The sequence below is a fragment of the Paenibacillus sp. FW126-R14 genome (assembly GCF_058789495.1).
The window spans coordinates 1-57,256 of sequence record NZ_JBYTBS010000012.1; the positions used below are offsets into that span (position 1 = coordinate 1).

Below are 57,256 nucleotides of genomic sequence, written 5' to 3' on the forward strand. Positions count from 1 at the left end.
TCTCTCTTGCTCCCGCACTCTCTGCTGCTCTTGCGTTCTCTCTTGCCCCTGCACTCCCTGCTGCTCTTGCGTTCTCTCTTGCTCCTGCACTCTCTGCTGCTCTTGCGTTCTCTCTTGCTGCTGCACGCTAGCTTGCTCGCGATCACTCGCTGTTTCTTGCCTCTGTTTGTCCGCTTGATCCTGCAATTGGACGTGAATCTGAGCATTCGCTTGATCTTGCCCTTGTGGCTTCCGCCAAATGCGAGACGCATTCGAGTTGGGATTGCCTCCCCATGCTTCATTGCGTGCATTCGCACTAGTCGCAGCATGCATAGCAAAAGGCAATGTTGACGTTATGCGAGATGCATTGATGGCTAATGGGAGCTGACTGGCTGCTAAAAACCCTTTGGATGTAGAAGTCTTAGGCTGCCGGTCTACTTCCACATCGTTATCGTGATGTGACGACATCGGATCCATGGAAGCTCCTGCTTCCTGGGATGCATTCCTTACTAAAAGACTTTTGATAAACTGCACCGAAGCCGGCATAGCTCCCGTTGTAAAGGGGCCTTCGCCAAGTTTTGGCAGCGATTTGAGCGATGACGCCTGCGTCTTCATGATCGTAGGATCGCCCTCAAACACATGTGAATGCTGCGCCTGGCTAACCAAATGCGGTTGAACCACGTCATTCAAATAAAGCTTGGCTACTTGCATGACAGAAGGTTGTGCCGAAGTTGAAACGGTGCCACTTTCTTGTACATCTGCAGCAGGCTTGCCCTCTTGGAACTGTTCAAGCAGCTGTGTTGTTCTTTGAACAGCCTCTACATGGTCGGCTACATTCGCATGGCTGATCTTGGATCTTCTCTCCAAGCCTGTTTGGGCTGCGGACAGATTGCCTTCACGGATAACGTTTTTATGAAAAAGTTGAATGTTTTTAAGCTGAATATTGACATTTTGAGTTGTATGTTGATGTCTGCTTACTGCTTGCGGCTGCTGTTCCGGCCTGCTTCGCCGGCTGCTGCCAACCATCCCGATCGATGCCGCAATCTGCCCGATGGAGCGGTTAATTAACGGTAAGCTTCCTTTATTAACGTGATTAACTAATACTGGTTTGACTCTTCTCTCGACTGGCGGTTGAGGGGTCGTGTCCGGTTGATTCGTATGGTTAACAGATGCCTCAGCTTCAAGGAGCTCCTTGCTTTTGCGCCCTTTTTTCTTAACCGGCTTCTCAGCAGGTTCTTGGGCTTGCAGAGGACTTGGAGCGGCATCCGATGGTATTGAAGATGTGTAAGTTGATGGTTGGATTGCCGGTACTTTGTACCCGGCGTTCGCCATTAGCTGCTCAATCTGACGAATGGTTTGTTTCTTCGTAATCAGTGGCGCCGATTCGGGATGCTGCAAGCTTTGCAAAAGCAGCTCCAGTTGAATCACCCATGCCCGATCGTTCGTATCTGTTAATGCCGCTAATTGTTTGCGGCTGCGCATACCGTTTTGCTTAAAAATGAGCGCTAGCAACCCTAAATAGTTGTTTCGCCAAAAACCATATTTGCCCGCAATGCCTGTCGCAAACAGGTTCGCTTCCCTTGCTGCACGTCCTGCCGAACCAGCAGCCGTCGCAGAAGTCTGCCATGCAGCCTTCTTCACGTTTTTCTTTTTCATCCGGGGGTTATGCGATTGTCGGGATTTCATAAACAACCCATCTCCCTAAGTGTTTTCGTCTACTTCTTGAAAATGGTCTTCAAGCCTTCATGCACCAGCTCGATTGACTCGATCGCCACATTTCCGCTGGTTGCGTTCAAATCCGGTCCGTTCCATTTCACCGGAAACGCACTGAAAAAGTTCCAACGGCACATCTCCGTACCCGCTTGGTTGTGGAGGATGATGGAGCCGTTTTTCCGTTTGATTTTACCTTGGGTGACACTATCGTACCATTCCCACAGCTCACTGGAAGTGGTAATCCCTCTTTTGAGCACAATGTTCGGAGTTTTCGTACGTTCGATCATGTAGTGGGGGTGCGTATTCACGCCGCCTTCCCATAACGGCTTCACTTCGGTTTCCGACTTCATGCCGGTAACCTCGGAAAAACCGCCGACGATGAGTCCGTCAAGCTCTACCACGAATCGAAATGCGCCGCCAACATTATGCGGTTTGGTTGTTTTCACTTGTTACTCACCTCTTACCGAACACATCAAACGGATTGTCTGGCTGCTTTTTACCGTCGTCGTTCAAATTGCGGTTGATGCGGGATATTTCCTCACACCACGTTCGGCGTTCCTTATGTTCCATTGACATGATTTCATCATGCGTCCAATGAAAGTAGTAAGCAATAAAGCCCGCTTCCTCATAGATCTTGTCAATGGGATACCCGGTTATGCCCCCGCCATCTCGTCCAAAAAAGACACGTCCACATCGAACTCATGCTCACATTTCGGGCAGCTTGTGTGTACTCTCGGCACTTCCATTTCATTAATTTGGCGATAAAAGTTTTGCAAGAACGCGAGGTCTGCGGTAAAAAACTTCTCAACCACTCTTGTGTCAATGGCACGCAAATCGCCAAGGTTCGTGATGACGCGCGTTAATAAAATAATGGTCAGGTAACCCGGGTTTTGCTGAACGCGCTGATCGCGCATCGGCAGGATTTCATCCGCAGCCGTTGCTAACCGCATTACGCCTCTTTTGTGCAGGTTACCATTCTCATCGACATATCCTCTAGGCAGCTCGAATTCGTATTCTGTTTTGAAAGCCATGATGGTTTCCTCCTTAAGCTTTAAGCTGAAAAAAAGAAGAGATAGGAACCGGAGACTGCTGCTCCGGCGCCTACTCTAACGATCGTTACTTCGTGCGTGTCATGCCTTCATGAGCAAGCTCTAAGCTCTCGATGGCAACTTCATTGCCTGTCCCCTTAAAGCTTGGGGCCGAGTACTTAGACGGCCATGCTTCAATAACTTGCCAAGTCGCTACGTCCGCGCCTTCTTCGTTGATTGCGATGATCGTAACGGTTTTGCGGGAGATTTTCCCTTGAATGGACTCGGACATCCAGTTGTACATATCCATGGAGTCCGTAACTCCCCACTTCAGTGAGATGTTGCCGTATTTGGCAAGCCCCGGAAGCTTCCGGGGAGTGATGGTTTCGTTTCCTTCACGGTATTCAATTACCGAAAGGGAAGCGTCAAATCCGGAGATTTCGCTGAATCCAGCTTGTTGAATACCTTCTACTTCAATTCTAAATCTAAAATTGCGGTATGGATCCCTACGTTCGCCAGCCATGTTATACCCCTTTCCTAAACTAAGAAATATCTAACGGATCAGTTCAATTATTCTTCTCTTGTTTTCTGCGTAATGCGGAAGATCACAAACTCGGCAGGTTTCACCGGCGCTACCCCGATCACACAAATGAGTCGGCCATTGTCAATATCATCCTGCGTCATGGTGCTGCGGCCAATGTTAATATAGAACGCTTCCGACGGACTTCCGCCCATTAAAGCGCCGTCTCTCCAAACGCGTGTTAAGAACGCATCAATGGTCCGTTGTACACGAGCCCAGAGCTGTTCGTCATTCGGTTCGAAAACGACCCAGTTCGTGCCGTTCTTGATGGACTCTTCAATGAAGATGAATAGACGTCTTACGTTTACATATTTCCATAAACCGTTAGAGGACGTTGTGCGAGCGCCCCATACACGAATCCCTTGTCCGGCAAAAGCACGAATCAAGTTTACGCCTTGCGGATTCAAAATATCTTGCTCGCCTTTGTTGTATTGGCAATCGAGCCCAACGGCACCGCGAACGACTTCGTTAGCAGGCGCTTTTTGGACGCCGCGCGTTTGGTCGGAACGGGAGTAAATACCGATAACAGAGCCTGATGGCGGTATGTAAATGTTTCTTTTGTCCAGCGGATCGAACACTTGAAGCCATGGATTGTACATAGCTGCGTAGGAGCTGTCGAAAATGTTGCGGTGCGTCATCACGTCAGCGACTTTTGTTTTCTCACGCGGAATATCGAGAACAGCAAAACGGCTGCCTAAATTTTCACAGTGAGCAACCAGAGACAGTTGAACGGTAGGCTCCGTTACGCCTGGAATGGCCATGATGCTGACAACGTCGTTGTCGATGAAGGACTGAATTCCTGTACGTTTGCCAGGACCACGGTCTACGCCCATGAAGATATCCGGCGTTACTTGCGAGATGGAACCGTTGCTTCCGCCTGACAGCGCGATTTGGAATTTGCCAGCTGTCTCGTCCTCGCCGGAAAGCACCTCGAAAGGAGCTACGGGGCCGAGGTCTTTGCCTCCTGTCAAATCCTTCACCGTAATAATGTTGGAACGGGAGACGATTTTCTCGATATGGTTGGCTGCCGAAATGTTCAAAGATACTTTTTCATAAGTTTCAGCTTCGTCGCCATAGAAAACATGCAGCGTGAATTCGCAAGTCGTCAGCACTTTCGAAGGAAGCAAGCCGGCATCAACGACATCGCCATCGAGCTCTGCAGAAAGTTCAATAATATTGTCTTGAGAAGCTACGACTTTGCTGTATTGCTTTGCGCCTGCCGCTTCGAAAGCAACGACGTCGCCTACGTTAAAGCCCGCGTTATTTTTCACACGGTATTGCGTTTCGCTGAGCACTTCGTAAATTTGTGTTTTGGCTTTGCTGGATGGAACAACTACGATGCGGACTTGGTTGCCCCATGTCCCAGGGTTCTTGGAAGTAATTTGGAGAATGGAGGATTCTTTGTTGCTCTCCGCTTTGTTCGTTGCTACCTTCGCATCGGTCGGCGCTACACGCATAACGTAACAGCGGGAACCTCCGTTTAAGTAGAAATGCTCAACAGCATAGGATAGGAAACGGTATTCGCCGAATTCATTCTCGGACAAGTAGCTGCCGAACAAACGATGAAAATCAGCTACGCTCGTAACCAATTGAGGGACACCTTCAATTTCCCCTCTTTGCGCAAGCCCTATAAACCCGGCCGTACTTGTGCTCGCACCTTCAAGCGGTTGTGCCCCGCTGTCAAACTCTTCCACATAGACTCCAGGTGATAAATAGTCAGCCATTGTTCCCCAGTTCCGTCAAATGGCATTTATTGCACGGCCACAGACGTGAAACCAGTTCTCTCCTTTCTGCTTGTCATTTTTGTATAGAAGATGGACTTGTCCATTCTACTAATTAGGGTCAGGTCAGACGAATCATGCCAAGATTGGCGGTCGTTCCTTCCGATACGAAAACTTCCTGCGTCACATAGGGCTTGTTCGAGCCGTACGCAATAGCCAGTTCCGTCTGAAAAGCGGAAATCCGGCCGCCTCGAAAAGCGACGACAGCCTCTCCGCGTTCCGTCGAACGCGTCTCTTGAACAGGCAGCAAAAGCGAGCCTCTTGTAAATGCTTTCGTCAATTTCTTAGCCAAACGAAAGCGTTTCTGGTGTTCGACAACTTCCGCAATCCGGATAAGCTCCTCTGCGGCTTTGGCGCCTCGTCCCCGAAGCATGTAGGCATCACCTGCTGTCACAACACCTGTAAATGCCCCCAGTGCGATCTCTTCCGCTCCCTTGTCCAGTTGATCCGTCATAACGCGGGCCCGGGCGCACTCTTCTGTTAGAATCGTGGCCTTTAACTCGGCATTCTGCACTGGAACTCCAGCCGCATCCTGCAGCATGAGACGTATAAGTCCGACTCCTTGAGAAAACGGATAGGACGGCAGCGGTTTTAACTGAACAACCTCTATAAAATTGTCGTTTCCTACGGTGATAAGAGTTTGTTCTTGGAAGTAGTACTCGCTCTTTACTGTAAGGCGGTACTCACCGGGAGGTAAATCGTTGAATATATAGGAACCGTTCGATTTACTGATTGCTTTCGAGCGGGTGCCTTCTAAATAAACGGCGGTCGTGTTGCCAAGGGGAGCTTGTGAGGTTATTGCGTCAATTACGTACACAACTAGGGATACGCGGGTTTTCAATTGTGCTACTCGTAAATGTTCCACAACCCAGCCTCCTACCCTTGTATGCGAAAATCGGTTTCCGAAACTCTTTTGGTGGTCTTGATGCGGGTTGAATCGATATTGACAGGCCCCACCGTGTAGCTGACTGAAAGTCTGTACGGGGTATCTGCGAAGTTCCACATATTCAGGATGCTTTCGCCTTTGAGGGGTTCCATCACGATGCGGACCTCTTCCTCTTTCTCAGCAAGCGTTCCTACTGTCATGGAGCCTCGAAGTATCGAATGATCATAGAGCACTTGCATGGCTCGTCCGAGGATCCGGTGCTCATCCAGCGCTCTGGACTGGAGCTCTGCCGGTGAATGTACCGTCAGCAAGTAGCTGAGGTCTACCACCATGGGGGGAAATTGAATCTGAGTGGTCCCCCGGGCAATCATGTGGGTCTGGCGGTTATTGCCGCTCTCGCGAACGTTGTACAAATAAAGAGATAGGTAGAAATCCCCTTTATCGACAGGCGAAGCAAGCCCAATCATTTCCGGCTGCGGAATGGGATCGGGCGTCATATTTTCTCTAAGAAGTTTCACTAAAGATGCGCTTACATCAGCAATTACGGAATAATCACCGATAGGAATCACTTCCTGCCTCAAAATACCTATGTAGTGTGTAGAAATGGTAGGGAATATGTCACATCATGTACCTTTTTCTATTATAATTGCAAATCACTAGGCTGACTACAGAAAGTTATTATGATTTTCTAATAATCTTCCCACTCCTGCCGGGCCAATATTTTTCCGGACTTTTGCAGCTCATGTCGAATGGATTTGATAATATGCGGCATGCGGATCGGCTCACCCGCTTCCGCCGCCAGAAAGGCCGATGAGAGCACCACATTTTTAATATTTCCTCCGGCAATTTCATAGTGCTGCGCCAAATATTTAAAATCGACGTCATCGCTGAGCGGGGCTGCCGGGGGAAACATGGACTGCCAGATTTTCTCCCGGTATTCGCTATCGGGAAAAGGGAATTTAATGACATAATTGATCCGTCTCAGGAATGCTTCATCAATATTATTTAACAGATTCGTAGCCAGCACCGTGATGCCTTGATACTCTTCCATTTTCTGCAGAAGATACGCGGTTTCAATATTCGCATACTTGTCATGCGAATCTTTGACTTCCGACCGTTTGCCGAAGAGGGCGTCCGTTTCATCGAAAAACAGCACGGCATTGCTGAGCTGCGCTTCTTCGAAAATCTCGTGGAGGTTTTTCTCCGTTTCCCCAATATATTTGGAGATGACCTGCGAGAGGTCAACCTTGTACAGCTCAAGCTGCAGGTCGCCGGCCACCACCTGCGCAGACATCGTCTTCCCTGTGCCCGGCGGGCCGGCGAACAGCATGCTGAGCCCCTTGCCATAGGCCAGCTTCTTCTCGAACCCCCAGTCGCTGTATACGACGCCACGGTATTTCACTTGATTGCACGCATTGCGGAGCTGATCCTTCTGCTCAGGGGGGAGGATGATATCTCCCCACTGATAGCGGGGCTCAATGCGTGTCGCCTTGCGCTCCAGCTTGTGCTGCACCTGCTGGTAGCACGCTTTGTAGAGCGCAGCGGCATCTAGGCCTTCAGGCGCATCCGCCTGCGGCTCCCGCTGCCAGGCGGAATACCCGCGCGCAAGCGTCAGCGCGCGGTAAATTTGCCCCGGGGTGAAGCGGAATTTCCCGCTCATCACCCGGAAATCGATGCCCGCGCTCACACCGAGCTCGCGCGCGAATGCCGTCCAAAGGCGCTCGCGCCCGCCTTCGTCCGGCACTTGCAGTTCATACTCAAGGAGCAGCCGCTCCTTGGGCTTCCAATTCAGCCGGTTATATTTCCCGGCTAACAAAAACACCATGCCGCCATAGCCGCCCAGCATGTCGTGGAACTTCCCGAGCCGCTGCTGCGCCGCAAGGTCCGGCTCTTCGGGATAGAGCGCCTCCAGCCGTGTGAAGCACAGCACGGCTTGGTGCAAAATCGCCTCGCGCACGATCGCGCTCACCGTCTCCTCGAAGCTTGCGGCGTGCAGCAGCACATCCGCAAGATCGGCTATCAGCAGCGGCTTGTTGAAATGGCTGCTGAAATGCTTCACCTGCAGCTTCTTGCCTGCGCCCGCATTCCCCCATAGGTGGAAAGCGAGCCGCTTGCGCTCCGCTGCCGGCGCCTGCAGCGCCTCGCGGACGAAGCCCCGCAGCCGCTGCTGAAAGTCCTCCTGCACGAGCAAAGGGGCGAGCTCGCCGTCCGGGTACACCATCTCGACCGCCGGCTTCAGCTTCGGGTCCAATTCTCCGGAATCGAGCAGGAAGGCAACGATTCGTTTATCCAGCACCAGCGGCTTGGACAGCAGCGATTGGCCCCTGATTTCCTGCTCCTCGCGCTGCAGCATAAACTTCGCCAGCCGGCCATCGGGCGCCATAAAGGTGGTTCGCGCAGTCCGCATCTCCTCCGGATTGCTGCAAGCGACCTGCAGCGCCAAGCTGACTACAGGCGTCTTGTTGGTCAGATCGTCCTGCAAGAAGCCGAAGATCCGTTCATATTTGCGGTCCAATTCAACCGCAAGAGCCAGCATGACGAAGCGCTCCTCGATCGCGGAAAGCCCAAATACGGAGGCTGCATAAGACAAAGGCAGGAATACGCCTTTATTGCGGCTTTCCTCCAGCCTCCGGGCGATAGCAATTTCCGTCTCTTGAATGCCCGCCAAAAGATCCGCTTCCTCCTCTTGGAGCCCTGCCTCCCTCTCCTGCTCGCCGATAAGACGAATGAATTCGTCTTCGGAGACGAACATCCCGCGAAACGAATCCGTTTGCGGATCGGGAGTAAGCTTCTGCCGGCGCCTGTAGAGAAGCTCCAGCTTTTTATCCAACAGGATGAGTTCGTCTTTGTAGTGCTCCCATGCATGTACATAACTTTGAGCTGCCATAGCCCTCCCGGTTAATCTATCCAAAATTTTCATTGCTTGCCTAAACAGGTGGTTATTATTTACAATGATCTCACAAGACACAAATCGTTTTTTCCATTAATTGCTAGCATGAAAGGAAAGTGGCCTCTCTCTAATGGAACAACTTCCGGCGAACGATCATAACTGGAACCGAAAACTCATCCATCTTTTGTGGTGGATCCTGCTTGTCTATGAAATAGCAGCTATGATCGGTTTTCTCTTCGATATCTATGACCAGCCTTCGCAGTGGTTTCATAGTTTCCTGCAATACCAAGTTATCCCGACTTGCTTGCTGCTTGCCCTTATGGGCGCCGGTTATTTGGCTATTCACTTCCTCAAAAGATACAGTGATTTTATCATGATTATATGGGCCATGACCATGGTTTGTGTCTACATCATGTGTATTCCTGAGCTGATGAGCTCCTATGAATTAATGAGCATTCCGATTATTTTATCCTCTATTTATTTTCAAAAGAAATATATTATTTTTGCTTATAGTTTAGGCATCGTAAGTTTTACAGCCTTAATAGTTAGTCAGGCTTACAACGGCTATCCCATCACGCCATCGGAAGTTATCGTTTCGCTCACCGTCTTAACCGCGACGGCCCTTGTCTGCTTCGCCGTTATGACCAAAGGCATCTCGCTGGTAACGGAGCTTCGTGCTTCTGTCGTGCGCGAACAGGATCTTCTCATCCGCAATGTCATGATTGACCGGCTATCCAAAGTGGATGCGCTCACGGAGCTGTTTAACCATCGTTCCTTTCAAGAGCATACGGACCATCTTATTTCACATATGCCCTACGATACGCCGCTCGAGCTTGCGCTGATGGATATCGATAATTTCAAAAAGATCAATGACACCTACGGGCATTGGGTCGGAGACGTCGTGCTCAAAACGATCGGCGGCCTGCTCAAAGATATGCTGGGGCCTGACGATATGTCCTTCCGCTATGGCGGCGAGGAATTTGCCGTACTGTTTGTTGGCAAATCCCATGACGAAGTGCATGCCGTGTGCGAATCCTTCATGCAGCTCGTCCGTGACACCGAAATTCCGGAGATGCCCGGACAGGCGTTAACGATGAGCATCGGGCTCGCGCCTTATAACCGCAACACGATGAAAAAAGCATGGTTTCAGCAAGTGGACGAGTGCTTGTATATCGCCAAAAGAAACGGAAAAAATTGCATTCATTCATATTTATCGGGACAATACACATAATTGCCGGGGCGTAAAGCTCCCGGTTTTTTTTAGTTTGGCGGGGCATACATGATTTTGGCGAAACAGGCAAATAATAACCAAAATCAAACGAGGTGAATAATGATGTGTCATTCCATATCTATTCTTGCTAACGTAGACGACGTGATGAAGCAATTTCGCATCGACCGTCTGCTCTCTTATACCGCCAACCGGTATGAAGTCGTGCCGACGGAGTCGGTTTCCGCGATTATGATGAACAGGAAAGGAGAGCGGCTCCTGGATGAATTCCGTTGGGGGCTCATGCCGTTCTGGGCCAAAGATGCCGTATGCGGGGAACGCGATTCCATCTTCACCAACACAGCCTTCGAGCGCATTATCCAAAAACAACGCTGTGTCCTTCCCTGCAGCGGATTCTACGTGCGGGTGACGGAGGGCAAAGAAACCCAGTGGGTGAGGTTTAAAATGCGCAGCGGCACCTTCGGCATTGCGGGCTTATACGATATTTGGCGGGCGCCCAGCGGCGAGGAGGAACTGCGCACCTGCATGATGCTGATGACCGAAGCCAACTCCCTGGTCTCCCCTTATCACGGCAAAATGCCGGCCATTCTCGATGAAGAGCACGCTGAAATGTGGCTGCGCTCAGACATGAAGGACAGCCGGCTGCTCCGCTCCCTGCTTCGTCCTGTCGACGACCTGCTGATGGTGGCGAACGTCTTGTCATCTCCCGCAGAAAAGATGGAGACAGGCTCGGACGTCCGTGTACTTGTCTAGCCTATGCAAAAAAGCGATACAAGGGTTTTCTCTTGTATCGCTTTTTCTATATTACTTACGAGGCACAGGCGGCAGCTCGCTGCCCTCTCCGATCAAACGCACCCCTTCGGCGCATACGCCGTAAGGCTCCCAGCGGCATGTGGCACATAGATGTCCGATATCTCCCGGAGTCACATGTCCGGCAACTTTTTCGCATATTTCCGCCCAGCTTAACTCCATCCCAACATGCAAACCGAGCTTGGCTACGATTTCCGCGTCGCGCTCATAGACGGTTCTGTTCTCGCAATGAGCCTCTTCGTCTGCCGGGAAGGCGGCGCACAAATCATCGGGCCCAAGGACGACTTGAACCATCGTGGCCGGCTGCTCCCGCAGCGTCTCGTAAACCGTCGTCATATTTTGGCAAAACTCTTTGGAGTATCCCATTCCTCGATATCCTAACAAACAAAGCAAATGATGTCCCCGCAGGCCGATAGGTTTCGTCATACTTGGACCTTAGGCGTACGGTACAACCCATACCCGTCCATTTTGACGACAGGCTCTTTATCTTCTACGAGACCGGCTTTGGTTGAATGCAAAGAAACGTCGATCAGCCACCGCGTGAAATCCGCGACCGGCATCGCCTCCATCTCCTGCAGGCTGAAAAAGCCCGCCGCATCCACCTCTACCCCATCAGGCACAGGCTCGCCGCTCACGTAATCCAATTCAAAAGCAATGTACACATTATGAATGCTTCTTGGCAAATCGCGCACGGCGACCAATCGTGTCACTTTGGCTTTGACGCCGCACTCCTCCAGCACCTCGCGCTCAATGGTCTCCTGGATCAGCTCATGCTGCTCGATATAGCCGCCGGGATTCGTCCATCTGCCTTTGCCGGGCTCTTGCGCTCTGCGGACAAGCAATATTTTCTCATCTTTGGTTACCAGCGCGCCTACGCCGATACTGTAGTTGCCCCAGTACACAAAGCTGCACGCCGTACAAGCTCTTCTCATCGTTCCATCCACATCGCGCGTCTCCATAGGGGCTCCGCATGTCATGCAAAACTTAACTTCCATCTGTCCCATCTCCAACTTCCTGTAGTCATCTATATGTAAGCTTACTGCTTGAGACGGACGATAGGCAACTCCGATCCCGCTCCTTCTGAGTTCATTGCAACGGCTTTAGAAGATGCTATCTGCGCTAGTCTTGCGATTTCGCCCGATTGAGCTGATTCGGCCGGTGCTCCGGATCATCCGGGTCACGCATCTGCCCGGCGGTAAGCAGGTGCTCGTGCATACCGGGAGATTGCCGGCGCCTTGTGATACAATAGAAGAACTATTTTACACATGCGAGGAGAATGCTTAAGATGTCCAGGAACCAACGTTTAGTGACGGATGCTGATTTTCAGGAGGCAGTGGAAAGAGGAGCCGTTGTCCGCGTTTTCAAAGACGATCACATCGTCGACTCGAATGCCGTCATCCTCCGCTTCAGCGACAAGACCGTTGTTTTGCAGTCGCGTGTCGCTGATTTAGCTTATTATGACCGGGATGAGTGCGAGTTTTTTGAGATGAAAAAAAGGTGAGCCTCTCTATCGAGCCGGTCACCCAAACAAATTTACGGGAGAAATTCCATCTATTTTACTCCACGGGATATGCCGAAAGCTGAACGAAACGAAAGCCCGCCTTTTGCATAACAGGAATCGCCTTAATCACGCCTTCGGCCGTGTCCTTCTCGGGATGATTCATATGCGCCAAAACGATGGAGCCGCTTCGGGCCTTTGTCAATGCGTTGTATACTTGCTCCGTGTTAAAAGTAGCTCCGGCGTCGCCAAGCACGTTATAACCCGCCAACTGGAAGCCCAAGTCATGGGCGATGTTCGCTGCGACATCATCATAATAGGCCGTGCCTGAGCGAAAAAACAAAGGCCTTCTTCCGGTCAGCTTCTCGATCTCGTCGGCGTTCTCCGTCACTTCGCGAATAACGTCGCTCACATTCTTGGTGCCGGCGATGCCATACGCGGCTCTGCCGTTCACGGACAGCGGACGGTGCTCGGTCCCGTGGTTCTCGATCTCGAACAGCGGGTTCGCCGCCAGCTTCGCAAAAATATCCGGATTCGCAGCCAGCCATCGCGCATTGACGAATAAGGTCGCGGGTATGTGCTCCTTGATCAAATAATCGACCAGCTTCTCGTCATAGCCGCTGCCCTCTTTGCCGCCGCAAGCGTCAAAGGTCAGGGCGATGACCTTCTCCTTCGTCACGAGGTGCGTTCGCACGCCGGGGATGTTCTCGCCCCACTTTGTCGGCACTGCCTTTTGGTACCGCTCCACCAAGGACTGGGCTAGCGAGGCCGGTTTTGCAGGCAGGGGCGATGCGAGTGGTGCGTCTGCTCGCGATACTGGGGATACGTCTGATGTCAGTTCTGATTTGTCTGTCGGTTTTACTGTTGTTGATGTCACAGCTGATACGTCTGCCGGTGTCACCTTCGAAGAGGGCATCGGAGTGACGGTGACTTGCGCAACCGGCGTTGCAGATACAACAGAATTCTGCCTTTCCGACACAGCTGCTCCGTCCGCCAGCTTCACCCTACCCTTCGTCCCCTCACAACCTGAAAGCGTTATCACCACGCATAAAAGAAAGAGGAAGCTTAGCTTGCGCTCCCTCATTTGTGTTTTCTCCAATCGAGCTTGCTCTTCTCGAGCAAATGGCCAAAATCATTTTCCAGCCGTTTCTCCTCCGCCTTGCGCGCAGCCTCTGCTTCCGCTCTGGCCGCTTCCTTGCGGGCCTGTTCCTCTGCTTTCATCGCATCGGCTTGTGCCTTCAGCCCCGCTACGATATCAGGACGCAGCAAATCTTTGAGTGTCGCAGGTTTATCTTGCACGCTAGGTTCAGCGGTAGCGGACGACCATTTCTTTTTTGCCATACAGGGTTCACCTCTGTTCTATTTCTACATCAGCTTTACCCCTATATTGTACACCTCTACTCATTCAAATGATAGGGCACCGTCGCGACGACGATATCTTTATCGGCTTGCAGCTTCGAGCGAATACGTGCGGCAGACTGGTTGTGGAGCAGGCGGTGCCACCATTTTTTGGGCATGAATTGAGGCAGGATGACCATAATCGATTGCTTTTCCGAAACATGCGTATCGATTCTTTCAATAAACTCCGCCAGCGGTTTCAAAATGGTACGGTAACGGGATTTAAACACGACGAGACGAACGCCGGGATCCCATTTCTCCCATTTCTCCTGCATCGCCTCTTCATCCTCATCCGAAAAGGACACATAGAACGCAATGACGTTGGGCGATAAGGATTTGGCATAGTTCAAAGACTGCGCCACCACGCGGTGAATGCCCGCTACAGGCACTATGATCACAGGCTCCTTCGTGCATAAACGTTCTTGCGTGATATCAATCCGCAGCTGTTTCGCTACGTCATCGTAGTGATTGCTGATTTTGGTAATTCCCCAAAGCGCAAGCGGCGTCACGATAATAACAATCCAAGCGCCCTCGCTAAATTTCGTTATACAGAAAATAACCAAAACGGCGAAGGAAACGATCCCGCCTAAGCCATTGATAAGCAGCTTGCCGATCCAGCCGGCCGGGCGCTCCCGGAACCATTTGCGAACCAAACCGCTTTGGGCAAGCGTAAAAGATAAAAAGACGCCAATCGCATAAAGAGGAATGAGTGCATCGGTTTTTCCTTTAAAAATAATGAGCAGAAGACTTGCCAAAACGCCTAACGTTACAATCCCGTAATAGAACGAGAGCCGGTCCCCCCGGTACGAGAACATGCGCGGGAAATTTTTATCCTGTGCCATGATGGAGGATAGGATCGGAAAACCGTTAAAGCTCGTATTCGCAGCCAATACCAGAATCAGCATCGTGCCGATCTGTGTCGCATAATACATCACTCCACGCCCGAACGCCTGCTCCGTAACCATCGACAAGACCGAGGTATGGCCATGCGGGTCAGGTGCGATCCCATAGCCTAAGCTCAGCAGGGTGACGCCGCCGAAGACGATGGCCAGCAGCGTGCCGAGGGATGCCAGCGTTTTTTTGGCATTTTTGACGGAAGGAGAGCGGAAGTGAGGCACCGCATCCGAAATGGCCTCAATCCCTGTCACGGCCGAGCAGCCGGATGAGAAGGCTTTTAGAATGACGAATAACGTCAGTGAGCCCGTCATCGAGCCCGGAACAAACTCGGCGGCATGCAGGTTCATCGAACCTGTCAGCATATCGAAAATCCCTTTGCCGATCAGCAGTAGAATACATAGGATAAAAAAGTACGTTGGAATCGCGAACACGGTCCCCGACTCGGACGTGCCCCGCAAATTCAGCCAAACCATCACCCAGACAAGGACTAAAGCAATAGGAACAATATATGGCACGGTAGCAGGGAAAGCCGACGTTATCGCCTGCACGCCTGCCGAAATCGAAACCGCAACGGTTAACGTATAATCTATAAGCAGTGAAACCCCTGTGAGTCTTCCCCACATCATACCCAAATTTTCCTTCGCCACCATGTAGGCTCCGCCACCCATCGGGTAGGCTTCAATCACTTGGCGATAGCTCAAAACAAGAAGCATGATTAAAGCAATAATCGAGATTGCAATCGGCAGTGAGAAAGCAAAAGCGGCGACTCCAACAGTCGCAAGCTCCAGCAAAATCTGCTCCGTGCCATAGGCCACCGAAGACAGGGCATCCGAAGATAGGATGGGCAGAGCCTTCCATACCTGCATTTTCTCAGATTCCAGCTCCGCCGATTTCAGCGGTTTGCCGAATACAATCTTTTTCAATGAGTCACTTGTCATGCTGTGAAATTCCCCCAAATAACCTAGTTTTCAGCTTGATTTCCCCTTTTTGGGCGCAAAAAAACACAAGGATAGACCTTGTGCTTAGCCACATGTTCTCCTTTCTCACGATCGCTTACGAGGTTAGCTGACGGGTTCGGGCTGCGAGAAATCTGCCCTAAAGATCATGGCCGCGTGCGACGCGACGGATCTTACTCACCCCGTTGAAACCTGTGGTTCCCCCGCTTTTCCGTTAAGAAAATTAAGCGAAATATTCAACTGTTAACGTACGAGTTGATACTACTCTCTTATTCGCACATAGTAAAGGAGAGAAAAATCTTAAAAAAGATTATTCCCTCCCCGCATTCATTTAATAATTCGCTTACAATGGCCTAATCCTTTCAGAATCTCTGATTATCTAGCCTTTTGTCTGATTCCTTGGGTTTTGGGGTATTTTGGCAAAATTAATTTCTTACATGACGATTCCTTGTGGCTTGTTTTTGCTTAAAAATCATCTTTTTCCATACCAGCGGAATGCCGCCGATCAGAAATAGATAGCGGGCATCGATTATTTTTTTGAGAAAAGCGGCCCATTTGCCTTTCACTTTCTTGACCTTCAGGATACCGATCGCTTCTCCGCGCCCCAGCGAGGCGACCGTCCCTTTGTAATCATAGGCAAAAGGTCTTAGCGGGTTCCCCCTCAGGCTATGGATCACGTTTCTCGCCGTATTATAGCCCTGTTGAACGGCAATTTGGGCATTCGCCGGGTATGGGGTGCCTTCCGGGCTCATGACAATGGAGCAATCCCCCGTTATAAACACATCAGGGAACTGCAAGGAACGCAAGTAGTCATCCACTTTGACCCTGCCGCGCTGAACGTGGAAGCCCGCTTCCTGCAGCAAGGAATTCCCGCGAACGCCCCCCGACCAAATAACGGTGCCCGCACGAATGAATTGACCGTCCCCCAACAGGACGCCGTCAGGGTCGCAAGCCTTAATTGCCGTAGATAATTTATACTGAACCCCTTTGCGGCGCATTACTTCCATGCCGTATTCCACGAGGTCGTTAGGCAGACCGGGCGGCAGAGCGGTGGACGACGCTTCGATATTAATGATCTGCACAAGCGACGGATCGACATCAAACGTTCGGCAAAGATCAGGCACCCGGTCGGCCAATTCGCCGACAAACTCCGTTCCGGTGAACCCCGCGCCCCCGACGACGAAGGTCAAATATTCCTTATGTTTGGAATCCAATTTATATTTAGCGAACATATATTGGGTATGCTGGCGGATGAACCGGACGCTGTTAATGCTGTTGATCGACATGGCATGCTCCCGCAGTCCCGGAATGCCGAAGGTTTCCGTCTCACTTCCAAGCCCCACAACGAGGTAATCGTAAGTGAGAACTTCATCGGTGAGAATCACCTTCTTCTCTTCAGGCAAAATCTGCCGAACCGTCGCCTTAATAAAATGAATTTTCCGCTCGTCAATCAGCTCACTGATCGCTACACGCGCATTTTCATGATGATCGGTGCCGGCTGCCGGCATATGCAGATGCGTCGTCATGTAATGATAATCGTGTTTGTTCACCAGCGTAACAGCCGCTTCGCCTGATTTGATCAGCTTCTGCAGCCTTATTGCCGTTACAATCCCTCCGTAGCCTGCACCCAGAATAACCACCTTCGGTTTACTCATCCGAACCCTCTCCTCCGATTAATCATCTACCAAACCACACAAGGTTGTCATGTGAAAAAAATCACATAGTTAATCAGGATGCACTGCATGGTTTGCTCTTGTATTAGTATATGAGCGCCCTCGCAAAAAATCACCGAAATATGCCCTGGCAAGGCCAAAAAGGGCAGAGGGGTGGTGGGCTGTGGAGGCGGGGTACAGGTGTGGATACGGGAATGGCTGCACTGCGGCTATGGACGTGGGATTCGGATGGGATTCGGACGGGATACAGACGGGATACAGACGGGATACAGGCGGGATACGGACGGGATACGGACATGAGCTGCGGCGCGGGCAGGCGGGGGGTTCGGCCGGTGGCCTCCTAAGCCCCTGACCTCGCTTTATCGTGCAAGCGGCGCAGTCGAAAGCTGTTCATGCCCGCCACGCCAAGCTCCTCCAGCAGACCGTAATTGGCCCAAGCCCCAACGACGGCGCCAATGCCGGGCAGCAGCTGAAGCATTTTACGGAAATCGATCGTATCGCGGTATTCCTGCTGCAGCTGCAGCCAATCGACTTGGTCCATATAAGCTTCAGCAGGCGGAAAGCTGCTTGCGATCGCGTGCCAATTTTTGATCGTACGCAGCAGATCCGGCTTTTTCGCAGGGCTGGAGAAGGCCAGCTGAAACACATACAGAATAAACAGTCGCTCTCTGTAATCCTTCGTTGAGTAGCCGTAAGCATGCGCAAGCTCGAACAGAAATTTCAATTTGATGCCGATCAAAATCGGGAAATCCGCCAATCCCAGCAAAATCCCGCCCGCTCCTGTACCTGCTCCCTCGGCGGCGGCAATCTTTTTGTAGAGCGATAGCAATTCTTCCGCCTTGGCGTCGCTTTCGGCTAGAGAAGCGCCTGCAAGCGGTTCATTCTGAGGCATATAATTCATTCCGAACAACGTCGTCTGGAACATCCCTTTGACGGTTGCCGTTATCGTTTTGTGTACTTTTTCGGGAATCAGCTTATTGATGTTCGTCGAGACGGATTTCGAAGCTTTTTCGAGCAAATTTGGCATCTTCTCCTGACGAATTTCCCAGCGTTTCACCTGCCGCAGCATCTGCTGCTCATAGATGGTATAATCCGAAAACTCCATGTTTGTCACCGCCGTCCGCGTTTCTTAGTCAAAGTATAGTATACGGGACTCCCCGGCTCAAGATGCTCCCTCTGTTCCCTTCTGCCAGACATCAAAACAAAGAAGCAGCCCATCCATAATGAGCTGCCCCTCCCATATTAGTTACGCATATACACCAGCAGGCCAAAAGCCGCCACGCTCACAATCACGAGCAGCGTATCCTTGGCTTGCCAGCTTAACGTGCTTTTCTTCAGCAGTTGGTGCTTGCCGTCGATTTTTTTCATTTCCATCGCTACGGTCATTTGCTCCGCTTTGTGAAACATGGCGAGCAGCAGAGGCACCACAAGCGCCGGAATATCCTTCATCCGCACCAATCCGGGCCGGATCGCCGCTTTGCCTCTGGCCCTTACAATCGCTGAGAAGCGCTGCCACTCCCGCAAAATCAGCGGAATGAAGCGAAACAGCAGCGAGACGGCCAAAGCGAATGACTCCACCGGCAGCTTCATTTTGCGAAAAAAGGCTAAAGCCCAGTTTAGCCCCTGCACAAGCTGGCCATAAGACGTAGACACGGCTAGCCAGTAGCCGGCCATCAGGATCAGAAACAGACGCGTGAGCGTGAAAGCCGCGCTCCAGCCTCTCTCCGGCGAGAAGCCCAACGGGAGTCCGCCTTCTCCCGCCTTCCACTCCAAGCCGGTCAGCACGATCGACATGAACATGAAGATCAGAAATGGCACGGCGATCTTCCAGCTGCCGCGAACCGCGGAGCGCGGAAGGCCGAGGAACGACAGGCCCAGAAGCAGCGCCGAGGCCGCGAGGCCGCTCCACCCCTGCTGCTGCATCGTTCCGATGACTAGCAGCAGGTAGAGCAGCCACTTCGCTCGCGGATCGAGCGCCAGCCACGCGGCCTGCGGCGGCGCGGAGGCGGTGGCGCGAGCCTCGCGAGCGGGCTCCGGCGCTGCCGCTTGCGGCGCCGGCTCGGGGCTGGCGCTGCCGCGCTCGCGCAGCGCCTCGCATATCGCCGGCACAGCCAGCGCCGGCGTAAGCAAATCCGGCGCGATGGCGATGCCATAGCGCGCCAGCACCAGAGCGGCCTCCACGCAGCTCGGGAGGCCGACCCCCGCGCGCGTGAGCAGCTCCGGCGCGCGGCACAGCGCTTCCGGCGAGCCGTCGAAGACGAGCTCGCCGCGGTCTAGCACAAGGACACGGTCTGCCAGCGGCAGAAACGTGTCCAGGTCATGCGTGGCGATGACGAAGCCGCCACGCTCTCTCCCTCGAATCATGCGCAGCAATTCGCGGACGGCCGCCGCCTCGAGGCCGGCGGTTGGCTCATCCATGAGGAGCCAATCCGGCGCCGTGGCGAAGGTTGTGGCCAGCGCGAGCCGGCGCTGCTCGCCGCCGCTAAGCGCAAAAGGCGACCGCTCCAAGGCGAAGGCGCCATGGGGGTCGAGATCGGCGCAAGCGGCGCGGATGCGGTGCTCGCGTTCGTCCGCTGCGAGCCGGTAAGGGCGCAGCGAGTAGGCGAATTCCCCGCGGATGCTGCCGGCGAACAGCTGCTGCTCCGGGAATTGGAAGATCAAGCCCAGACGCAGGAGACTGGCTTGGTCCACCTTCCTTTTATGCCACAATGGTTGTCCGTCGAGTGCTATTGCTCCTGCGGCTGGTTCCATAATGCCTGCCATCACCTGGAGAAGCGTAGATTTTCCCGAACCCGTATGCCCGATTAATACCGTAACAGAACCATCCGGAAGCTCGAGACTAATATCTTTCAGCAGATGATGGTTGGCGTCATCCGGAGCATTTACTTGAATATTTTGCAGGGTTATCGGCATGACGATGCCACCGCCTCGCCCAGTTCATCCATATCCAAAGGGAGCAGACGAAGCTTGACACCTTGCTGAAGCAAGCCGAACGCTGTTTTGACCACATAGGGGGAATCCAGCCCTAACTCGGAACAAGGTGTTTTCTCAAGCATTTTCTCTTCGGTCTCCCCATAAAAGAACCCCCTCGGCTCTCCGTCAAACGTAATCCGTCCGTCGCCAAATCCAATGACGCGCGTCGCATCCGCCACTTCTTCCAGCCGGTGAGTGATCCACACGATGGTCGTTCCGCGCTGATGGGCTTGGCGCACCGCTTGACGAACTTCTTGTCTTGCTGCGGGGTCCAGCATGGCCGTCGGTTCGTCCAGCACTAAAAGTTCAGGCTCCGCCGCGAGGGCTGCCGCCAGATTGACCAGCTGCTTCTGCCCCCCAGATAGAGTAGAGAGCGTCCGTTCGAGCGGGAGCGACAAGCCCACCGCCGAAAGAATTTGACGATACCAAGCCTGACGCTCTTCCTGTGTTAACTCCTGCGAACCCGGCAGGTAATCAAGCTCCTCCTGAATTGTTTCACCCACGAACTGGGCATCCGGCAGCTGCAGCACGCCTCTGAATTGCTCCTGCTCATTGCGCACCATTTCCCCGCTTGAGAGCGGACTTAAGCCCAGCAAGGTGCTGGCTAAGGTGCTTTTGCCGCTGCCGTTCGGGCCGATGACGACCAGCCATTCGCCTTTATAAATATCTAAAGAAACGTCCGACCATACCTGCCGGCCTTCTTCCGATTGTGTTCGATAGACAACGGAGGCTTTCTGCAAAGAAGCCACAATTTCTCGATTTCCCATATCTAAAATGTCCTTCCACTTTCACAAAAGATGTGCTATGATCTGATTGGTCAATTGTTAACCTTCTATTTTTGATGAAGTTGACAATACATAAACAATAACAGAAACAGGAGCGATCAACAATATGAAACTCACTCTGCGCGGCGTTGTTTTCAGTGCCCTTTTTGCAGCTATTCTTGTGTTATTCAGCTTTGCTCAGATTTCACTGCCTTTTACACCTGTGCCTATTACCTTGCAAACGTTAGCGGTTATGCTCGCCGGCGGCTTGCTTGGCGCACGTTATGGCTTCTTAAGTATGGCCCTGGTTGTCATCCTGACGGCTATCGGCTTTCCGCTGCTTCACGGGAATGGCGGTTTAGGCGTCGTGCTGGGACCTACAGGCGGCTTTATTATGATCTGGCCGTTCTGTGCTATGCTGATCGGTCTAATTTTACCGCGTATTCGCGTGAATGGCATCATGGGCTATATTGCAGCTTTTCTCGTTATTGAGATTTTCGGTTCCCTGATCCAATATCTTGCCGGGGTTCCGTGGTTGATGTACAAAGTGCCAGCTTACACGTTTGCAAAAGCGATGACTGCCGCTTGTTACCCGTTCCTCTTGGGCGATGCGCTCAAAGCTGTGGTTGCCGTACTGATCATTGTGCCGGTTCGCCAAGTATTTTCTCCTGCGCGGCTTACAGGTTCGTCTTCGCACAGCGTTGTGCAGCGTACGGATGCCCATATGTAATGTAATGTAATGTAGTATAGTATAGCGTGAATTATTTAGCCTTATTGCTCATTACTTGAGCGGTAAGGCTTTTTTTGCTTGTAAGGCCGTTTGTCCATTCACTCACTCTCGCTTCCAAGGCGATTTTTACGTTTTTGTAATGCCCAGGTCTGTTTTTTTATTCGATTGTAATGCTCTGGCGTGTAAGCTTGTTCTTGTAACCGACAGTACGAAGCAAGCTGCAGGATGAAATGCTTTTATCCCATGCAGCCCCATTATATCGAATAGGAGTGTTATCCATGAAAAACAACAAAAAAGCACTAGCCGCTTTGACTATTACAGCAACCGTAGGCATGTCCGCGATTCTGCCTTTCAATGCCTTCGCCGCGAATCCTTTCGCCGATGCCGCAAGCTCCTCTCAAGTGCAAACGGCTATTGAACAATTAGCCCAGCAGCAGGTACTTTCCGGCTATGGGGATCATAGCTTCCTTCCCAATCAGGCTGCAACACGCGCAGAAATCTCCAAAATGGCCGCACTCGCTCTGCACGTCAATGTGGATACAGCGGCAACAACTTCTTTTGTCGATGTAACCAAAGCGGATTGGTTCTACTCGTATGCCGCAGCCCTTGAGTCTGTGGGAGCTATGTCTGGTACGGACGGGCAATTCCAAGGCAGCCGTACGATCTCATCCGAGCAGTTGGCAGACGTTATTGCAAAGGCACTGCAAGTGGAGGCAGCCGCTGTAAAACAATTGCCAAGTTACGCATCGTTAACTAACTCCCCGGTGACGCGCGGTCAGGCCGCTCTTCTCATTTTCGAAGCGCAGCAGTTAGCTCCTATTCACGTGACGAAGCTGGAGGCTTTGAACGCCATCACGCTGCAAGTCACCTTCTCGGCACCGATACCGGCTGCAGATTTAGAGCTTGAACCCGCGTCCAAAAACTTTGTTTTTGACAATGGCTTGGCGATCAGCAACGTTCCACGGTTAAAAACAGGCGCCGCTTCGACCTACATTATTCCAGTGCCAACACAAAAACCTGGGACAACTTACACCTTAACTTACAAAGGCAAACCAGCCGGTACGTTCACAGCGGGCACAGAGAAAATTGCTTTGGCATCCACGCACCAAATTTCTAACGATTCTTTTGAGGTCGAATCCCACTTGGCTGACGGCGTTGCGGATTACGGTTATGTCATTGCAGCATACGCCAAAAGCCGCCCAGGCTCCTTTATCGTAGATGAGAACAATAACTACAACGGTACTGCATATCAAATCCTTTCTTCTATGCGCAACCGTGAGGTGCAAATTACCCCTGAAGGCGGTACATCGATGACCGCAAAATATTTACTGTTCACCCAAGCTACCGACGGTCGCCAAGCGCCTAAATTCCTTTTGCCTAACGGTGAAACGTTCAAGCCGGGTGTGACTTACACGGTTTCTGCGGACTGGGCTACTTTGAAAAATGCTACATTTACAGCCAAAGATATCGCACCGCTAACGATTCAATCCGCTTCTGCTGTAGATGCAAAGACTATTAACGTGACCCTTTCCCAAGATCCTAAGGATGAAATTTTCGTTTCACGCCGTGTTACATTGACAGGAACTGACGGCACTGTTCTGACAGCTGAATACACGCTGAGTTCGCGTAAAGGCGCAGCAGGTACTTTCGGCTTGCTGAATAACGGTCAGCTTGTGCCGGGTATGACTTACTCGGTCGCTCCGGTGGGCGGCTGGGCTACGGCTTCAGGCGTTAGCTTGACTGCCGCAAAATAATAAGCTTGCTTATGTAAGAAAAGGAGTGCCTTGAATGGATGAGGTGCTCCTTTTCATCCTTTGGTGACGAGGTGATTTTTTATGTTGTTCAAAAATAGAGCGCTATTCGCTATGTTGACTCTGCTCATTGTGCTGGTCGGCTGCAGCTCGCAGCCTGTGGTGCCAGCTAGCTCTGCCCCTTCGGCTGCTCCGTCGACAGCTCCGTCGGCTGCACCTATTGCCAGCGCAGCCCCAACACCGGATGCTGCAGTGCCTTCGCCTTCTCCTGCACCTGCACCTGTATCGGGAGAGGCAACGACTCTGCTTGTTACTCATTCCAAAAGTGATTATATGTCTTTCCTGGATCCAGTTACGGGACGATTCAGCAAACTGACAGTTGGCAAAGCGCCTTTTGCCATTGCCGTAGGGCCTAACCATCGCGCTTATGTATCCACCGCTGAGGGTGTTGCTGTTGTGGATACGCAGCAGCGTAAACGGCTAGCTCTTGTGCCATATAGAGCCGCCGACGTTATCGGCAAGCCCCAGTTTGGCGAATACCGCCCCGGCGGAATGGGGATTGCCGTCGCTCCTGACGGCAAATCCGTCTATGTCGGCGTTTATTTGACTGGCCGTGGCGGAAGCGGTACGAAGAGCCAGCTGGAGATCCTCGATGCGGAGAAGCTGGCCATGACAGGAAGCGTCGCCGTAGGCGTCCGGCCGTTCGATGTCGTGACCAGCCTCGACGGCCGCGAGGTTTACAGCATCGATCACGACTCCTACTCCGTGACGGCTGTCGATCCTGTGCAGCTCAAGGCACGCACATTTGAGGCTGCTCCCTTCGGCAAAGGCGGCTTCGAGAAGCCGCACTATGCCGCGGTTCGCGCTGACGGCCGCCTGCTCTTGCCCTATCAGGGACGCGGTCTGGTCGTGCTCGACCCTGTCAGCGGCAAGTACGAGACGAAACCGTTGACGGGCAATACGCATCAGGAGGGCGTGACACTTACGCCTGACGGCAAGCAGCTGCTCGTCATCGGCAACGGTGCCGCAGGAAGCGCTAGCGGCAAGCCAAATTTAACCGTGCTTGACGTCAACACGTATGCCGAGCAGATCATCCCGCTTGAGCGTATGCACCAAATGGTCGCCACCAGCGCTGACGGACGCTACGCATACCTCACTGGCGGAGTCACTTACGCTGATACAGGCTGGAACGGGATGAGCGTCGTCGACCTGGCTTCCGGAGCCGTCCGCGACTTCGAGGTACCGGATTATGCGCTGGATGTGCAGCTACTTTTGGAATGATTGACTTTGGGAGGCTGACTGAGCTTGAAGCATCTCTTTACCACTTTGGCAAGGAAATGCTTAAAAGGACCGACAGCAATGAATTGCTTCAAAATCTCACTGGAGCGGTACAAGATAATAAAAACACGGGTGGTGCCACAGGCGCAGATCCCGTGTTTTTCATTGAACTATAGCCTAGTGGAACCAAAGCTGTTGGGCTTCCGTTGCGTGGTCGGTCCGAAGGATCAACGAAACGAAACAATAAAAAAAGCCCGCCGCATGGACGAGCTACTTAAGGATATTCTATAACAATCTCACCAGATTCAATCCTACGCTTATACTCAGAGAATGCAACTTGCTCCTCAGCATTAAGACCAAACTCTCTAGGATGGCGCAATGCAGTCAATATACCAGTAGGATCTATAATGCGCTCTGTGGCCCCATGCAAAGGCTTGGCCCCAATCGAAACACGGAGGTTTTGTCCTATAGGATTAGTAACAACAAACATTTTAAGATTATTCCTCATATACATCACTGATCCTCCCAGTTTAGGCGTTTTTTTCATTACTAACGGATTTACTGTTTCTTGGGGATGCCATACTTTTCCGGATGATTTATATAGTCAGCATAATTAAATGTATTAACATATTTAAAAGTTTTGGTGGTATTTTCATATTCGAACAAGAGCAATTGCTCGGAATTTCCAGTCGCACTTCCTGAATCTTTTATACCAATCGTATTGGGAGCAATTTGAATGAATGTAGGGGCATTCATTCTTATTTCTGCAGGGGGATTCGTTGAAGGAGTTTGTAATTTAAACACAGGTTGCGGTTTAATAGCAATTGCAATAAGACAACAGAGTATTCCTGCTAACATTACTTTCGTATATTTATCTATCATCGCCCATCTCCTTTCTTGACTTTAAATAGATTATATATCAATGTTGCAGGAGTCGAAAACAAAATTTACAAAAATAATGGTTAAATTGGAAATTACAGATACTTCTCACTTTCTGTGATTTCAAAGACTACACCCATTTTCTCTCCCGAGACGGCTTTTTCGGCGCTCTCGGCCGACTTTTGTGCTATGCACACCAGTTTTCCACCCCCGAGACGGCCTTTTCGGCTCTCTCGACTGCATTTAGCTACTTTTCACACCCTGAGACGGCTTTTTCGGCGCTCTCGTCCAACTTTTGTGCTATGCACACTAGTTTTTCACCCCCGAGACGGCCCTTTCGGCTCTCTCAACTGCATTTAGCTACTTTCCACACGCTGAGACGGCTTTTTCGGCGCTCTCGGCTGGACTTTTGTGCGAAACACACCAGTTTTCTCTCCTGAGACGGCCTTTTCGGCTCTCTCAGCTGCATTTAGCTACTTTTCACACCCTGAAACGGCTTTTTCGGCGCTCTCGGCGGACTTTTGTGCGAAACACACCCATTTTCTCTCCTGAGACGGCCTTTTCGGCTCTCTCGGCGGCATTTAGCTACTTTTCACACCCTGAGGCGGCTTTTTAGGCCCTCTCGGCCGACTTCTGTGCTATACACACCCATTTTCTCTCCCGAGACGGCCCTTTCAGCGCTCCCAAACCAAAATCCCCCTCATCTGAAATCAGACAAGGGGGATTTTTGCGCTCACTCATGCTTCGCCATATAACCTACCCCTGGGTAGGTGACAATGAGCTCGATGCCCTCGGCAGCGCTTTTGATCTTCTGCCGGATGCGGGCGATGGTAACGCGCAGGTACTCGACTTCATCGCGGTACTCGCTTCCCCAAACCTCGCTGAGCAGCTGCTCGTGGGTCATGACTTTCCCTGCATGCTGCACAAGCAGCGCAAACAAATTATACTCGGTCTCCGTGAACTTGACCTCGGTGTCGCCCAGCCAGATGCGGCGCTGGGCGAGGTTCGCCGTCACCGGGCCGAGCGTAATCTCGCTCGTAGTGACGGAGGGCGCCATGCGGCCATCCATGCGGCGCAGCACGGCGTTCACCCGGGCAAAAAGCTCGTCCAATGAGAACGGCTTCGTCAAATAGTCGTCAGCTCCAAGGTTGAGCCCCTGCACTTTATCGGCTCCGTTGCTCCTCGCGGTCAGCATAATGACCGGCACGCTGGAGTAGGAGCGCAGCCTTTTTAGCACATCGAATCCGTCCATGCCCGGCATCATCAGATCAAGGAGAATCAAGTCCGGATCGAACTCCTCCGCCTTCTGGAGCGCCTCCGCCCCGCTCTGGCAGGTCAAGGTTTCAAAATCCAAGGATTTGAGATTCGCGGCGACGAAACGCACGATTTTCGGCTCGTCATCGACGATCATGATTTTTTTCTTGTTCATTTCCGTTTTCCTCCCCTAAGTACCTCGGTATGAAGAGGGTAAACGTGCTTCCCTCGCCGAGCCTGCTTTCCACGTGAATCTCTCCCCCGTGCGCCTGCATAATTCCTTTGCATATCGCCAGGCCCAGCCCTGTGCCTCCGGTTTGACGGCTTGATGAGACATCCACCCGGTAGAACCGGTCAAATAATTTGTCCACATGCTCCGCGGCGATGCCGATGCCATTATCCTGCACGTCCAGTTTCACGTAACGCTCGTTGGCATAAGCTGCAATCCGAATAATGGGATGCCGCGTATTATAGCGGACAGCATTCGTGAACAAGTTCACGAGCACCTGCTCCATCCGCAGTTTATCGGCATAAATCAGCGGCGTATCCTCCGCCACTAGCACCTCGAATTGGGTATGCCCATCATTTGCTTGCTGCGGAAGTCTTCGCATGGCGCTCTGGACGACGGCTTCCACACGCAGCGGCTGCGGGTTGATCCGCATCGCGCCGGAATCGATTTTGGAAATATCGAGCCAGTCGTCAATCAGATCCTGAATGCGGCCGATATCCTCGTGAATCCCCTCCAGCAGCTCCCGCTTAAAGCTTTCTTCCCACTGCGCATCGACGCGCAGGAGCGTTTCGACGCTGCCGCGAATGCCGGTGATGGGCGTTTTGAACTCATGGGAGGCCAGTGAGATCAGATCATTTTTTAAAGCGTCGATTTCATGCTCCTTCGTCATATCGCGCCAGACGTAGCCGCGGCCAAAAACCCGCCCTTCTCTGGCCACCTGGAAAGCCGATACCATCATAAAGCGCTCTTTGCCTTGGCCGGTTTTCACGGTAAATGCGCCTTGCACTCTCGGCTCCGCTGTCAGCTTCTCCAGCTTTTCCAGTTCATCCTGACGTTCAGGAAGCAGCAGCGCAATGCGGTCAAACAAGGCAGCTTCCTGCATAATAGCCAGTTCAGACATCGGAATAGCGAAAATCTCCGCCATCCGGTGATTGGCATACACAACATGATGCTCCATATCGATCAAAACGACGGCGTCGGACATGCTCTCCAGCACCGCGTTCAAAGTCGCATGCTCGTCCTGCAGCCGCTGGGTTCTCTCCTCGACGCGATCCTCCAGCTCGCTGTTCAACTGCAGCAGGGCGTCTTGATTCTCTTTGATCTGCTCCGCCATCTTGAAAAAATGGTCCGCCAGCAATTGCAGCTCCAGCGGCGCCCCTTTTGGAACGACCCCGCTGTCCGGCTCTACGAAAGTGCCTCCAGCCAGCCGCTGCGTGTATCCGACTAGGGCGTGAATGGTTCCGTTCAATCTTTTGGCCAAAAAACTGCCGAGCAGTACCGTCAAAAAGAGCGTCACTACTAATAGCAAAATGGTAATGCTCAGCGATTCGGTGAAAGCGGCATTGACTGCTGCTTTGGACTTGCTCACCCATACAATCCAATCGATTTCGGGAATGACCTTGTAGGTGATGAGCTCTTTTTGAGCAGAGTTGCTTAGCACATAGGTCCCTTCGCCCTGACGCTGAGCCCGTGCATCTGCAACGACAGGCTCCTTCGATAAATCCGCCAACGATTCGGTCAACGTCCCGTTCGGATGATAAACAGGCTTGCCCGCATGATCCAGCACCACAGGATACGCTTCTTTCCCGTAGTCGTATTTCGTTACGAGCTCCTTGATCGGCGCAAGCTCCAGAACGGCCAGTACGAAGCCATCCCACTGCTTATTCCCTTTATAGATCGGCACAGCAATAGCGACAGAAGGCAGATTCTGCCCCTCCGGTCCGCGAAAGAGCGAGGAAATGATGGTGTTTTGCGCGGCTTGCACCCGCTTGGTGTAATCCCGGTCCTTCACGTCGGCGCCTATCAGCGAATCATTCGCTGTGGTATGCGCGGCTTTGATGAAGCCATTGGGGTCGACAACATAAATACCTGTGAAGCCCGCCAAATTTTGCTGCAAGGATTGCAGCTTCAACTTCAAGCTCTCTGGCGTCCGAAAGGCCGCATCCGAGGCGGTAATCGTGGCTGCCAGCGTTTCGACGGCATTGCGGTGGTAGTACATATAATCCTGCACGGCATCGCCAAGCCGGTAAGTCGTCATCTGCTGATTCCGATTGGACTCCTGGGTAATATGCGTAATTTGGGAAACCTGAAAGGTGCCGAGAATCAGGATCGGAATCATCGCCATAATCGCGAAAGTGACCGTCAAATGCGATCGCATCGAATATTGCTTCAAAAGCGTTCCTCCGCTCTGCGTTGATGCTTTTATTTTATCACTAGCAAAAATGTAATGAAAATGAAATATGATTTTCATCTGCTTTTAATGAACTAGGCCTATAATAAGTCTCAACCCCCCTTTAAAATATATAGACTTAAGACTCACAGCCCGTTGCTGTGGGTCTCTTTTTTTGCCTCGGAAAGACTTGGATCCCTGATCTACCCTTGCTATAATGTATAGAAACTAAACAAAAAGGGCGGCTATCCTATGGACAACGATCTCATCATCACATATAAATTTCGCGAAATTAAGAATGCCCTCTCTTCTTATTTGACGCAGGTGCTTCCCCCTTTTCACATTTCTCCGGTCATGATGTATGCCTTGGAATTTCTTCGCAAGCATCCGGACTGCATCGCCGTGGATATTGCGAACGAATTCGGTCTGACCCGCGGAGCGATTACCCAGCTGCTGGATAAGCTCGAAGAGCAGGAGCTTGTTATTCGCAAGCCTCATCCGACCAGCCGCAGAAGCCTTCTGATTCAATTAACGGACAAAGGAAATACGCTCATAAACGACATCCTGCAGGCGTATAATAACAAAATCGAACAGCTCTTCACGCCCTATAACGAAGAGGAGCTTGCGCAGCTTAAGCAGCTTCTGGAGAAACTGCCGCTATAATTCAAAGATCCCGACCGGTTTGCGTTGGGATTTTTTTAATGACTTGACTATTTGGTTAATTCCTTATACTGTATAGATATTAAACAGTTTATAACATTAACATTTGGAGTGGTGAAAGATGAGTAAAATTATCGCAATTACTGGCGCTTCCTCCGGCATCGGCTTGGCTACCGCCCTGAAATTTGCCGAGTCAGGATGGACGGTTTACGCCGGAACACGCAATGTGGAGCGTGACCGGGAGCTGCATGCGCACCATGCAAATCTTCATTTTATGGAAATGGAAGTAACAAGCCCTGAGTCGCTGGAAAAGGCTTTTGCCGCAATCGACAGCAGCCACGGCCGCCTCGATGTTCTGTTCTGCAATGCCGGCTTTGGCTTCCTAAGAGCTTTAGGCCAAGCAACGATGGATGAGATTCATAACGTTTTCGATACGAATGTGTATGGGGTTATGCATACGATCCGGGCGGGACTGCCGCTTTTACGCAAGTCGGATGCCGGGCATTTGGTTGCGACAACCAGTGTCGGAGGCTTGGTCGGGCAGCCCTTCAATGAAATCTACTGTGCGGCAAAATTCGCCGTGGAAGGCTTGTTGGAAAGCCTGGCCACCTACTACAAGCCAACGTTCAATATCGATGTCACGCTGCTTGAGCCCGGAGCGATCGCAACTAATTTTAACCAAACCGTCCTATCACATGTACAAAAAACCGGAGGCATCCTGGAGGATGAATATAAACCGATCATCACCCAGTATTTAGACGCCTTCTCCAAGCGAAATTCCGTGCCCCAAACGTCGGAGTCAGTCGCTGAAGTCATGATGAAGCTCATGGATATGGACCCCAAACCGCTCCGTATCCGTACGTCGGAATCCGCGGAAGCGTTTGTGCAATACAAAGTAAGTCAGGACCCTACCGGTCTGGAAGGTATGCTGAACACACGTAAGCTTCACTTGAATTTATAAGTAGGACCGGCCCCGAATCCAGCGTTGGATTGACGGGCAGGTCTTTTTTTGTGCTGTGTAAAATCTTTCTTGCATAAACTAATGTTATTAGTTATTATACTATTATAGTTAGCTTACGAAAACGGAGGATGTTATCTTATGATGAATGTACTGCAAGCTGCCAACCTGGGCATACGGTTTCTGTTGGAGCTCTGCCTCCTTGCTTCCCTGGGCTACTGGGGTTTTCACGGTGATAAAAGCATGCTGCTCAAAATTGTTCTGGGCATTGGCACACCGCTTGCTGCCGCGGTCATTTGGGGCCTGTTTCTGTCTCCCAAAGCTTCCATTCCCATGGCTCAGCCCTTGCCCTTTATCCTTGAGCTCGCCGTCTTCGCCATCGCCATCATCGCCCTTTACTCAGCCGGCAAGACTTCTCTTGCTGTTGCATTTGCGTTGATTTATATCGTTAATCGCACGCTTCTCTACCTCTGGCATCAATAGATGCGCCCTGGCCTTATTGAAAAAAGGACCCTCTTCATCCGTTCCCCGGATAAAGGCAGGTCCTTTTCTTTTTTACAAGTGAGCAAAAAGCTGGCCGTCTTTGACCACAACGTCATAGCCGATTAGGCTTTTTGTCGGCACGTTGAGGCAAGCTCCCGAGTGCAAATCAAAGGTCCAGCCGTGCATCGGGCACACGAACTCCCCTTTTTCAGCCTCCACAATCGCGCCGGCATGCGGGCATCTGCTTGAAACGAGCCGGTACGCAGCCCCGTCCTCCGCTTGAATTAGCCAATACAAATTCTTCTCGAATACGATTTCTGCGGGCAGCTTAGTGAAGCTTTCCTCCAGCCCTAACAGAACTTCTTTCATGTTGACACCCCCTGTTCCCTTATGTTCCAGCATACAGTGTACTACATTTTCGCCATTTCATTTAGGTGCCCCGGTTTTCATTGGACGAATTCCAATCGGATTCTTTTACACATAATTTCCCACAATGTTGCGATAAGATGTCCATATTCTTGGGGTAAAGTTAAGTTGTAAGGGAGAGACACTCACCTACATAACCTAAATTGAGAGGAGTTTTCTAAAATGAAAACACAATGGAAACGTCGCGCAAGTCAAGCTAGTCTGCTAGCTTTCATGGTTACAATGGCATTCGGAGCTGTCGGAGGCGCTTCTGCGGCTGACGCTACGTCATCAGAGGCCAAACCAACAATCGCGGTAACATCAGCCGCGCCGGTGACGGCAGTCAGTGCGGTTCAACTGCGCACAAGCTCAGGTCTCCTGCTGCAGCCTGCTCATGAGCGGAACTACTTGAAACTGCTGGTCAGCACCTATGCTCCTGAGAGCTTGAACGAATGGAAGCAAGCCTTAGAGGATCGCAAGCAAGCCGAGAACGAGATGCCGAAGCCTGCTTTTACCACGAGAACGTTGATTAAAGGCACAGTTGCTGTTCCGCCAGTCTCACCAAGCGGTTCCGAAACAAAATCGTTCAATCTTGAGTCTGCTCCCGCTCTACCTGCTGGAGAAGGAACTCAAGGGGTCCCAGGCAAAGAACTACGGACAATGACCATTATCAAAGATGATGCGACGGCTACAGCCACCATCCAAGCACTTCCACTTGAGGCAGCTATCTCTGGTGATATAATGAAAGCGGAGCCGTCCGAAGCATCCAAACGCCAGCAAAAGCTTGCGGAAGCCGTTGAAGCCGACGATGCATCCGCAATTCAAAGCTTGCTGCCTGAGCTGCTTGCCGACTACAAAAAGGAAACAGAATCGCTGCGCACTATCGCGAAAACAATGAAAGAACACGCGGCCAAAGCCGACGATCAAAAAGCAATGGAAAAAGTAGAAGAAGCCAAATAGTTCATATAGATAAAAGAAATCTGCACTTTCCGGTGGACCGAACGCATATTCTGCGAACGGGTCCGCCTTTTCCCTATCGCCATGCAGAAAGAAGGAGAAGCATTCATGTATCGCATCTATTTAGTGGAAGACGAAGAGCATCTTAGGGGCGTGCTTGCCGCCTATTTGGAGAAAGAGGGGTGGCAAGTGCGTTCGTTCGCTGACGGGACCTCGGCAAGATCCGCCATATCCGAGCGGCCGGACTTGTGGGTCCTCGATATTATGCTGCCGGGTGTTGACGGCTATCAATTAATGCGCGAAATTAAGGCGGATCAGCCGGCCCAGCCCGTGATTTTCATATCGGCGCGGGACGCGGATATCGACCGGATCATTGGCCTTGAGCTGGGCAGCGACGACTACTTGGCCAAGCCGTTTCTGCCTCGCGAGCTCGTCATTCGTACGCGCAAGCTGCTGGAACGGGTCTACGCCGTACATGCCTCCGGCATGGCGTCCGCACTGCTTGAGCGCCGTACGAAGCTGAATATAGCTCCGTATTTGATCGATGAACAGGCTCGTACGGTGACGACAGAGGATGGAAGCAAAGTGGAGCTTACCTCCAAGGAGTTTGAGCTGCTGCTTTACCTGGTGAGCCATCACGGACAAGTGTTGGAGCGTGAACAAGTGCTCCGGGCTGTCTGGGGGATCGACTATTTCGGGACAGATCGGGTTGTTGATGATTTGGTACGAAGACTTCGCCGCAAGCTGCCGGAGCTGCGTTTAGAAACCGTATATGGATACGGATATAGGATGGTGAAATCATGAGTCTGCGATTAGGACAATGGCCGCTCGCCGTGAAGCTTTGGGGAGCATTCGCAGCGTTAACGCTGCTCATTTTTACACTGCTTGCCGTTCTGCTGCCTTGGACACTGAAGGGATTTTTTACGGAGCAGCTGTACGATATTTTGCTTGATACACAGAGCGGACTTCATATGGAAGCAACTACAATGGCAGCACCGACCATCTCCCTGACGACAAAAGCGGGAACAGCGATACAAACGGCTCCAACCACAGATATCAGGACGGATGTAAAGCCGTTAGTTCCTGCCGCTTCGTCAACGCTTTATGTTTCCAAAGTGGAAGCATTATCAGATGTCGAGAGAACCGAGACCAGCAGCGCAATGCCCGTTATTCCCTTGGAAGCCTCCATCGCAACCCGGGTGATGGCTCCCTTCACAGCAACTCTGAGCGCTCCGGCCATCCGGCATTTTACGATTAGCGGAACCCAAGAGGCTCAGACGCTTAGTCAAGCTGTTACAAGCGGCGAGCCCTTCATGCAAGCCATGGAGCAGGATGCATTCGCCCAAAAGCTGCCCGTTGCCAAGTACACAACCAGCATTGATAACAAAAGTATTTTCTATGTAATTCGCAAAGAAACCGTTCAAGGTCAGCCCAGTTTCATCGTCTCCTACGCTTGGGGAAATTACCGCAACGACCTGGTTATGACCATGTTCGGAAGACTCATGCTGATGATGGTCGGACTCATTGTGATTTCCTGGCTGCCTTGCCTGATCATCGCCCGTTACTTCACGCGTCCTCTTGTTCAGATGGAGCGCCACGTCGGGCGCATGGCTGAACGCGATTGGCATGAACCGATCGAAACAAAACGCAAGGATGAGGTCGGGCGTCTGGCCAAAGCGATTGAAGCGATGCGGGAGCGTCTTGTGCGCCAGGATCGGGCGCAGCAATTTTTCCTGCAGCACACTTCTCACGAGCTGAAAACTCCGGTTATGGTCATCCGCAGCTATGCGCAGTCCATTCTTGACGGTGTTTTCCCGAAAGGAACGTTGAGCGAGAGTTTAGGTGTAATTTTGAAGGAAGGCGAGCGCCTCGAAAAGCGGATTCGCGATCTGCTGCTGCTCAATAAGCTGAATTATGTCACGGCGAGAGAGAAGCCTTTCCGTTCTTTTGAGATGACTGCGGTCATCGAAGATGTCGTTGAGCGGCTGCGCTATCGCCGGCCTGACATCAAATGGGACATGGAGCTCTCCCCTGCCACCTTGCATGGCGATCCTGATCAATGGAAAATTGCCTTGGAAAATATGCTCGACAACCAGCTGCGCTATGCCCAAAGCGGCATTCGCATTATCGCCACGGCGGTATCCGGCAGCGGGGACAAGGATGCTGCGGCCGGCTTCTCGCAGCTTCAGATTAGCAACGATGGGCCGCCCTTGGATCAGGCCATCGCGGACAGCCTCTTCGAGCCCTTCCGCTCGGGCGGCGACGGCCAGTTCGGGCTCGGTCTTGCCATCGTGAAGCAGATCATGGATCATCACGGGATGAACGTGCGTGCCGCGAACGAGCCGGGCGGGGTTTCGTTCTATATTGAGCGCGGAGAGGCGCACACGGACGGTAAACTTAAGACGCCGAAGGTTTCTTGAGGGGGATTGTAGGGTTCTTATGCTTCTGTGAGTAAAATAAAGGGAGAAACTAAACTCCCTCTAAATGGAGAGCAGAAGCTTGTCAGCTCCAATAAGCAGGAAAAACTCCCACTATTTGCACCGATTTCATGAGAATTCACGAAATCCGGTCAAATTAACGGGAGTTTTTCCATATATTTCCTCTTAAGGATCATCATCCGAGCCATTTAGAGGGAGATTTTCCATCTATTTATGGGACAGTCCTTGACCGTACAGCTCTCTCCGTTTCACCTACATTAAGCCGCTACCCTTCTCTGGCTGCGACCCATCGCCCACAGGGTGAGCCAAATCAGGATGAAGCCGGCAAGCTGGCCTAAGGTCAGCTTTTGCCCGAAGACAAGCCAGTTCATGAAGACGCCAACCGCCGGGAAAGCGAGTTCCGCGAGCGTTGCGAAGAACGCCTTGGTCGAGGACAACCCCTTATAATACAAGAGCATAGAGAGCAGGCCCGGGAAAAACGCCTGGAACAGCAAGTTCACCGCGATAAGCGTCAGTCCGCCTCCCGTTCCGGTCACGTGCCAGACATCGCCGCTCGCCAGAAGCACCACGGTCAGCAAGGGAATGGCCAGCAGGAAGCGCAGCGATGTTACGACGGGGAAATCCAACTTTTTCTGCAGCAGGAACTTGCCCATGACCGTCGAGCCGCCCCATAGGACCGCAGCCAATATGGAGAACAGGCAGCTGACGGTGCCTAAATCCTTGAGGCCCATTTCCGGCGATGAGAAGCCGAAGGTCAGCAGGTACGTGCCAAGAAGCGCCACGACAATGTACGCGAAAAATTTGGATGGCAGCGTCTCTTTGAGCATCAGCCGGGCCAAAATGATCGCAAATAAAGGCTGCAATTTCTGCAGCAGCAGGATCGCGTTTGCATTGCCGTGCGCGAACGCGGCCGTGAACAAAATGGTGGCGATCGCCGATCCACCCCATGAGATGAACAGCAACGCGCCAATGACCGCAAGCGTCAGCTTGCCGGCTAAGGTCTTGCGGTACTTCACCAGCACCGGCAGCGCATAACAAGCGAGAAGCAAATGCTCGATAAACACGATTTGCGCCGAGGTAAAGCTTTTCAACAACAAGATCCGAAAGAGCGGATCGAGCCCCCAGAGCGTAGCTCCAAGCGCCACATACCAAACCCCGCTGATCCCGCTCCAGCGCGTCGAAGTTACACTCGCACGCTTGGCTCCAAACTTAAATGCATTTTCCAATTCAAAAACCTCCTAAGGAATTTTGAATTGAACCCTCTGAAAAGAGACAATGCCCCCGCTAGTCGATCAGCAGGGGCATTGACAAACAGACCTGCCAAAAACATAAGTTTTTGACAAGCTGTCATTCACCTTCTCCCATCCGGACTTTAACCGTCGGCCTTGGAATTCCACCAAGTCAGTCCCGGCCTGACAGGCCGGGAGTCGCGGGCTTGAGATACATACGCACGTATCCTCACCGCCGGTAGGGGATTTCACCCTGCCCCGAAGGTTCAATTTCTATTGAAGTGTATCTTATCATGTTACAGTTTGACTGGCAATACCTTTTTCCGCCTGAAACCGATAGCAATTTGAAAAATGTACTGCCGCCTACTGCCGTCTACACCGTTTTCCGTCGCTGCATCAACTGTTTCAAACTGACCAAATTCGCGCAAACCGTTCCTGTAATAACGATAACCACACCCGCAGCCGTTACCCAAGTGATAGTCTCTCCATAAAAGACAACCCCGACGGCCAAGGCAATCAGCGGAGATATATACAGCCAAGTTGCCGGGAAGACCGGATTTGTTTTAGCTACCAACCAATAGAACAGACTGTGTCCCACCATCGAGCCGATCACGATTAAATACAGCAAGGAGCCGGCCGCTTTTGGAGAGAATAGGCTTTGGACGTTCACCTGTTCTGTGAAAAATGACAGAATCAACAGCAGCAAGCCGCCGCAAATCATCTGGGCTGCATTCAGCGCGATTGGCGATGCCTCAGAGAATTGCTGAATGACGCGTTTGGAGTACAGGGCGCCGCAGCAATAGCACAGCTCACCGATCAAAATCGCCGCGCAGCCGATCACCCAAACGATATTCCCGGATACAGCAAGCTGCGGAAGCAGCAGAACAACGATGCCTGCGAAGCCGAGGATGCAGCCGAATACGGAGAGCGCCGTCGTTTTCAGCCGCAGCACGAAGGTTTGCAGCATGAGGATCATAATCGGCCCTGTAGCCGATAGAACGGCGGCTATCCCGGATGATACATATTGCTCGGCCCAGTACAAGGTGGAGAACGTTCCGAACGTCAAGCCGATCCCTGTAAGCAGCATTTCTTTGCGGAATAGCAAGGATAACGAAGCTTTTTTCTTCCACATCAACCAACCGAACAAAAGCAGGCCCGCTATGAAAAATCTCAAACCCGCCGAGAAGAAAGGCGGCGCAGAAGCGTCTACCCCTACCTTAATCGCCAAAAACGTCGTGCCAAAAATAAGACATACAAGCAAATAATTAAAAATAATCATGACTGTTCCCCCTCTTGGTATGTATCATACAAGGTAAAGGACAGAACAGATGCATTATGGCAGAACAGATTTCCATTGATTGCTTTATAATAGCGTAAGAAAGGAGCGAATATGATGAAGCCTACAAGGTCATCCGGCGGAACACAAGCTAACCTGCTATTCAGACAGGCTTATGAGTATATCGTTACCCGCATGGATCGCGGCGAGTGGCAAGCACATGACAAGCTCCCCTCCATCCGGCTTCTCGCCCAAGAGCTTCAGGTACACAGGCTGACTGTTTTTCGGGCTTACCAACTGCTGAAACAAAATGAGAGAGCCTACGTGAAGGAGAAATCCGGCTACTACGTAAGTCCCTGCAAATCGGAGGAACAAGCTCTTCATGAGCATGGGGAAAGCCCTCGTTCGCTCCCTGCGTCCGGCACTTTACGAAACGCGTTGTCAGAAATTCAACAGATCCCTGTCGAATATCAATTTTCGCAAGCTTTGATCGATCCTAACTTGCTGCCGAACCTTTTTCTGTCCGAACATGTGAAGAAGGTTTTCGACATCTATCCGAAGCTCATGGGCACTTACTCCAGCGCCCAAGGGGATGAAGAACTTCGGGAATACTTGTGCCGTTACATGGTCCGGCATCATCATCTCCGGCTGACGATCAGCGATATTCTGATTACGACGGGCGGCCAGCAGGCGATTGACCTGCTGGCAAGAATCTATATCCGGCCGATGGATCCGGTCTTGGTTGAGCGGCCGACGTATAGTGCTGCGCTCGATATTTTCCGCCAGCACGGGGCGCGGCTTATTCCTGTCGAGATCACCCCGGAAGGCTATGACTTGGCGGTTGTCGAGAAGCTTATGCAGAAGCACAAGCCGCGAATATTTTATATGAATCCTACGTTTCATAACCCGACAGGGTTTACCGTCCCCGCGGCGCAGCGCAAGCTGCTGGTTGAACTGGCGGAACGGTACCGCTGCTTGCTGATTGAAGATGATGCGATCCACGAGATGTACTTGAATCAACCGCCACCTCAGCCGATGTTGACTTACGATACCGAAGGCTGGGTCGTCTATCTCCGCAGCTTCAGTAAATACATCGCGCCCGGACTGCGCATTTGCGCCGTCATGGGGGGACCGTCCGTCATCAAGCCGCTCATTACGGCCAAATCCTTGGCAGACAACGGCACACCGCTGGTTAACCAAAAAATGTTCCTGCATTACTTTGAATCCGCCCGGATGCAGCAGCATTTGGAGAAGCTGCGCATCGCCCTGCAAATCAGAAAAGAAATCGTCGAAGAGGAATTAGCCTCCACCGGATGGCATTGGATCAGCCCCCAAGGCGGCTTCAATCTATGGCTCCGGCTCCCAGACTATATTCCGGTCGACCGGCTTTTGGAGGAATGCCTCCGGCACTCCGTCTCCTTCGTTCCGGGCGTGATATGCGACCCGCTCAAGGAAATGCAGTCATGGATCCGTTTGAGCTATTCCTTCGTGAATGAGGAGCATTTGCGGGATGGCGTTAGGCGGCTTGTGGAGATAGCCAGGCGTTACGGACCGCAGCCCCAATAAAAAAACCGCCAGGACATACATCCTGAAGCGGTTTTTCATTTATTTATTGAGCTGTATAGCCGCCGTCGACGAGAAGGCTCGTCCCTGTAATAAAGGAAGCCTCATCGCTGGCAAGAAAGAGAACGGCTTTCGCTACTTCCTCCGGCTTGCCAAGCCGGCCCATCGGATGCAAGCTGACCAGATGCTCCGTGATCGCTTCATCTCTCCCCTTAATCAGCGGGGTGTCGATATATCCGGGACATATGGCATTGACGCGGATGCCTTCTTTGGCATACGTGATCCCGAGGCTTTGCGTTAGCAGCTTAACGCCCCCTTTGGCGGAAGCATAGGCGGTTACGCCGCTTTTGCCAACGTGGCTGTGAATCGATCCGCAGTTCACAATCGCCCCGCCGGTGCCCTGCGCCAGCATTTGTTCGATGGCATATTTGTCACAGAGAAAGACGCCGTTTAAATTGATGTCGATCGTCTTTTGCCACTGTTCGAGGGAAAGCTTATGAGCCGGCGCATCGTTAGCAATTCCGGCATTCGCGAATAAAATGTCCAGCTTGCCATACGTTTGAACCGTCGACGCGATCATAGCTTGTACGTCCGCTTCTTTGGTAACGTCTGTTTTTACAAACAAAGTATCCTTCCCTTGCCCGTTCAACTCCTGGGAAACAGCCGCGCCGCGGTCAGAGAAATCGGCAATAACAACCTTCGCGCCTTCCTCCGCAAATAAGCGCACGGACTCTTCTCCAATCCCGCTTGCACCGCCGGTTACGACAACGACTTTATTTTGAAATCGCATATAAGCACCTTCCTTATCTCATAATAAATAGCAGGCGTGTCCCCTTAACGTGCGATATTTCATTTCTTTTTAAACTGACCTGCCATACACGCTTATCGATTGTCTTGGTGACAATATAAGTATAACGCCGCTTTGTATAACATTAAATTAAGGGTTTATTAGGGCTTGTTAAAAATAAATGAAGGAATATGCCCGGATGAATGTCGATCAATTGCGTTATATCATCGAGGTAGCCAAGGTGCATTCCATATCGGCCGCCTCCCAGAATATGCATGTCACCCTCCCCACCATCAGCCAGTCCATCTCTCATCTGGAAGCGGAGCTTGGCGTCAAGCTTTTCACTCGTTCCAGAAACGGCACGGTGCCTACGCCCGAAGGCCTGCATCTAATCCGAATCGCCTCCGAGATTATGGATAAAATCAACGAGCTGAAAGAAGAAGCACAAAGCTATACCCATTCGCTTAGCGGCGAATTACGGCTGGCAACCATTCCAGGGCCAATGTCCTTGCTAGTCAAAACAATCGCTGCCTTCAAAAAAGATTATCCAAACATCCAAGTCGAGATTTCCGAACAAAGCTCGCAAGACATCCTGAACGATATTCATCATTATAAAATCGATCTGGGCCTCATCATTCTGTACGAGGACCTGCAGCCTAGTATAGGCGAACTACACTTCGCTAAAGTGATCGAAGCAAAACTGCAATGCTGCGTCAGCCAGAATAGCGCGTTAGCCTTGCGCGATTCCATCACCCCCGAAGACCTCCGGCGTTACCCGCTCGTCCTTTATAAAGAAGACTATATTCAATGGTTCGTAGATCACCTGGCATCACGATACGGTCCTTTTAATGTCATGTTTACATCCAATAATCAAGAAGCGATCAAAGGCGCACTACGCGAGGAGCTCGCCCTTACACTCGGACTGGACTATACCTTTAACCATGCCGACAGCCTTTTGTACAAAGAATTCAAACTGCTCGCCATCGATACTCCCAGCAATTCATTCGTTGGGCTGGGCTGGGTGCAGCACCCCAACAAGAGCGGTTCCAAGATCGTGAAACATTTTATCCGTCGATTAAGAATGCAGTTTGAAAGCTGAAAAAAAGAGGCCGTTCCAGTCGGGTCAGGAAAGACCTTCCGGGACAGCCTCTTCGTATTAAGCTTTAACCTTCGCTTTAATTTCTTCAAGCGGTTTATGATTGCCGTATTTCGGATACTCACGGGTAGATGGAGCAGCCCACTGAACCGCATTGGAAATCACGCGGCGGATTTGCTCGTTGTAGTACGTACGGTATGTCTCATGACCTGGGCGGAAGTAGAAAATCTTTCCGTTGCCGCGATTGAACGTACAACCGCTGCGGAATACTTCGCCGCCTTCGAACCAGGAAACCATGATCAGCTCATCCGGCTGCGGGATATCGAAGTGCTCGCCGTACATTTCCTCAGCTTCAAGGTCGATGTACTCCCCAATGCCTTCCACGATCGGATGGCCGGGCGCAACAACCCAGAGGCGTTCTTTTTCGTCGGCTTCACGCCATTTGAGGTCACAGGATGTGCCCATCAGCTTCTTGAACACTTTGGAGAAGTGGCCGGAATGCAGCACGATCAGCCCCATGCCCTGCCATACGCGCTTTTGAACGCGATCGACGATTTCGTCCTGTACTTCGTCGTGCGCTTTATGTCCCCACCAAATCAGAACATCGGTGTTATTCAAAACTTCTTCCGTCAAACCGTGCTCAGCATCATCGAGCGTCGCATACGTGACTTCAACATTGCCGGTAATGCCCTCACCTATGGCTGTGTGAATCCCGTCCGGATAGGCGGCGCGCACGATTTCACTTTCTTTTTCATGACGATACTCGTTCCAAACTGTAACTCTTAGCTTCTGACTCATCTTCTTATTCCCTCCAAGATAGCGTATTCATTCATACTGTTGAGTATAGTCCGTCCCTGCCCGGAAGGAAAGACAAGATTGTGCCTATTTATTATTCAATAGTGTCATTTGTTTGTAAACAATGCTATACTTTTCTTGATAAACCTTGCCTTCTAACGATGATTTACATATTCAAAAATGTCCTTCCCCATAGAGAGGTAGACGAATCCATGGAACCTTTACACAGCTCTTTCACTGACATTGTGAATGAAGAAGTCATTTATCAGAATCCGCTTCTCTTTCTAAAAATATGGGAGTTAAGCTCCGATTCTGCCCTATTCGGTCCTCCTGTCCCCTGGCGCTGGCATTCGCACCGGCAGGTTGAATTCCTTGTCGTCACAGAAGGCTTGCTCGCCATTCAAACCAAGCACGAACATACGGTGTTATCCGCTGGAGATGTAATGGTTTTAGGTTCTTCTCAGCCCCACCGGACATATAAATACTCCGCAGATTCCTTGCGTCAAATCGTTTTCCAAATCGATCTCAAGCAGCATTTTGACCTGAGTACGATGCCTTACCTGCACACCTTCTCGGAGCTGACTTACCCGCTCGATCAATTTAATGAGCTGTTTCGGAGCAATCCGGCTGTGCAGCAGACCGCCTATAATCTTATTCTCCAGATTTACGAGGAGTCGCTCTCCCGTCAGATTGGCTATGAACTGGCGATTAGCGCGGCGATCAAAAACCTTCTGCTCCTGCTGCTGCGCAATGACAACCGCGATCTGTCTGCGCATGCCGAGGATTCAGGCATAGCCCGCTTGCGCCCGGCGCTCGATTATATCGACGAGCATCTCAGCGAACGGATAACGGTGGAGGACGTCTGCTCTCTGCTTAATTTGAGCTATCATTACTTTATTAAGTATTTCAAAAAAGCGATGGGGATATCCTTCGTGGATTACGTGAATTACAAGCGGATCAAAAAAGCCGAGCGGCTTCTGCTCACCGGCGACCTCAGCATGATGGAGGTGAGCTTTGAGGTCGGCATCCTTAATATGGCTCAGTTCTACAAGCTGTTTAAGCGGCATAATCAATGCTCGCCCAAAGAGTTCAAACAACGCATGCGCAGTCAAGCGGGGGGCGCCCCCCTGCTGGCGCAAGCGGATTAACCGTCAGCCCGGCAAGAACCCCTGCTGGCTGACAAACACACGCTCCTGCGGGAAATGCCGCAGGAGCTGTTCGTGTACGCGCTTGTACGCATCCGGACTGTACCAGTCCGAAAGCTCCAGCGCGTCATAGATTGCGCGCACGCCGATGCGGGCCGTGCGCCTGCCTCCACTGCCATCGCCCATGAAGTAATCGTCGATGCACACCCGCTCCACGATGCCCGCCAGCTCCTCGGCGAATTGCTCCGAGCTCGGCAGCGCCGGCGCTATCGTGGCCTGCACGGGAATGCCGCGGGCGGCCAGCTCGCGGAGCGCTTGCAGCCGCGCCGGTATCGGCGGCGCGGACGGGGTGAAAGCCCGGCGGACCTCCTCGCGGTCCGTCTCCACGGTCATGCTGACTCGCACGCGGTCGCCGAGCAGCTGAAGCAGATCCGCGTCCCGCTTCACCAGCGGGCTGCGGGTCTGCACAAACAAGAAGTCCGGCGGCTGCACGGACATCACCTCCAGGAGCGAGCGGGTGATCCGCTCCTTATACTCGCTCGGCTGGTACGGGTCCGTCGCCGAGGACATGAAGATCGTGACCGGGCCTTGGCGCTTCGCCTTGGCCAGTTCTTTCTCCAGAAGGGCGGCGGCATTCTCCTTCACGTCGACCCAAGAGCCCCAAGCCTCGCTGCGGAACAGCGCCACCGGCATCTGTCTCACGTAACAGTACGAGCACGCAAAAGCGCAGCCGGTGTAAGGATTCAGCGTATGCGAATACCCCTCCAGGAAGCCGCTGGCTTTGGTGAGCAGCTGCTTCGCTGATTTATGATTCACCTCAATCTGCATGCGTGTCCCCTCCGTTCCGTTTCCCGCGCTCTCACAGGCCCGCTTTCTCCAAACCGAGCAGCTTCTCCTTATTCGGCAATCCACCGCGATAGCCGGTCAAAGCACCATTCTTCCCAACGACGCGATGGCAGGGCACCACGATGAGGACCGGATTAGCGCCAATTGCTGTGCCGACAGCTCGAACGGCGCTTGTTTTATCCAGCTTCCGGGCGATCTGTGAATAGCTCACTGTTTCGCCATGCGGAATTTCGTGCAGCGCATGCCATACGTTTTGTTGAAACGCTGTGCCGCGCAAATCCAAAGGCAGCGTAAAGGTCTTGCGCAAGCCGCGAAGATACTCTTCGAGCTGCTGCACATAAGGCGCTAACATCGCCTTATCCTCTGTCCACCTGTAATCGGGGAAATACTTTTGCGCCCAATTGGTCAGTTCGGACCACGCTTCTTCGCGGGCCTCCCCCTGCCCGGCATCCCCTTTCAAATATTGCAGATAGATAAGGCCTTGGTCCGTTGCCGCGATCAAAAAGTCGCTATCCAACAAACGGGCAACTCCCCAATAAATGGGTTTGACAGCTAGCGTTGCTCCTTGTGTTTGCATCATGGAACCCTCCTCGGTTATGGTTAGATGGTGGAACTTTGACGGTACTCCGATGGAGTGAAACCCGTCTTTTTCTGAAACAACGTGGCAAAATGAGCGGCATTCGCAATGCCCACCTGCGCACCTACGGCATGGACAGGCATATCCGTTTCTATTAACAGCCGCTTCGCGGCTTCGATGCGTACCTGTTGAAGGTACGTGAGCGGCGTCACGCCCTTGATCCGTTTGAAAGTTCTTTGCAAATGATATACGCTGGCATAAAACTGCTCAGCCAGAACCGAGAGCGTCAGCGGCTCGGCATAACATTCATCGATATGTTTGGCTATGAGCTCGATCCACTCTTCATCCGGGAGCCGGATGCCGTCCGGCCTGCATCTTTTGCAGGGACGGAAATTCTCCGCAGCCGCTTCCTGCCGCTCTCTAAAGATCCGCACATGTTCCCGCTTCGGCAGCCTCGATTTGCAGGAAGGTCTGCAGAAGATGCCGGTTGTCGTGACCGCATAATAAAACGTCCCATCATAAGCGGCATCATTCGCCACAATGGCTTGCCAATATCTGTCCTGCATGACGATTGCTCCTCTCAGCTCAGCGCCGTTTCTCTACTAGCTCAGTATACCCAAACGGGCCTCCTCTTGTAAGGGAGGCGGGATGAGAAAGCAAGATTACGAAAGCCGCTTTCCGCGATAATAGAAGAAATTCCGAAATTCCATCAACCGATTACAGGAGAACCGACTATGCCCTCTTTTGACCCTTCGCTTCTAAAATGGCACGAGGAGACAAGCTCTCTTACGCTGCCACTGCCCGAACCTTTTCGTTATGAGCAAAATCTTGGCTATCTGACGCGTTCCACCAACGAGTGTCTATTCCATGTGGATAACTCCGATATTTATAAGCTGCTTCTCATTGGGGATAACCGCGTGCTCATCGCTGTCAACAGTGAGGATAACTTGGATCTGCGCATTCGCATCCTGTCCGCGGAGGCCGCGATCTCTCCGGCCCTTTTTGAAAATATCGCCCATTATGTGTGGGAATGGTTTGATCTCGGTACGGACCTTGCGCCGTTCTACGAGCTTGCCGGGCACGATCCTTTGCTGCGCCAAGTCACTCAAGACTTTAACGGACTGCGCTTGCTGGGCATTCCCGATCTTTTCGAGGCGATGAGCTGGGGCATTATCGGACAGCAGATCAATCTGACTTTTGCCTATACGCTCAAAAGACGTCTTGTCGAAGCCTTCGGCACGCGGTTGGACCTGCACGGACGAACATATTGGGCGTTCCCGTCGCCTGAGCGGATTGCCGGACTTTCAACGGAGGCTTTGACTGCCTTGCAATTCACGGGTAAAAAGGCCGAGTACTTGATCGGCGTTGCCCGGATGATGGCGGAGGGGCGGCTCGTCAAGGAAGAGCTGCTGCTGGGCAGCGATTTTGCTGCAATTGAAAAAGAACTGCTGAGTATCCGCGGCATCGGTCCCTGGACAGCCAATTATGTGCTCATGCGCTGCTTGCGCAACGCTGCCGCTTTCCCGATCGCGGACGTTGGCTTGCACAACGCGCTGAAGCATGTGCTTGGCTTGGAAGAGAAGCCGTCTCTTCCCCACATTCGCCAGCTTGCCGAGGGCTGGAAAGGCTGGGAAGCCTATGCTACTTTTTATTTATGGCGTGTCCTCTACTAGCGCATATGAAGGAGCGAATTCACCATGAAGTTTCTAGGGTTAATCGAACATTTATTTGCTCAATACGGGTACTTGGTCCTGCTGCTCGGCCTGCCTTTGGACGTTATCGCGCTGCCGATCCCTCCCGGTAATACGACCATGACCTATACGGGATATTTATCGTATAAAGGCGTGCTGAAGTGGCTGCCGGCGATGGCTGCGGCCTGGGTAGGGTCGACGATCGGCATGACGATCACGTATTGGATCGGATATAAGCTGGGGACGCCGATTATCGAGCGTTTTGGGAAGTATCTGTTTCTGAAGCCCGGCCATTTGGAGAAGACACGGAACTATTACGAAAAGTATGGCAATAAATTGCTGCTTTTCAGCTTTTTCTTGCCCGGCATCCGGCAGTTTATTTTCTACTTTGTTGGGATCATTCGCATTCCATACCGCATTTTTGCGGTTTATGCTTTCACGGGCTCAGCCTTATGGGTCGTCGTCTTTTTTGGAATCGGCTACTTATTCGGCGATCAGTGGCATGCGATGTTCATGTGGGTGGAGCAGTTTTTGATTTATGTCATGGTCGGCTTATGCGCTCTGCTGGCGGGGGTCCTTTTGTTTAAGTGGCGGAACCGCTGGAAAACGGGGATTTGATGACGCGAAAATGGCATGACCAAGTCAAGGTCGTCTAATAAGGACGTTTTACCCTATCATACAAAAAGGTTGCTCCTTCGGTCTCAGAGATCGAAAGAAGCAACCTTTATTTCGTTACTGCGGTGCTGCCGTTGGCGCCGGCGCTGGCGGATGGCCCGGTTTTCCGTTGGACTTAAAGCCGCCATGCTCCGGTTTCATCGGCGGCACGCCGCCTTTGCGTTCAACAAAGCTTTTCAGCTCATCGGTTAAATGATCCTTCAGCTTGGCGATCAGCTGGTCCTCGGTGATGCCTTTATCTTGGGCGATCTCGGCCAGAGATTTGCCCGATTTGCGCTGTGCGTTCAGCTCGGTTTCCGTGATCCCGAGGATCGAAGCGATTTCAGCGGAATTGCCGAACAGGCCGCCAGGCATCATGCCTCCGCGCGGTCCCGGTGCCGGGGCGCCTTTGAAATCCATCGTATGCGGTTTGGACTCGACGATTTTCTTCAAACGATCCGCGAGCGTCGATTTCATCTTGTCGGCTTGCTCCTGTTTGATTTTCCCAGCGGCGAGCGCGTCGTCAATTTTCTTCGTCTCGGCTTCGGTTAATTTGGCCAGGAGCTCATCTTCCGTTAGATTGGCTTTGTCCTGAGCAATTTGTACGATCGTTTTGCCTTGCTTAATCTCATCTTTCCATACAGACTGCTCGATGCCTAGAACGGCGGCGAAATCGATGGGGCTGCCTTGGGCAAATCCAAAACCGCCTTTGGCCGGTCCGTGTCCCTGATTCTTTTGACCGCGGAAATCTCTATGCTGGTTATCCTTGAATTTATCCTTCTGAGGTGCAGGCGCCCCTGTACTTGTTTCATCTGCGAATACTTGGTTATGCTGCAGCACAAGGCCACCGCTAATGAGCAATCCTGCCGCAAGCGTACCGACCAGCATTTTCTTGTGAATAAGCTTCATCCTGTAACTCCACCTTTTTCATGAAATGGTCTATTTGGCTTCAGTATACAGGGGAATTGTGAAAAAAATTTGAAGCTGTCCGCCATTCAGCAAGAAAGTTTACGCCGGCTTCCTGCCCTTCGTCATTCCTGTGAAACATAGAATTGCCCCAATCTCCATCAAAACAATAATGATGCCTAACGGAACTGCGGTGTGGCTGCCGCCAAGACCAACAAACGGAGCAATGACGCCCCCGATGATAAAAGAAAGCAGGCCAAGCAGCGCTGCTGCGCTCCCCGCCGTTTTCCCCTGACTCTGCAGCGCGAGTGAGGAAGTGGCGACAGAGACGGGCCCCACGCTGGAAACAATGAAGAAAAACGCAACCAGAATTGCTGGAAGCCCCGCCCCGGTGAGAACGGCAATGAGCAGCAGCAGGCCGCCAAAAGCAGCCATGGCCAGCCCCCCGGCCAGCAAACGATGGTCGCTCACTTTGCCTGCGAGCCTGCCCGTCACTTGACCGGCAATGATGACGCCTAGTCCGTTCACCGCGAAGCACACGCTGAACATTTGCGGGGAAACGCCGTAAATCTCCTGCAGCACAAACGGCGAGCCGGAAATGTAGGCGAACATGCCGGCAAAGACAAGTCCCTGCGTCAGCGCGTAGCCCATGAACATCCGGTCAGTGAGAAGACCGCGGAACGTTCGCAGGGTGTTGGTGAGGCCGCCCTTCGAGCGGCGTTCAGGCGGATGCGTCTCTTTTAGCCCCCATGCGGCGGCAACAAGCATGACCGCTCCGATAACGCCAAGCACAAGGAACACCCCGCGCCATGAAGTGAACTGCAGAATCTGCCCCCCTGCGATCGGCGCAAGAATAGGCGCGGCCCCGTTGACTAGCATGAGCATCGCAAAAAACTTCGTCAGCTCCACACCTTCATACATATCCCGGACAATCGCCCGGGAAATCACGATCCCCGCCGCTCCTGCCAAGCCTTGAAGGAACCGCAGACCGAGCAAGACCCCGATAGATGGCGCGAACATGCATAGAACGGACGAGACCGCGTATACGATGAGTCCGATCAGCAGCGGCGTTCGTCTTCCGCGCACGTCGCTCGCCGCCCCGGCTATGAGCTGGCCGATCGACATGCCAAGCATGCAGGCGGTCAGGCTCATTTGGGCCAGCGAGGTGCTGGTGTTGAGATCGCCGGCCAAATCAGGCAGCGCCGGCAAGTACATATCCAGCGAGAGCGGCCCGAAGGACGCCAGTGAACCGAGCACGAGCACCATCCACAGGCGGCTGCTGCGCCCGGTGGAGAGACCGGCTTGGGAAGTCATTTGGTTGGACATTTTAATCACAAACTTTCCTTTAGTAGTTAATTTAAGCTACCATTGTGCTTGGATTTTGTCTAGTGACTAGCTAAGGAGAAAAGCCCCTTCGACGAAGGAGCTTTTCAGTGAATCCATGAAGTTATTCAGCATCTTACTTAGACAATCAGTTCGTTTTGATCTTACTCAGCATATTTAGAACCGCTTGAGCCGTTTCAGCGCGAACCGCATTGGATTGCGCTGCGAAAGTGCCTTCCGCTTGACCTTGCATCAAACCGAGCTCGATTGCTTTATTGACATCCGCCGTCGCCCATGGCGATACTTGGCGGCGATCCGCCAGCGCAGTCACATGATCCGCAGAAGCGCCTTTAGCCCCTTTGACATGTTCGTAAGCCCGAACGATCAGCGCTGCCATTTGCTCTCGGGTTATCGGTGCATTCGGAGCAAACTCATGTGCGGAGACACCGGAGGTAAGTCCCGCGTTGTAAGCTGTGTTAATATCCGCAGCATACCAATCATTTGCTTGAACATCCGTAAACTGCGTCCCTGCGCTGCTTCCCTTGAGACTAAGCGCCTTCACAAGCAACGTCACAAACTCCGCACGGGTCGTGGTACCCTCTGGTTTAAACTCAGTATCGGTCACTCCCGATACGATCTGACGAGCGGAGAGTACTTGCAGCGTGCGATACGCCCAATGATTCTCAGGAACATCTTTGAACGTTTTATTGTATTCCATCACAGCATATTTGCTGAAATGCGGAGCATCAAAAGTAATGGTTTTGCCGATCGCATCCTTTTGACCGCCGATGTACTGCCAATTGTGCGCCGTTTCATCATAGAGATAAGCAGCAATCAAGTCTTCATCGAACTGGCTGCTGCCATAAGGAAGCACCACTTGAACCGGCTCCTTAAACGAAGCGAGCTTCGTTTCCTTGCCGCTGCCATCTGTCACAGTCAAAGATAAATCATAGACCTGGCCGCCAAATTTGAGAGCAGCATTTCCTGATTTGGCATCAACCGCCGGTACGGCATCAATCCGCACTTTGACAATCAGGTTTGCATCCCCGTTAACCTGGCCGACCAATTGCTGCATGACCGTCGGAGGAATGGATACGGCAACTCCGCCGATTCTCACTTCTACCGTACGATCGCCTGCTGTTTGCAATGATAGAGCCGTTAATATCGCTTCCTTGCTTCCATTCGTCAACGTAACCACCGCTTTTCCGTCATGCACCTCAAGCTGGCTAGGTGTCACGGAAGGCGTCGATACCATTGGCGATGTTTCCGATGAAGTAGTCCCCGTTGATGTATCCGGTGGCGACACGGAATCCTGACCGCTAATCGCAATCACGGCCTCACCTTTCACGCCGCTGCCGTCGTCCGCGGTCGCAACAACCTTCACTTGACCATTCTTCACTGCAGTCAATAAGCCGTTCGCGTCGATGGTCGCCTTATCCGTTGCCGTTCCATCCTCATTCAGCACAGTCCAAGTTACCGTTCTGGTATCGGCATCCGGCGGAACTACGTCCGCTAACATTTGCAGTGTGCCGTTTTTAGACGTAATTGCTGTTAATCCGCCTGCTCCGCTTACAACAATACCGCCGACCGGCGTCTGACCGCTAATCGTAATCATGGCCTCGCCTTTCACGCCGCTGCCGTCGTCCGCCGTTGCAACGACCTTCACTTGACCGTTCTTCACAGCGGTCAATAGACCGTTCGCGTCGATGCTCGCCTTATCCGTTGCCGTTCCATCCACGTTCAGCACAGTCCAAGTTACCGTTCTGGCATCGGCATCCGGCGGAACTACGTCCGCTAACATTTGCAGTGTGCCGTTTTTAGACGTAATCGCTGACAACCCGTCAGCTCCGCTTACCGCAATACCACTGACAAGCACCTGATCGCTAATCGTAATCACAGCTTCGCCTTTCACGCCGCTGCCGTCGTTCGCCGTCGCAACGACCTTCACTTTACCGTTCTTCACCGCGGTCAATAGACCGTTCGCGTCGATGCTCGCCTTATCCGTGGCCGCTCCATCCTCGTTCAGCACCGTCCACGTTACTGTTTTGGCATCGGCATCCGGCGGAACTACCTCCGCTAACATTTGCAGTGTGCCGTTTTTAGACGTAATCGCTGACAATCCGCCTGCTCCGCTTACCGCAATACCACTGACAAGCACCTGACCGCTAATCGTAATCACGGCCTCGCCTTTCACGCCGCTGCCGTCGTTCGCCGTCGCAACAACCTTCACTTGACCATTCTTAACTGCAGTCAATAAGCCGTTCGCGTCGATGCTCGCCTTATCCGTTGCCGTTCCATCCTGATTATATACCGACCAAGTTACTGTCTTGATAGCTGCATCCGGTGGAGCTACGTCTGCCGACATTTGGAGCGTTCCGCTCTTCGTATTAATCGTTGCTTTTCCTCCGGCACCCGTTACGGCAATGGAGGAAACCGGCGTTTGCCCCGAGATTTGGATGGTCATGCTGCCTTGAGCCGCCGAACCGTCCGTGGCCGTTGCTGCGACTTGAATCGTTCCATTCCCTTGAGCAGCAAGCAAACCGTTGGCATCGATGGTCGCTCTTGCGCTTAGGGCTCCGTCCGGGTTATAGACGGACCAGAAAACCGTTTTATTCGCTGCAGTCGCAGGCTGTACGTCAGCCATCAGCTGGAGCGTACCGCCTTTTACCGTAATCCCGGTCACCCCGCCTGCCGAAGCGACACTAACGGAAGAAACCGGATTCCAATAAGAAATGGCCGTTCCATTCATTCTAAAGTCAGTAAATTCTGCCGTTTTCGAAGCGATGGCGGTATTCAGTTTTCTTGTGAAAATACCGACCTTTGCATTCGTTAAGGACATCGTAAAGTTATTCGCATGCTGAGTCCAATTCTGGCCGTCAGCGCTGTAGTAGGCCGTGTACGTCGAGCCGACTCTCTGGATTTTCAGATAAATATCGCTGCTCGTTATAGGATCCGCGATATTCTTATCCGTCTGAGTGCCATTGCTCACCTGCGAGAAACGAAGCTGGCTCACAGCGGAACGTCCAAGAGAAATCAAATTTTTATCATCTTGGTAGACGACAAGCCCCGCCCACTCGAAGTTATTGCTGGCATCAAATTTAAGCTTCGTGGTGATTGTGAAATCTCCCACTGTCCCGGGATCCATAAGGAGAACACCCTTCGGATAATTGCTTGCAGAGCCCCAGGTTCCTTCCTGCGTCGAAAGCTTCATCACATTCCCGTTCTTCGGATCAAGCGCCCAATAGCCCGCGCTTTCCCTGACCCAACTCCATCTGCTGTCCAGATTGACCGATTGCCCAATTACAGTGACAAGCGCGCTTCCTGCAACATTAGAGCCGTCGTTCGCTTTGGCTACTACTTTGACAGTGCCGTTGCCCTTGGCGGTAAGCAGCCCTGCCGTACTGATGCTCGCATTCGTCGTTGCCGAATCGTCCGTGTTGACGACAGACCAGGTCACCGATGGATCGTCCGCGTTATCCGGTGCGACCGCAGCATTCATCTGCAGAGTGCCGCCCTTGAGCGCAATTAGCGACGAATTGCCCGCTCCCGTTACGGTAATGCCTGAAACTTTGGCAACCTGACCGGTGATGGTAATCAGTGCCTCACCTTTGACTCCGCTATGATCGTTCGCCGATGCGACGACCTTCACCGTGCCGTTATCGGCTGCGGTCAGCAGGCCGTTGACATCGATGGAAGCCTTGCTCGTCGGTTGACCATACGTATCGAACACTGCCCATGTTACCGATGAATTGTCGGCACCAGCCGGAGATACGGCTGCCAGCATTTGCAGCGTGCCGCGCTTGGCGGTTATCGTTGCCATGTTTCCGGCTCCTCCAACCGTAATTCCGGTAACCGCAGCGTTCGGCGCAGGATAAACCGTAACAGTCGCCTGCGCCGGTACCGTAGTCCCATCCACCACGCCTAGAACCGTGAACGTTCCCGGAGCTGCAAATTGAATCGGCGTTATCGGATTCCAGGTAACATGCGCCAGCTTGGACGTTACGTCGGAGAACTGCTGCGTTACCGTATCCGGCAATACAGGCGCTTTGCCTGCAAAGGTATCCACAGCTGCACCTATAATGCCGGTTGTCGTTCTCGGCGTATAGTCGTTTAATGTCGTCCGCATTGTGCCTTTCTTAACGAACGTGCCCGCCGCATTGGCAATATGTGTAATCTCCCCCATACCGCCCAAAAAGACAGTCGTAGCATGATGAATGGTTACTCCCGGCACATCGGGAATCTCAATGGCGCGCTCCAGCTTAACGTCCGCATCCCGGAAGAAGGAATACAGCCCAAGGCCATAGGCCTGATGGGAAGTCACCGTATCCGCCACTTTATAAGAAGCATACCCGTTGACTGTGCCGTTGCTGCTCATCCATCGCTCCTGATTCGGAACGTCATACGGGATTTCCGTCTGGTAGAAATACATTTTTCCGCGTTCGCCGTTCCATAAAGTCTGATACTGATGGAAATGCTCAACGAACAAACCGTAAAAAATAACATCATTTCCGTTCACAATCATCCCGTTGGTCGTCAAATTCGAATCCCATCCGGCCCCGGTACCGTGATCCGCCCGCCAGACCCAGAAATGGTCGCCGATGACGTTGTTGCTATTAATCTCCACACAGACATCCGCCAAGGCCAGCGCATCTCCGCCGACTCTAAAATACAAGTCTTGCAGAGAAGTAGGGTTGGCTGCATGATTGGCTGCACTGCCTTTCGGTCCTACCTGCAAGAGAACGGGCGAGTTTGTCGCCCCGGCTTCAAAGAGAAGGCCGGCAATCTTCACGCCGTCTACATCCGCTACCGATAAGGCAACATTGCCGCTATCAGCATGAAGCGTTGCAAGCCCTAAACCGAGCACGACGGCGTTAGGATTGGTCACTTGAATCGGCTTGCTCGTATGATAGACCCCTGGTGTAAGGAGCAGATTTTTACCTTGAGCAAGGGCTGCATTGATCGTGTCGACAGACATTGCTGGATTTGCAATAAAGAAGTTCTCGATGGAGAGCGACGTTCCCGCCGGCGTCCCGTTTGCCCAGCTTGTCCCGTTGGCATTCGCCCTTACGTCAGGCACAAACACGTTGTATTGGTTGGCGGCCGGGTCCCAGGTCAAGAAAGGCTTTTCCCGAACAACCGGCGTTTGATTAATGACGGTATACGCGTTGGTCGGCCAATTCTCTACAGGTGGATTGACGTTGCCCAGCAGCGTTGTGTTCCACACCGAACCGTTCCAGCTAGCCCATTGGCTGTTTCTGGAGAACCACTGCTGCTGCGAACCGGGGACGACACTGCCGTCGACCATGGAATCGGCCAAATAGCCCCCGCTCGCCCAACCGCCCTGATCGTGCAGGGTCAGGCTGCCCTTAATGTGCATGCGCCTCATGGAAGCCGCTTGCGAAACCGCCCACAGCATGTTTCCGCCGGACGGCGTCTCGGCAAAGTTCTCAACCGATCGCCAGAAGTTCTGGGTAGCATTGTGCGGCGGAAGCCAGTTGGCGTCAACAGAAACGCCGCCGGTAAGGTTAACATCATCCGGCAGCAAACCCAGGCCGGCGACTTGCGTGTAAAAGCCAAGTCGAATATTGGCCGTGTATGTGCCCTGTTTGAAAAGCATCGCATAGCGCTCTTGACCGAATTGATTTTTTTCCTGAACTGCAAATATGTCATCACTGGTCGTTTGAATATCCGCTGCAGGCGTCGAAGAATCAAAGATATACACATTCGGACCGAAATCGGGCTGTGTCAAAATCGAGGCCTGATCCACATCCGATTCCGCACCGCCGCTAATGGAAGTCACCTTATAGAAATATCGGACGTTGGCGTTTAAGCCCGTATCCATGAAGGTGGTTGTGGCAATTGCGGCACCGTTGACCTTCGTAAAAGTTCCATTGCCGTTAGAAGAACGGTATATGTTATATCCGGTCGCTCCTGTTACAGCCGGCCATGCCAGTGTAATGGAGCTTGATGTCGAGTTTGCAGCGTATACCGCTGAAGTGACCGACGTTCCTGCGCCCCCGCCCGATGAGTCGCCAGCCGTAGTTGCCCAAGCTCCGGACGAGCCAATGACCAGGCTCAGCAACTGCGCACCTGCGAGCATGGCTGACAGTTTCCTTTTTAACATGCTTTTCCCCCCAATGTCTTGTTGTCTAGAAAAAATATAGCGCTTTCAGACTATACTACCATTCAAGTAGATGAGATCGAAGTCGCTAGTTTTACTACTTTGAACAAAAATTTGACTTCTTTTCACGGAAGCGTAAAAAAGCCAGCTGCGACAGAGCAGCTGACTTTCTTTTCATCTTTTTCAAACAAATCGGCTCGGCACAACGCCGTAATGCTGCTTGAACACTTTGACAAAATACCCTTTGCTTTCGTAACCCAACATCTGAGCGACCGTTTCCAGTGTTTTGTCCGACCCGTTCAGAATTTCCTTGGCTCGTTCCATCTTGACGCGCGTCACGTACTCGATGAACGTTTCCCCGGTTTCTTTCTTAAATAAGCGACTAAAATAACTGGGATTCAAGTGTAAATAATCCGCCACTTCCTCCAGTGTAATCTTCCGCCCCAGATGGCGCCCTATATACTTTTGAGCGTCAATGATCTCTACTTTTTTGCTTTGCTTGGCAATTTGCTCCATCAGTTCGGCTGCATCTTTTACAATACCCGTCAGCCATTCTTCAAGCTCGCCGATACTGGCTAACTGATCCAAATCTCTTTGCAGCTTCTCATTGGCATATTGCTGATTGAACCTTAGCTTCAGCATCATATCGAGTACCAGCTTGAATACGAATTGCTTCACGGATTTGGGCGGGAAACGATGCTGCGAAATGAATTGAATAAACGGCTTTACAACCGCAGCAGGATCGGCATTCCCGTCGAGCATAAAGCGATTTAATTGATCGGCGTACACATAATAATGGGCAAGCGGATCTTTCTCAAGCGCTAACGAGTAGCTGTTCTCGCTGCTTTTCACAAACTCCGGCTCCCACGCGTAGAACAAACGCTCCGAATCCTGCAGCAATCGGGCATACTGCCGCTTGATGCCGGATGGATCGCCGACCATCTCCCCCAATACCATGGAGACAGGAAGCTTGAGAACCTGAGTCAGCTTGTTCTGGACATCTCTACACAGTGCTGCTATACGGTCGTAAGGGTTGATTCTCAAATCTTTCCGGATGTTGAACAGGAGACAAAACTCTTTGGCAGAATAACTGAAAATGACCTTATCCCTTTCGGACTCCAATAGTTCTTCAACCGCATTTTCTACGATAAATTTGACGGTGTCCTCACTTTCATATCGATGCAGTGCATGACGGAAACGGTGCAAACGACAGACAACCGGAATGAAATACGGCAGAATAGGGTTCAAACCGAAGTCTTCCAAACGCTCGATCCAGCTAGGATCCTCTAATACAGGCGTGGAGAGGAGGTCGCGCAGCCATTTCTCCTTAGCCGCAGACTTGTTCCGGTTCACTTGCAGATGAAGATTGCGCACTTCGAATTGCAGTTCATCTTCTTTCTCCATTTTGGACTTCGCTTTGACAATAAGGTCGATCAAATGCTGAGGCTCCAGCGTCTCCTTCAAAATATAGTCCTCGACACCGATTTGAACCGCCTTCTGTGCGTATCGAAAATCGTCATGACACGATAAAATGAAAAACCGTGGTCTTGAGCTGATGGCTTTGACGGCTTTAATAAATTCGATGCCATCCATTCCCGGCATGCCAATATCGGTTACGATCAAATCCGGCATAGACGTTCGGCAAATTTGCAGAGCCTCCTGAGCGTTTGTGCAGGTGCCTGCAAGATGCAACTGATGATCCTCCCAAGCTATCATCATTCGCAAAAACTGCAAAACCGCCACATCGTCATCAACCAACAAGACGCTATGCATATTCATCTGCCTCCTTGTGGAATGTGATCGGCATTCGGAGTGTCAGCCTGAATCCCTGACCCGGCGAGCTTTCTATTTCCATGTTATAGACGTCCCCATAGATGATGCGCAGACGCTCATTCACATTTCTTAACCCGATGCCATTCATGCGGGATGACCTCTCTCTCTTATCGTCTCCCCGCTGACCGGTTTCCGTGAGCATCGCCGTGACATGAACCAATTGTTCCT

The 57,256-nt window shown here is 52.0% G+C and carries 53 protein-coding genes, 1 pseudogene and 2 riboswitches (1 of these 56 cut by a window edge); of the genes and pseudogenes, 19 read left to right on the forward strand and 35 right to left on the reverse strand.

Translation table 11 applies throughout. The annotated features are described in order from the left end of the window. From AC3WRW_RS10730 to AC3WRW_RS10770, 9 genes and pseudogenes are all read right to left on the reverse strand, one after another. Positions 1–1,665 (reverse strand): annotated as a pseudogene (locus tag AC3WRW_RS10730) (hypothetical protein); the annotation flags it as partial. A gap of 29 nt (positions 1,666–1,694) precedes the next feature. Further along, positions 1,695–2,138 (reverse strand): phage tail protein, encoded by a 444-nt coding sequence (locus AC3WRW_RS10735; protein WP_492546310.1) that lies wholly within the window; start codon positions 2,136–2,138, stop codon positions 1,695–1,697. Positions 2,139–2,145: 7 nt separating this feature from the next. Beyond that, the gene (locus AC3WRW_RS10740; protein ID WP_127458506.1) at positions 2,146–2,349 is read right to left on the reverse strand and encodes a DUF6760 family protein; all 204 of its coding nucleotides are present in this window, start codon (positions 2,347–2,349) and stop codon (positions 2,146–2,148) included. After that, positions 2,346–2,723 carry a phage tail assembly protein gene (locus AC3WRW_RS10745; protein WP_127458507.1) on the reverse strand — a complete coding sequence of 126 codons (378 nt, stop codon included), beginning with the start codon at positions 2,721–2,723 and terminating at the stop codon, positions 2,346–2,348. The genes AC3WRW_RS10740 and AC3WRW_RS10745 overlap by 4 nt, the downstream gene beginning before the upstream one ends. An 85-nt stretch (positions 2,724–2,808) precedes the next feature. After that, positions 2,809–3,243 carry a phage tail protein gene (locus AC3WRW_RS10750; protein WP_171684448.1) on the reverse strand — a complete coding sequence of 145 codons (435 nt, stop codon included), beginning with the start codon at positions 3,241–3,243 and terminating at the stop codon, positions 2,809–2,811. Between the two features lie 47 nt (positions 3,244–3,290). Further along, positions 3,291–5,024, reverse strand: coding sequence for a phage tail sheath subtilisin-like domain-containing protein (locus AC3WRW_RS10755; protein WP_492546311.1), 1,734 nt, complete (start codon positions 5,022–5,024; stop codon positions 3,291–3,293). A 118-nt stretch (positions 5,025–5,142) separates the two neighbouring features. Beyond that, positions 5,143–5,946: a beta-sandwich domain-containing protein gene (locus tag AC3WRW_RS10760; RefSeq protein ID WP_492546312.1), complete on the reverse strand. Its 804-nt coding sequence runs from the start codon at positions 5,944–5,946 to the stop codon at positions 5,143–5,145. 11 nt (positions 5,947–5,957) lie between these two features. Further along, entirely contained in the window at positions 5,958–6,536 is a 579-nt protein-coding gene (locus tag AC3WRW_RS10765; RefSeq protein ID WP_492546313.1) for a Pvc16 family protein, read from the reverse strand. Positions 6,537–6,655: 119 nt separating this feature from the next. Further along, on the reverse strand, positions 6,656–8,854 hold the full coding sequence (locus tag AC3WRW_RS10770; RefSeq protein WP_492546314.1) for an AAA family ATPase: 2,199 nt from the start codon (positions 8,852–8,854) through the stop codon (positions 6,656–6,658). Between the two features lie 133 nt (positions 8,855–8,987). Between AC3WRW_RS10770 and AC3WRW_RS10775 the strand changes: the two genes are divergently transcribed. Both AC3WRW_RS10775 and AC3WRW_RS10780 read left to right on the forward strand, forming a co-directional pair. Then, complete coding sequence (locus AC3WRW_RS10775; protein WP_492546315.1) at positions 8,988–10,088, forward strand: GGDEF domain-containing protein; 1,101 nt, start codon at positions 8,988–8,990, stop codon at positions 10,086–10,088. Between the two features lie 102 nt (positions 10,089–10,190). Continuing rightward, the gene (locus tag AC3WRW_RS10780) at positions 10,191–10,838 is read left to right on the forward strand and encodes an SOS response-associated peptidase (RefSeq protein ID WP_492546316.1); all 648 of its coding nucleotides are present in this window, start codon (positions 10,191–10,193) and stop codon (positions 10,836–10,838) included. A 51-nt stretch (positions 10,839–10,889) separates the two neighbouring features. Here AC3WRW_RS10780 and AC3WRW_RS10785 read toward each other — a convergent pair whose 3' ends face one another. Beyond that, a complete protein-coding gene (locus AC3WRW_RS10785) occupies positions 10,890–11,261 on the reverse strand; it encodes a DUF1284 domain-containing protein (protein ID WP_492546317.1) in 372 nt (123 codons plus the stop codon). 56 nt (positions 11,262–11,317) lie between these two features. Then, the gene (locus AC3WRW_RS10790) at positions 11,318–11,890 is read right to left on the reverse strand and encodes an NUDIX domain-containing protein (RefSeq protein ID WP_492546318.1); all 573 of its coding nucleotides are present in this window, start codon (positions 11,888–11,890) and stop codon (positions 11,318–11,320) included. Between the two features lie 112 nt (positions 11,891–12,002). Between AC3WRW_RS10790 and AC3WRW_RS10795 the strand changes: the two genes are divergently transcribed. Both AC3WRW_RS10795 and AC3WRW_RS10800 read left to right on the forward strand, forming a co-directional pair. Further along, entirely contained in the window at positions 12,003–12,179 is a 177-nt protein-coding gene (locus AC3WRW_RS10795; RefSeq protein ID WP_492546319.1) for a hypothetical protein, read from the forward strand. Position 12,180: 1 nt separating this feature from the next. Next, on the forward strand, positions 12,181–12,396 hold the full coding sequence (locus tag AC3WRW_RS10800; protein WP_492546320.1) for a hypothetical protein: 216 nt from the start codon (positions 12,181–12,183) through the stop codon (positions 12,394–12,396). Between the two features lie 55 nt (positions 12,397–12,451). Here AC3WRW_RS10800 and AC3WRW_RS10805 read toward each other — a convergent pair whose 3' ends face one another. The 4 genes from AC3WRW_RS10805 to AC3WRW_RS10820 form a co-directional block, all read right to left on the reverse strand. Then, positions 12,452–13,477 carry a polysaccharide deacetylase family protein gene (locus AC3WRW_RS10805; RefSeq protein WP_492546321.1) on the reverse strand — a complete coding sequence of 342 codons (1,026 nt, stop codon included), beginning with the start codon at positions 13,475–13,477 and terminating at the stop codon, positions 12,452–12,454. Next, the gene (locus AC3WRW_RS10810; RefSeq protein WP_492546322.1) at positions 13,474–13,734 is read right to left on the reverse strand and encodes a YqkE family protein; all 261 of its coding nucleotides are present in this window, start codon (positions 13,732–13,734) and stop codon (positions 13,474–13,476) included. The genes AC3WRW_RS10805 and AC3WRW_RS10810 overlap by 4 nt, the downstream gene beginning before the upstream one ends. A 56-nt stretch (positions 13,735–13,790) precedes the next feature. After that, positions 13,791–15,626: an APC family permease gene (locus tag AC3WRW_RS10815; RefSeq protein WP_492546323.1), complete on the reverse strand. Its 1,836-nt coding sequence runs from the start codon at positions 15,624–15,626 to the stop codon at positions 13,791–13,793. Positions 15,627–15,723: 97 nt separating this feature from the next. Further along, a riboswitch (cyclic di-AMP (ydaO/yuaA leader) is annotated at positions 15,724–15,884 on the reverse strand. A gap of 185 nt (positions 15,885–16,069) precedes the next feature. Beyond that, on the reverse strand, positions 16,070–17,299 hold the full coding sequence (locus tag AC3WRW_RS10820; protein ID WP_492546324.1) for an NAD(P)/FAD-dependent oxidoreductase: 1,230 nt from the start codon (positions 17,297–17,299) through the stop codon (positions 16,070–16,072). Positions 17,300–17,499: 200 nt separating this feature from the next. Between AC3WRW_RS10820 and AC3WRW_RS10825 the strand changes: the two genes are divergently transcribed. Beyond that, positions 17,500–17,661, forward strand: coding sequence for a hypothetical protein (locus AC3WRW_RS10825; RefSeq protein ID WP_492546325.1), 162 nt, complete (start codon positions 17,500–17,502; stop codon positions 17,659–17,661). On the opposite strand, the gene AC3WRW_RS10830 is transcribed toward AC3WRW_RS10825, so the two are convergent. The 3 genes from AC3WRW_RS10830 to AC3WRW_RS10840 all read right to left on the reverse strand — a co-directional run bounded on the left by AC3WRW_RS10830 (position 17,658) and on the right by AC3WRW_RS10840 (position 21,057). Further along, complete coding sequence (locus AC3WRW_RS10830; RefSeq protein ID WP_492546326.1) at positions 17,658–18,422, reverse strand: EcsC family protein; 765 nt, start codon at positions 18,420–18,422, stop codon at positions 17,658–17,660. The two genes, AC3WRW_RS10825 and AC3WRW_RS10830, sit on opposite strands and share 4 nt — an antisense overlap. 137 nt (positions 18,423–18,559) lie before the next feature. Continuing rightward, positions 18,560–20,230, reverse strand: a complete 1,671-nt coding sequence (locus tag AC3WRW_RS10835) for an ATP-binding cassette domain-containing protein (RefSeq protein WP_492546327.1) — start codon at positions 20,228–20,230, stop codon at positions 18,560–18,562. Then, positions 20,221–21,057, reverse strand: a complete 837-nt coding sequence (locus tag AC3WRW_RS10840; RefSeq protein ID WP_492546328.1) for an ATP-binding cassette domain-containing protein — start codon at positions 21,055–21,057, stop codon at positions 20,221–20,223. The genes AC3WRW_RS10835 and AC3WRW_RS10840 overlap by 10 nt, the downstream gene beginning before the upstream one ends. A gap of 124 nt (positions 21,058–21,181) precedes the next feature. Between AC3WRW_RS10840 and AC3WRW_RS10845 the strand changes: the two genes are divergently transcribed. From AC3WRW_RS10845 to AC3WRW_RS10855, 3 genes are all read left to right on the forward strand, one after another. Next, complete coding sequence (locus AC3WRW_RS10845) at positions 21,182–21,784, forward strand: biotin transporter BioY (protein ID WP_492546329.1); 603 nt, start codon at positions 21,182–21,184, stop codon at positions 21,782–21,784. 278 nt (positions 21,785–22,062) lie between these two features. Next, a complete protein-coding gene (locus AC3WRW_RS10850; RefSeq protein ID WP_492546330.1) occupies positions 22,063–23,538 on the forward strand; it encodes an S-layer homology domain-containing protein in 1,476 nt (491 codons plus the stop codon). An 81-nt stretch (positions 23,539–23,619) separates the two neighbouring features. Then, positions 23,620–24,816 (forward strand): beta-propeller fold lactonase family protein, encoded by a 1,197-nt coding sequence (locus AC3WRW_RS10855; protein WP_492546331.1) that lies wholly within the window; start codon positions 23,620–23,622, stop codon positions 24,814–24,816. Positions 24,817–25,087: 271 nt separating this feature from the next. On the opposite strand, the gene AC3WRW_RS10860 is transcribed toward AC3WRW_RS10855, so the two are convergent. The 4 genes from AC3WRW_RS10860 to AC3WRW_RS10875 form a co-directional block, all read right to left on the reverse strand. Then, complete coding sequence (locus AC3WRW_RS10860; RefSeq protein WP_492546332.1) at positions 25,088–25,327, reverse strand: hypothetical protein; 240 nt, start codon at positions 25,325–25,327, stop codon at positions 25,088–25,090. Between the two features lie 44 nt (positions 25,328–25,371). After that, positions 25,372–25,695, reverse strand: coding sequence for a hypothetical protein (locus AC3WRW_RS10865; RefSeq protein ID WP_492546333.1), 324 nt, complete (start codon positions 25,693–25,695; stop codon positions 25,372–25,374). A 730-nt stretch (positions 25,696–26,425) separates the two neighbouring features. After that, entirely contained in the window at positions 26,426–27,121 is a 696-nt protein-coding gene (locus tag AC3WRW_RS10870; protein ID WP_492546334.1) for a response regulator transcription factor, read from the reverse strand. Further along, positions 27,090–29,348 (reverse strand): sensor histidine kinase, encoded by a 2,259-nt coding sequence (locus AC3WRW_RS10875; protein WP_492546335.1) that lies wholly within the window; start codon positions 29,346–29,348, stop codon positions 27,090–27,092. Before AC3WRW_RS10875 ends, AC3WRW_RS10870 begins: the two co-directional genes overlap by 32 nt. A 249-nt stretch (positions 29,349–29,597) precedes the next feature. On the opposite strand from AC3WRW_RS10875, the gene AC3WRW_RS10880 reads away from it, so the two are divergent. From AC3WRW_RS10880 to AC3WRW_RS10890, 3 genes are all read left to right on the forward strand, one after another. Beyond that, the gene (locus AC3WRW_RS10880) at positions 29,598–30,008 is read left to right on the forward strand and encodes a MarR family winged helix-turn-helix transcriptional regulator (protein ID WP_492546336.1); all 411 of its coding nucleotides are present in this window, start codon (positions 29,598–29,600) and stop codon (positions 30,006–30,008) included. 118 nt (positions 30,009–30,126) lie between these two features. Beyond that, positions 30,127–30,966 (forward strand): SDR family oxidoreductase, encoded by an 840-nt coding sequence (locus tag AC3WRW_RS10885; protein ID WP_492546337.1) that lies wholly within the window; start codon positions 30,127–30,129, stop codon positions 30,964–30,966. Between the two features lie 138 nt (positions 30,967–31,104). After that, the gene (locus tag AC3WRW_RS10890) at positions 31,105–31,446 is read left to right on the forward strand and encodes a YrdB family protein (RefSeq protein WP_492546338.1); all 342 of its coding nucleotides are present in this window, start codon (positions 31,105–31,107) and stop codon (positions 31,444–31,446) included. 72 nt (positions 31,447–31,518) lie between these two features. On the opposite strand, the gene AC3WRW_RS10895 is transcribed toward AC3WRW_RS10890, so the two are convergent. Continuing rightward, complete coding sequence (locus AC3WRW_RS10895; protein WP_492546339.1) at positions 31,519–31,815, reverse strand: Rieske (2Fe-2S) protein; 297 nt, start codon at positions 31,813–31,815, stop codon at positions 31,519–31,521. A 219-nt stretch (positions 31,816–32,034) separates the two neighbouring features. Between AC3WRW_RS10895 and AC3WRW_RS10900 the strand changes: the two genes are divergently transcribed. From AC3WRW_RS10900 to AC3WRW_RS10910, 3 genes are all read left to right on the forward strand, one after another. Then, the gene (locus AC3WRW_RS10900) at positions 32,035–32,811 is read left to right on the forward strand and encodes a hypothetical protein (RefSeq protein ID WP_492546340.1); all 777 of its coding nucleotides are present in this window, start codon (positions 32,035–32,037) and stop codon (positions 32,809–32,811) included. A gap of 105 nt (positions 32,812–32,916) precedes the next feature. Then, positions 32,917–33,612, forward strand: coding sequence for a response regulator transcription factor (locus AC3WRW_RS10905; RefSeq protein WP_492546341.1), 696 nt, complete (start codon positions 32,917–32,919; stop codon positions 33,610–33,612). Further along, positions 33,609–35,228 (forward strand): sensor histidine kinase, encoded by a 1,620-nt coding sequence (locus AC3WRW_RS10910; RefSeq protein WP_492546342.1) that lies wholly within the window; start codon positions 33,609–33,611, stop codon positions 35,226–35,228. The genes AC3WRW_RS10905 and AC3WRW_RS10910 overlap by 4 nt, the downstream gene beginning before the upstream one ends. Positions 35,229–35,503: 275 nt before the next feature. On the opposite strand, the gene AC3WRW_RS10915 is transcribed toward AC3WRW_RS10910, so the two are convergent. Both AC3WRW_RS10915 and AC3WRW_RS10920 read right to left on the reverse strand, forming a co-directional pair. After that, a complete protein-coding gene (locus tag AC3WRW_RS10915; protein WP_492546409.1) occupies positions 35,504–36,409 on the reverse strand; it encodes a DMT family transporter in 906 nt (301 codons plus the stop codon). Between the two features lie 186 nt (positions 36,410–36,595). Beyond that, positions 36,596–36,745: riboswitch (FMN riboswitch) on the reverse strand. Between the two features lie 103 nt (positions 36,746–36,848). Next, entirely contained in the window at positions 36,849–37,754 is a 906-nt protein-coding gene (locus AC3WRW_RS10920; protein WP_492546343.1) for a DMT family transporter, read from the reverse strand. Between the two features lie 114 nt (positions 37,755–37,868). Between AC3WRW_RS10920 and AC3WRW_RS10925 the strand changes: the two genes are divergently transcribed. After that, positions 37,869–39,317, forward strand: coding sequence for an aminotransferase-like domain-containing protein (locus AC3WRW_RS10925; RefSeq protein WP_492546344.1), 1,449 nt, complete (start codon positions 37,869–37,871; stop codon positions 39,315–39,317). Positions 39,318–39,360: 43 nt separating this feature from the next. Here AC3WRW_RS10925 and AC3WRW_RS10930 read toward each other — a convergent pair whose 3' ends face one another. After that, positions 39,361–40,104: an SDR family NAD(P)-dependent oxidoreductase gene (locus AC3WRW_RS10930; protein WP_492546345.1), complete on the reverse strand. Its 744-nt coding sequence runs from the start codon at positions 40,102–40,104 to the stop codon at positions 39,361–39,363. Positions 40,105–40,282: 178 nt separating this feature from the next. Here AC3WRW_RS10930 and AC3WRW_RS10935 point away from each other — a divergent pair, with 178 nt between their 5' ends. Then, entirely contained in the window at positions 40,283–41,200 is a 918-nt protein-coding gene (locus AC3WRW_RS10935; RefSeq protein WP_492546346.1) for a LysR family transcriptional regulator, read from the forward strand. 57 nt (positions 41,201–41,257) lie between these two features. Here AC3WRW_RS10935 and AC3WRW_RS10940 read toward each other — a convergent pair whose 3' ends face one another. After that, entirely contained in the window at positions 41,258–41,995 is a 738-nt protein-coding gene (locus AC3WRW_RS10940) for a ThuA domain-containing protein (protein WP_492546347.1), read from the reverse strand. Between the two features lie 209 nt (positions 41,996–42,204). On the opposite strand from AC3WRW_RS10940, the gene AC3WRW_RS10945 reads away from it, so the two are divergent. Then, positions 42,205–43,140, forward strand: a complete 936-nt coding sequence (locus tag AC3WRW_RS10945) for a helix-turn-helix domain-containing protein (protein ID WP_492546348.1) — start codon at positions 42,205–42,207, stop codon at positions 43,138–43,140. A 3-nt stretch (positions 43,141–43,143) separates the two neighbouring features. Here the strand turns inward: AC3WRW_RS10945 and AC3WRW_RS10950 are convergent, their stop codons facing one another. The 3 genes from AC3WRW_RS10950 to AC3WRW_RS10960 are packed head-to-tail and all read right to left on the reverse strand — an operon-like array spanning position 43,144 to position 45,126. Continuing rightward, entirely contained in the window at positions 43,144–43,965 is an 822-nt protein-coding gene (locus tag AC3WRW_RS10950; protein WP_492546349.1) for an SPL family radical SAM protein, read from the reverse strand. A 31-nt stretch (positions 43,966–43,996) separates the two neighbouring features. Then, positions 43,997–44,563, reverse strand: a complete 567-nt coding sequence (locus AC3WRW_RS10955; RefSeq protein WP_492546350.1) for a methylated-DNA--[protein]-cysteine S-methyltransferase — start codon at positions 44,561–44,563, stop codon at positions 43,997–43,999. Positions 44,564–44,583: 20 nt separating this feature from the next. Next, a complete protein-coding gene (locus AC3WRW_RS10960; protein WP_492546351.1) occupies positions 44,584–45,126 on the reverse strand; it encodes a bifunctional transcriptional activator/DNA repair enzyme AdaA in 543 nt (180 codons plus the stop codon). Positions 45,127–45,294: 168 nt separating this feature from the next. On the opposite strand from AC3WRW_RS10960, the gene AC3WRW_RS10965 reads away from it, so the two are divergent. Continuing rightward, complete coding sequence (locus tag AC3WRW_RS10965) at positions 45,295–46,233, forward strand: DNA-3-methyladenine glycosylase family protein (RefSeq protein ID WP_492546352.1); 939 nt, start codon at positions 45,295–45,297, stop codon at positions 46,231–46,233. 24 nt (positions 46,234–46,257) lie between these two features. After that, positions 46,258–46,869 carry a DedA family protein gene (locus AC3WRW_RS10970; RefSeq protein ID WP_492546353.1) on the forward strand — a complete coding sequence of 204 codons (612 nt, stop codon included), beginning with the start codon at positions 46,258–46,260 and terminating at the stop codon, positions 46,867–46,869. A 114-nt stretch (positions 46,870–46,983) separates the two neighbouring features. Here the strand turns inward: AC3WRW_RS10970 and AC3WRW_RS10975 are convergent, their stop codons facing one another. The 5 genes from AC3WRW_RS10975 to AC3WRW_RS10995 all read right to left on the reverse strand — a co-directional run. Beyond that, positions 46,984–47,814, reverse strand: coding sequence for a hypothetical protein (locus AC3WRW_RS10975; RefSeq protein WP_492546354.1), 831 nt, complete (start codon positions 47,812–47,814; stop codon positions 46,984–46,986). Between the two features lie 99 nt (positions 47,815–47,913). After that, positions 47,914–49,137 (reverse strand): multidrug effflux MFS transporter, encoded by a 1,224-nt coding sequence (locus AC3WRW_RS10980; RefSeq protein WP_492546355.1) that lies wholly within the window; start codon positions 49,135–49,137, stop codon positions 47,914–47,916. Positions 49,138–49,282: 145 nt separating this feature from the next. Continuing rightward, positions 49,283–55,258 (reverse strand): pectate lyase-like domain-containing protein, encoded by a 5,976-nt coding sequence (locus AC3WRW_RS10985; protein WP_492546356.1) that lies wholly within the window; start codon positions 55,256–55,258, stop codon positions 49,283–49,285. A gap of 180 nt (positions 55,259–55,438) precedes the next feature. Continuing rightward, positions 55,439–57,028, reverse strand: coding sequence for a response regulator (locus AC3WRW_RS10990; RefSeq protein WP_492546357.1), 1,590 nt, complete (start codon positions 57,026–57,028; stop codon positions 55,439–55,441). Beyond that, on the reverse strand, positions 57,021–57,256 hold the final stretch of the coding sequence (locus AC3WRW_RS10995) for a cache domain-containing sensor histidine kinase (protein ID WP_492546358.1). It continues 1,567 nt past the right edge of the window; only the last 236 of its 1,803 coding nucleotides appear in the window; its start codon lies off the right edge, out of view; its stop codon occupies positions 57,021–57,023. Before AC3WRW_RS10995 ends, AC3WRW_RS10990 begins: the two co-directional genes overlap by 8 nt.

Coding starts and splice junctions, on each gene's coding strand:
- AC3WRW_RS10745 (WP_127458507.1), bottom strand. CDS start 2,723: ATGGCTTTCAAAACAGAATACGAATTCGAGCTGCCTAGAGGATATGTC.
- AC3WRW_RS10750 (WP_171684448.1), bottom strand. CDS start 3,243: ATGGCTGGCGAACGTAGGGATCCATACCGCAATTTTAGATTTAGAATT.
- AC3WRW_RS10755 (WP_492546311.1), bottom strand. CDS start 5,024: ATGGCTGACTATTTATCACCTGGAGTCTATGTGGAAGAGTTTGACAGC.
- AC3WRW_RS10770 (WP_492546314.1), bottom strand. CDS start 8,854: ATGGCAGCTCAAAGTTATGTACATGCATGGGAGCACTACAAAGACGAA.
- AC3WRW_RS10775 (WP_492546315.1), top strand. CDS start 8,988: ATGGAACAACTTCCGGCGAACGATCATAACTGGAACCGAAAACTCATC.
- AC3WRW_RS10780 (WP_492546316.1), top strand. CDS start 10,191: ATGTGTCATTCCATATCTATTCTTGCTAACGTAGACGACGTGATGAAG.
- AC3WRW_RS10785 (WP_492546317.1), bottom strand. CDS start 11,261: ATGGGATACTCCAAAGAGTTTTGCCAAAATATGACGACGGTTTACGAG.
- AC3WRW_RS10790 (WP_492546318.1), bottom strand. CDS start 11,890: ATGGAAGTTAAGTTTTGCATGACATGCGGAGCCCCTATGGAGACGCGC.
- AC3WRW_RS10795 (WP_492546319.1), top strand. CDS start 12,003: ATGCTATCTGCGCTAGTCTTGCGATTTCGCCCGATTGAGCTGATTCGG.
- AC3WRW_RS10800 (WP_492546320.1), top strand. CDS start 12,181: ATGTCCAGGAACCAACGTTTAGTGACGGATGCTGATTTTCAGGAGGCA.
- AC3WRW_RS10805 (WP_492546321.1), bottom strand. CDS start 13,477: ATGAGGGAGCGCAAGCTAAGCTTCCTCTTTCTTTTATGCGTGGTGATA.
- AC3WRW_RS10810 (WP_492546322.1), bottom strand. CDS start 13,734: ATGGCAAAAAAGAAATGGTCGTCCGCTACCGCTGAACCTAGCGTGCAA.
- AC3WRW_RS10815 (WP_492546323.1), bottom strand. CDS start 15,626: ATGACAAGTGACTCATTGAAAAAGATTGTATTCGGCAAACCGCTGAAA.
- AC3WRW_RS10820 (WP_492546324.1), bottom strand. CDS start 17,299: ATGAGTAAACCGAAGGTGGTTATTCTGGGTGCAGGCTACGGAGGGATT.
- AC3WRW_RS10830 (WP_492546326.1), bottom strand. CDS start 18,422: ATGGAGTTTTCGGATTATACCATCTATGAGCAGCAGATGCTGCGGCAG.
- AC3WRW_RS10835 (WP_492546327.1), bottom strand. CDS start 20,230: ATGCCGATAACCCTGCAAAATATTCAAGTAAATGCTCCGGATGACGCC.
- AC3WRW_RS10840 (WP_492546328.1), bottom strand. CDS start 21,057: ATGGGAAATCGAGAAATTGTGGCTTCTTTGCAGAAAGCCTCCGTTGTC.
- AC3WRW_RS10845 (WP_492546329.1), top strand. CDS start 21,182: ATGAAACTCACTCTGCGCGGCGTTGTTTTCAGTGCCCTTTTTGCAGCT.
- AC3WRW_RS10850 (WP_492546330.1), top strand. CDS start 22,063: ATGAAAAACAACAAAAAAGCACTAGCCGCTTTGACTATTACAGCAACC.
- AC3WRW_RS10855 (WP_492546331.1), top strand. CDS start 23,620: ATGTTGTTCAAAAATAGAGCGCTATTCGCTATGTTGACTCTGCTCATT.
- AC3WRW_RS10860 (WP_492546332.1), bottom strand. CDS start 25,327: ATGTATATGAGGAATAATCTTAAAATGTTTGTTGTTACTAATCCTATA.
- AC3WRW_RS10865 (WP_492546333.1), bottom strand. CDS start 25,695: ATGATAGATAAATATACGAAAGTAATGTTAGCAGGAATACTCTGTTGT.
- AC3WRW_RS10870 (WP_492546334.1), bottom strand. CDS start 27,121: ATGAACAAGAAAAAAATCATGATCGTCGATGACGAGCCGAAAATCGTG.
- AC3WRW_RS10880 (WP_492546336.1), top strand. CDS start 29,598: ATGGACAACGATCTCATCATCACATATAAATTTCGCGAAATTAAGAAT.
- AC3WRW_RS10885 (WP_492546337.1), top strand. CDS start 30,127: ATGAGTAAAATTATCGCAATTACTGGCGCTTCCTCCGGCATCGGCTTG.
- AC3WRW_RS10890 (WP_492546338.1), top strand. CDS start 31,105: ATGATGAATGTACTGCAAGCTGCCAACCTGGGCATACGGTTTCTGTTG.
- AC3WRW_RS10895 (WP_492546339.1), bottom strand. CDS start 31,815: ATGAAAGAAGTTCTGTTAGGGCTGGAGGAAAGCTTCACTAAGCTGCCC.
- AC3WRW_RS10900 (WP_492546340.1), top strand. CDS start 32,035: ATGAAAACACAATGGAAACGTCGCGCAAGTCAAGCTAGTCTGCTAGCT.
- AC3WRW_RS10905 (WP_492546341.1), top strand. CDS start 32,917: ATGTATCGCATCTATTTAGTGGAAGACGAAGAGCATCTTAGGGGCGTG.
- AC3WRW_RS10910 (WP_492546342.1), top strand. CDS start 33,609: ATGAGTCTGCGATTAGGACAATGGCCGCTCGCCGTGAAGCTTTGGGGA.
- AC3WRW_RS10920 (WP_492546343.1), bottom strand. CDS start 37,754: ATGATTATTTTTAATTATTTGCTTGTATGTCTTATTTTTGGCACGACG.
- AC3WRW_RS10925 (WP_492546344.1), top strand. CDS start 37,869: ATGAAGCCTACAAGGTCATCCGGCGGAACACAAGCTAACCTGCTATTC.
- AC3WRW_RS10930 (WP_492546345.1), bottom strand. CDS start 40,104: ATGCGATTTCAAAATAAAGTCGTTGTCGTAACCGGCGGTGCAAGCGGG.
- AC3WRW_RS10935 (WP_492546346.1), top strand. CDS start 40,283: ATGAAGGAATATGCCCGGATGAATGTCGATCAATTGCGTTATATCATC.
- AC3WRW_RS10940 (WP_492546347.1), bottom strand. CDS start 41,995: ATGAGTCAGAAGCTAAGAGTTACAGTTTGGAACGAGTATCGTCATGAA.
- AC3WRW_RS10945 (WP_492546348.1), top strand. CDS start 42,205: ATGGAACCTTTACACAGCTCTTTCACTGACATTGTGAATGAAGAAGTC.
- AC3WRW_RS10950 (WP_492546349.1), bottom strand. CDS start 43,965: ATGCAGATTGAGGTGAATCATAAATCAGCGAAGCAGCTGCTCACCAAA.
- AC3WRW_RS10955 (WP_492546350.1), bottom strand. CDS start 44,563: ATGATGCAAACACAAGGAGCAACGCTAGCTGTCAAACCCATTTATTGG.
- AC3WRW_RS10960 (WP_492546351.1), bottom strand. CDS start 45,126: ATGCAGGACAGATATTGGCAAGCCATTGTGGCGAATGATGCCGCTTAT.
- AC3WRW_RS10965 (WP_492546352.1), top strand. CDS start 45,295: ATGCCCTCTTTTGACCCTTCGCTTCTAAAATGGCACGAGGAGACAAGC.
- AC3WRW_RS10970 (WP_492546353.1), top strand. CDS start 46,258: ATGAAGTTTCTAGGGTTAATCGAACATTTATTTGCTCAATACGGGTAC.
- AC3WRW_RS10975 (WP_492546354.1), bottom strand. CDS start 47,814: ATGAAGCTTATTCACAAGAAAATGCTGGTCGGTACGCTTGCGGCAGGA.
- AC3WRW_RS10980 (WP_492546355.1), bottom strand. CDS start 49,137: ATGTCCAACCAAATGACTTCCCAAGCCGGTCTCTCCACCGGGCGCAGC.
- AC3WRW_RS10985 (WP_492546356.1), bottom strand. CDS start 55,258: ATGTTAAAAAGGAAACTGTCAGCCATGCTCGCAGGTGCGCAGTTGCTG.
- AC3WRW_RS10990 (WP_492546357.1), bottom strand. CDS start 57,028: ATGCATAGCGTCTTGTTGGTTGATGACGATGTGGCGGTTTTGCAGTTT.